The sequence below is a fragment of the Microbacterium sp. LWH13-1.2 genome (assembly GCF_038397735.1).
In the GTDB taxonomy this organism is placed as follows: domain Bacteria; phylum Actinomycetota; class Actinomycetes; order Actinomycetales; family Microbacteriaceae; genus Microbacterium.
On the sequence record NZ_CP151635.1, the window covers coordinates 3703688 to 3758665 of the forward strand.

Sequence of the window (54978 nt, forward strand, 5' to 3'; positions counted from 1 at the left end):
GAGGAGCTTCACTCCGTCTCCTCCTGCGTGAGATCGGGCTCTGCCGCCAGGGGCAGCGAGATGACCATGGTGAGTCCACCGCCGGGGGTGTCCTCGGGTGTCAGGGTACCGCCCATGCCCTCGGCGAATCCGCGCGACAGGGCGAGGCCGAGGCCGAGGCCGGTGGTGTTGTCGGTGTCGCCGAGCCGCTGGAACGGCTGGAAGATCTCGTCGCGCTTCTCGGCGGGAACCCCCGAGCCGCGGTCGATGACACGGATTTCGACGTGGTCGCCGATCGTGCTCGTCGACACGATCACGCGGCTGTCGGCGGGCGAGTGACGGTGCGCGTTCGCGATGACGTTGACGAGCACCCGTTGCAGCAGCACCGGGTCGGCCGAGACGGCGGGCAGCCCGGCATCCAGCGCCAGCTCGACGTCCGACGGACCGAGTCCGAGCTCGTCGACCGCGGCGAGCACGGGGCCTGCGACATCGAGTCGCATGGTCGAGACCGCCAGAACACCGGCCTGCACTCGGCTGACGTCGAGCAGGTCGGTCACGAGCGACGACAGGGTCGCGAGGCTCTCGTCGGCGGTGGCGAGCAGCTCTTCGCGATCGGATGCCGACAGGGAGTGCGCCCCGCGGAGCCCGCCGATCGCGGCGACGGCCGAGGCCAGAGGCCGACGCAGATCGTGACTGACGGCCGAGAGCAGCGCGCTGCGCACCTGATCGGTCTCGGCGAGGGCGGCCACCTCGCGGGCCGTCGCACGCAGGTCGGTGTGCTCGATGGCTGCGGCGAGCTGCGCGACGATCGCGTCGAGCAGGCGCCGGGCCGGAGTGTCAAGCGGTTCTCCGTGCAGTTCGAGCACCGCGGGCGCAGGCCCGGAGTCGACAGCGATCGTCGTGGAGCGGCCGTCGGGAACCGGTTCGCCGTCGCTCGCCAGCACCTCGCCGTCGGCGGCGAGCAGTCGCACCCCGGTGAGTCCGAACGCCTCGCGGGTGCGGCTGACCAGGGCGAGCACGGCATTGTCTCCGCGCAGAACGTTGCCGGCCACGGCGGCGAGAAGCTCGGCCTCGGCGGCTGCTCGCTGGGCGGTGCGGGCACGCCGGGCAGCCTGGTCGACGATGATGCTCACGAGAATGGCGATCACGACATACAGTGCAAGCGCGAGCACGTGCAGCGGATGCGCGATCGTGATCGTGAAGATCGGCGAGACGAACAGGAAGTCCAGCGTGATGCCCGACAGCACCGCCGCGAAGACGGCCGGTCGCAGGCCTCCCACGAGGGCTACGATCACGACGAGCAGTTGGAAGGCCAGCACCTCGACCGTGATCGACTCGGGACTGCGGAATGCGAACATCGCCCACGACAGCAGCGGTCCGACGACGAGTGCGATCACGAATCCGAGCACCTGACGACGCCACCCCAGCGCACCGCCGGTGATGCGGGGGAGTGCGACGCGTCCGCCCGCGGCGGCGTGCGTCACGATGTGCACGTCGATGTCGCCGGAACGGCGGATGACTTCGGATCCGATGCCCGGTCCGGTGAGTGCCGCTGCGAGACGACCGCGCCGGCTGACGCCGATCACGAGCTGCGTGGCGTCGGCCCCGTGCGCGAACTCGACGAGTGTGCCGGGGATGTCGTCGCCGATGATCTGGTGGAAGCTGCCGCCGAGCGACTCGACCAGCGAACGCTGTGCTGCGAGAGCACCAGGCGTCTCGTCGCGGAGTCCGTCTTGTGCTGCGACATGCACCGCGAGCAGCTCGCCGCCCGCCGACCGGGCGGCGATCCGGGCACCGCGCCGCAGCAGCGTCTCTCCCTCGGGTCCACCGGTGAGCGCCACGACCACGCGCTCGCGCGCCTGCCACGTGCCCTCGATGCCGTGGTCGGCGCGGTAGCTGCGCAGCGCGCTGTCGACCTCGTCGGCCAGCCACAGCAGTGCGAGTTCGCGGAGCGCCGTGAGGTTGCCGAGACGGAAGTAGTTCGACAGGGCGGCGTCGATCCGCTCGGCGGGGTAGACGAGTCCTGCCGACAGACGGTCGCGCAGCGACTGCGGCGCCAGGTCGACGACCTCGATCTCGTCGGCGGCGCGCACCACGGCATCCGGGATCGTCTCCTGCTGCGCGATGCCGGTGATCTTCTCGACCACGGCGTTCAGCGATTCGATGTGCTGCACGTTGACCGTCGTGACGACGTCTATGCCCGCGTCCAGCAGAATCCCGACGTCCTGCCAGCGCTTGGCGTTCTGCGAGCCGGGGGTGTTCGTGTGGGCGAGCTCGTCGACCAGGGCGATCTCGGGGTGCCGAGCGAGCACCGCATCCAGATCCATCTCGCTCAGCGGCACGCCCCGGTGCAGGTCGGTGCGACGGGGGACCTCGGGGATGCCGATGGTCTGCGCCGCGGTGGCCGCACGCTCGTGCGTCTCGACGATCGCGATCACCACGTCGCGGCCCTCATCGAGCAGCCGGCGCCCTTCGACGAGCATCTCGAATGTCTTGCCGACCCCGGGGGCTGCACCGAGCAGCACGCGGAGTCGGCCGCGCCGCGGCATCCGCTCTGGCGTCATCAGCCCTCCTGCTCATCGAGCGCGAGATTGAGTTCGGCGACGTTGATGCGTTCTTCGCCGAGGAATCCCAGATCCCGCCCTTGAATCCTAGACTCCACGAGGTCACGCACCTGCTGCTCTGGCAGGCCTCGCTCGGCTGCCACCCGCGGCACCTGCAGCAGGGCGTATGCGACGCTGATGTGCGGGTCGAGGCCCGAGCCCGAAGCGGTCACCGCATCGGCGGGCACGGCGTCGGCGCTCACTCCTTCACGCTCGGCGATGGCCGCCTGGCGCTCGCCGATCGCGGCGACGAGGTCGGTGTTCTCCGGCCCGAGGTTGCTGCCGCTCGAGCCGGCGCCGTCATAGCCGTCGCCGGCGGCAGACGGGCGCGACTGGAAGTACTCGGGAAGCGCCTCGCCGTCGGCGTCCGTGAAGGACTGACCGATCAGCGAGCTGCCCTTGCCGTCGGCCAGCGGAGAGCCGTTCGCCTGGAACGGCAGCAGCAGCTGGCCGATGCCGGTGACGACGAGCGTGTAGCCGACGCCGAGTACGAGGGTGAGCACGAGCATTGCGCGGATCGCGACCCCGGTGGTGCGGGCCACGGTGCGGGAGGAGGACATGGGATGCCTTTCGAAGTCTGTCGTTGAGCGAGCGGAGCGAGACGAGACGCGCTCAGAAACCGGGGATGAGGGTGATCAGGAGGTCGATCAGCTTGATGCCGATGAACGGCGCGATCACTCCGCCCAGGCCGTAGACGAGCAGGTTGCGCTGCAGGATCTGCGAGGCGCTCGCCGGGCGGTACTTCACCCCGCGGAGTGCGAGCGGGATCAGGAAGACGATCACGATCGCGTTGAAGATGATCGCGCTGGTCACGGCGGATGCCGGCGAGTGCAGCTGCATGACGTTGAGCGCAGCGAGCCCTGGGAAGACGCCCATGAACATCGCCGGGATGATGGCGAAGTACTTGGCGATGTCGTTCGCGAGCGAGAACGTCGTGAGTGCTCCGCGGGTGATGAGCAGCTGCTTGCCGATGCGCACGATGTCGATGAGCTTGGTCGGATCCGAGTCGAGGTCGACCATGTTGCCGGCCTCTTTCGCGGCCGACGTGCCGGTGTTCATCGCGACGCCGACGTCGGCCTGGGCGAGAGCCGGGGCGTCGTTCGTGCCGTCGCCGGTCATGGCGACGAGTCGGCCGCCCTCCTGTTCGCGCTTGATCAGCTCGAGCTTCTGCTCGGGGGTCGCCTCGGCGAGGAAGTCGTCGACGCCTGCCTCCTTCGCGATGGCCGCGGCGGTCAGCGGGTTGTCGCCGGTGATCATGACCGTGCGGATGCCCATGCTGCGGAGCTCTTCGAACCGCTCGCGCAGGCCGTCCTTCACGATGTCCTTGAGGTGCACGACGCCGAGCACCTGGCCGGAGCCGGCCGCATGCTTCACGGCGACCACCAGCGGGGTGCCGCCGCTCGAGGCGACGCCGTCGACGAGGCCGGTGAGTTCGGCATCCGTGTCGAGCCCGAGCCAGGCGTTGATCGCCGAGCCTGCGCCCTTGCGGATCTGCGTGCCGTCGGCCAGGTCGAGGCCCGACATGCGGGTCTGGGCGGTGAACGGCACGACCACGGCATCCGCCGGCTCGTCGACCCGGATGCCGCGGCTCAGCGCCAGTTCGACGATCGAGGCACCTTCGGGGGTCGGGTCGGCGAGTGACGACAGGGCGGCGACGCGCAGCAGTTCGTCGGGGTCGACGCCTCCGAGTCGCAGCACCTCGTGGGCGCGGCGGTTGCCGTAGGTGATGGTGCCGGTCTTGTCGAGCAGCAGGGTCGTGACGTCGCCCGCGGCCTCGACCGCGCGGCCCGACATGGCGAGCACGTTGCGCTGCACGAGGCGGTCCATGCCGGCGATGCCGATGGCCGAGAGCAGGGCGCCGATCGTGGTCGGGATCAGGCACACGAGCAGGGCGATCAGCACCGGGATGCTGACGGGCGACGCCGCGTACGAGGCGATCGGGTTGAGCGCGAGCACCACGACGACGAACACGATCGACAGGCTCGCGAGCAGGATGTTGAGCGCGATCTCGTTGGGCGTGCGCTGACGGCTGGCGCCCTCGACGAGCGCGATCATGCGGTCGACGAACGTCTCGCCGGGCTTCGACGTGATGCGCACGACGATGCGGTCGGACAGCACTCGCGTGCCTCCGGTGACGGCACTGCGGTCACCGCCGGATTCGCGGATGACCGGGGCGCTCTCGCCCGTGATCGCCGATTCGTCGACGGTCGCGATGCCCGCGACGATGTCGCCGTCTCCGGGGATCAGCTCGCCGGCCGTGACGATCACGATGTCGTCGCGCTGCAGCTCGGCCGATGAGACGTCGACCGTCTCGGTGCGCTCTGCCGTGGCATCCGCGCCTGCGTCGTAGCGCACCACCCGCCGGGCCATGGTGCTCGTGCGGGTCTTGCGCAGGCTCGCGGCCTGAGCTTTGCCGCGCCCCTCGGCCACCGATTCGGCGACGTTGGCGAACAGCACGGTCAGCCACAGCCAGATCGCGATGCCCCAGGTGAACGGTGCGGGCACCGGCGTTCCACCCGAGTCGGCGGGACCGCCGAGGAAGGGCTCGGCGATCGCCAGCACGGTCGTGAACGCGGCGCCGACCCAGACGAGCAGCATCACGGGGTTGCGCACCAGAGATGCCGGGTTCAGCTTGCGCAGTGCGCCGGGAAGGGCCTGGGTCAGCTGCGCCCAGCCGAACGCGCGCGGGGCCTCGGCGGGAGCGGATTCGGATGCCCGAGCATCCTGCTGTTCCGACGGTGTCTCGGAGGGTGTGGTGATGGTGGCCATGTCAGACGAGTCCTTCAGCGAGGGGTCCCAGTGCGAGCACGGGGAAGTAGGTGAGTGCCGTGATGATGACCGTGACGGCGGCGAGGAGGCCGACGAACTGCGGTCGGTGCGTGGGCAGTGTTCCGGTGTTCTCCGGCACGCGCTGCTGCGCGGCGAAGGACCCTGCGAGAGCCAGCACGAGCACGATCGGCAGGAACCGGCCGAGCAGCATCGCGATGCCCAGTGCGGTGTTGAACCACGGGGTGTTCGCAGTGAGGCCGGCGAAGGCCGAGCCGTTGTTGTTCGACGCCGAGGTGAAGGCGTAGAGCACCTCGCTCATGCCGTGCACACCGGGGTTCAGGATGCTGGTCGCCTCGACGTCCGCGCGGATGCCGGGGATCGCGAAGCTCAGGGCAGTGCCGATCAGCACGAGGGTGGGCGTCACGAGGATGTAGAGGCTCGCGAGCTTGATCTCCTTCGGGCCGATGCGCTTGCCGAGGTATTCGGGGGTGCGGCCGACGAGCAGTCCTCCCACGAACACCGCGATGATCGCGAGCACGAGCATGCCGTAGAGACCCGAGCCGACGCCGCCGGGGGCGACCTCGCCGAGCATCATGTTGAGCATCGGCATCATGCCGCCGAGCGCCGTGTACGAGTCGTGCATCGAGTTGACCGCACCCGTCGACGTCAGGGTGCTCGCGCTGCCGAACAGCGTCGAGCCGAGGATCCCGAAGCGCACCTCCTTGCCCTCCATGGCGGCACCCGCGAGTTCGGGGGCGCTGCCGCGGCCGGCGAGTTCGAGGGCCGAGAGCGCGAAGGTCGAGATCAGGAAGATCGTGCTCATCACGGCGGCGATCGCGTAGCCCTGGCGGTTGTCGCCGATCATGCGGCCGAACGTGCGGGGGAGTGCGAACGGGATCAGCAGGATCAGCAGGATCTGCAGGAGGTTGGTCCAGCCGGTCGGGTTCTCGAACGGATGGGCGGAGTTGGCGTTGAAGAACCCGCCGCCGTTCGTGCCGAGCAGCTTGATGGCCTCCTGCGAGGCGACCGGTCCGCCGGGGATCGTCTGCGCGCCACCCGAGACGGTGGTCACATCGGTGAAGCCGGCGAAGTTCTGCACCACGCCGCCCGCGATGAGGGCGATGGCCCCGAGCAGGGCGATCGGCAGCAGGATGCGTCCGAGTCCGCGGATCAGGTCGACCCAGAAGTTGCCGATCGTGGTCGAGCCCCGGCGAGCGAGTCCGCGGATCAGCGCGACCGCGACGGCGAGGCCCACAGCTGCCGAGACGAAGTTCTGCACCGTGAGGCCCGCGAGCTGCACGGTGTAGCCCATGGTCTGCTCGGGCGAGTACGACTGCCAGTTGGTGTTCGCGACGAACGACGCGGCGGTGTTGAACGCGAGGCCCTCGGGAACCGCGGGGAGACCGAGCGACTCGGGCAGGAAGCCCTGCAGACGCTGCAGGCCGTATACCAGCAGCAGGCCGACGACCGAGAACGCGAGCACGCTGCGGGCGTAGGCCCGCCAGGTCTGCTCGGATGCCGGGTCGACGCCGATCAGGCGGTAGATGCCCCTCTCGGCCTTCAGGTCACGCGGGGTGCTGAAGACGTGGGCCATGTAGTCGCCGACAGGGCGGTAGAGCAGCACGAGGGCGACGATGAGGACGGCGGCCTGAAGGATGCCGAACCACAGTTCGGTGCCGGCGCCCATCAGAACTTCTCCGGGGCGACGAGAGCCACCACGAGGTAGACGACGGCGGCCACGGCGAGGGCGGCGGCGATGATCTCGAAGACGATCACAGTCGCTCCACCCCCTTCGCAACCAGGGAGACGAGGGCGAACAGCGCGAGAGTCAGCGCGATGTAGATGATGTCGAGCACGAGACTCGATACAACTCCCGTGCAGACCGGAATATGACGATCCTCACGCTTTGCCTACGGGGGCGTGCGCGATGCATGCGGGATGCTCACGTCTGGGGCTCGGGCGAACTTTCATCGTGCCTCGTTGTCGCATTCGGGGCCCGGCGTTCGTGGTGAAGGTGGAGGCGACCGAATCCCGGCCGCCGCACGACACGAGAGACGCGGTGACGGCTGTGTACAACGACCCGATGGTGGCGAGCCTGGTCTACCGGCTCGAGGCGGAGGAAGCCGAAGAGCGGATCGCTCGACGGCGCGCGGCGTTCGAGCATCCGGGTCTGATCCGGCGACCGTCTCTCATCGCCCGCGCTCGCCGCCTGTGGGCGCGCATCTCTTTCCGCAGGAGCGGGGAACCGGGATGATCGTCGGGAGGGCAGGCTCGGCGCAGAGCCTGCTCGATCGTGCGGACGGAGAGAGGCTGAGTGATGCAGCGCCGGAATCGGATCGAGGAGCCTCGATGAACACCGACGTCGCGGCGCGCGTCACGCAGGTGTACCGCGACGAGTGGGCGCGTATCGTCGGCGGTCTCACCCGGAGGTGCGGGGACCTCGACCTGGCCGAGGAGATGGCTGCTGAGGCCTTCGCCGCAGCCTCTGAGCTCTGGCCGGAGGAGGGCGTTCCGCCGAACCCCGCCGGCTGGATCACCACCACGGCCTATCGCAAGGCCATTGATCGGCTCCGCCGGGAGTCGTTCCGCGACGCCAAGCAGCGGGAGGCTCTGATGCTGCAGGATCCCGAACCACCGGAGCCCACAGGCGTCATCGACGATGACCGCCTGCGATTGCTGTTCACCTGCTGCCATCCGGTGCTGTCGCTCGAGGCGCGCGTCGCCCTGACGCTGCGGATCGTCGGTGGTCTCACCGTCGAGGAGATCGCACGGGCGTTCCTCATCTCGGAGTCCACGGTGCGGCAGCGCATCACCCGGGCCAAGGCGAAGATCAAGGCCGAGCGGATCCCGTATCGGATGCCCGCCGCCGACGATCTCCGGATTCGGATCGACGGGGTGCTCGCCGTGCTCTACCTCGTCTTCAACGAGGGGTATCTCGCATCCGGGGCCGGTGTGCCCGCGCTGCGTCGGGAGCTGACCGGCGAGGCCATCAGGCTCACCGGGCTGCTTCGCGAGCTGCTGCCCGACGACGCGGAGGTCGCGGGTCTGCTGGCACTGATGCTGCTCAGCGAGGCGCGCGCCGCCGCGAGAGTCACCGCCGAGGGGGAGCTTGTGCGGCTGGACGAACAGGATCGCGCGATCTGGAACTCTGAGCTCGTCGAGAAGGGGCTCGCACTTCTCGACGGGCCGCTGCCTGCGATGCCCGGTCGACATCGGCTGCTGGCCGAGATCAACGCGGTGCACGTGCGGGCGAAGGATGCCGCCGCCACCGATTGGGCGCGCATCGTCGGCCTCTACGAACAGCTCGAGCGGATCGACCCCAGTCCGGTCGTCGTCCTCAGCAAGGCGGTCGCGCTCGCAGAGCGGGACTCGCCCGAGCAGGCGCTGCCGCTCGTCGAGCAGCTGCAGGACGCGCTCGACCACTTCCACGGGTTCCACGTGACACGCGCGGAACTGCTGCGAGCCACGGGCAGCGAGGCAGAGGCCCGCGACGCGTACGCACGGGCGATCGCGCTGGCCGACAACACCGCTGAGATCATCCACCTGACCCGGCGCCGCGACGAGCTCGCGACGCCTCCCGCGCCCGGGACGCCCGGGACCGCATCGAACGGAGAGAGCAGATGAGCAACAAGTACCTCGTGATCCACATGACCGATCCGGCCGGAGGCACGATGCCTCAGGACGAGGATCAGCGCATGCTGGGGGAATGGGCGCAAGAGGGCGACGCCGCGGGGAGACTGGGCGACGGTGCCCCGGTCGCCGGTCCGGAGGAAGCGAAGTCGGTCGCCGTACGAGACGGCAAGGTGCTCGTCACCGACGGGCCGTTCCCCGAGTTCAAGGAGTGGTTCGCGGGCTATGACCTCCTCACCGCAGAGTCGATAGAAGAAGCAGCGACGTTCATGGCGAAGCATCCGACCGCCGTGATGGGCCGGATCTACATCCTGCCCGTGGTGAAGCTGCCCTGGGACCAGGACTGACCAGGCAGAGTCGTGCGCGCCGACGACGACGCGACGGATCTACACTCAGCGAGTGAGTGCAACGCGACGGCGACTGGGAGCAGGGACGATCATCGTCCTGGCGCTCATCGTGGTCGCGGTGGTCTGCATCGTCTCCGGCATCCTTCCGCGGGCCGATGCCGGGGCACTCGGCGCCCGCATCGCGCCGGTGCTCGGGTTCGTCGTGGCGATCACGATCGTCGCCGAACTCGCCCGCGATGCGGCGGTGTTCGATGTGGTCGCCCAGCGCCTCGCGCGCTGGGGCCATGGTCGCGTCATCCTGCTGTGGGTGTCGGTGGTGGTGCTCGCGGTGATCAGCACCGTGTTCCTCTCGCTCGACACCACGGCGGTGATCGTGACGCCGGTCGTCGTCGTTCTGGCGCAGAGCGTCGGCATCCCACCCCTGCCCTTCGCGCTGGTGACCGTGTGGCTCGCGAACACGGCGTCCCTCGCCCTGCCCGTCTCGAACCTCACCAACCTGCTGGCCGCGCGCGCGATCGGCGACGACCCGCTCTCGTTCCTGGCCCTCAGCTGGGCGCCGACGCTCGTCGGCGTCCTGATCCCCGTGCTGATCCTCACCCTCCGCCATCGGCGCACGCTCTTCGGCGGCTACCGGGTGCCGTCAGGAGGGCAGCCGTCTGATCCCATGCTGTTCTGGGGAGCCGCGGCGACACTCGTGCTGCTGATGCCGCTGCTCGCGCTGACCCATGACGTCTGGATCCCCGCCACCGTCGCCGCGGTGATCCTCATCGTGCTCTTCGGCATCCGACGTCGACACGTGCTGCGACTGTCGCTCGTTCCGTGGCAGGCGATCGGTCTCGCGGCGGCGCTGTTCGTCGTGGTCGAGACGGCGCACGCGAACGGCCTCCTCGACTTCCTGTCGGTGCTGGCCACGAGCGGGCACGCACCCGCAGAGCTGCTGCGTCTCTCGGCCGCCGGAGCGCTCGCCGCGAACGGCGTTAACAACCTGCCGGCCTACCTGATCCTCGAACCCGCGGCCGGCGACCCGGTCGCGCTCATGGCGCTGCTGATCGGTGTGAACCTCGGCCCGCTGATCACGCCGTGGGCATCTCTCGCGACCCTGCTGTGGCATCACCGGGTGGTGTCCCTCGGCGTCGAGATTCGCTGGGGAAGCCTCATGCTCTGGGGTGCGATCGTGGCCGTGCCGACAGTGCTCGTCGCGACGCTCGTGCTCGCGCTGGTCTCTGGCTGATGGTGACGGCCGCGACCGTCAGCTGACCGCCCACTCCTCCGCGAGGATGCCGTAGTTCATGCCGTCGAGCCACTCGCCCGAGCGGTGCAGGGCGGTCTTGCGGCTGAACTCCTCGCGCCGCATGCCCAGCCGCTCCATCAGGCGCCACGACGGCTCGTTGTCGGCGAAGCACCCGGCGTGCACCCGGCGCAGCCCGAGGGGGCCGAAGCAGACGTCGATCACCGCGCGGATGGCCTCGGTCGCATAGCCGCGTCCGGTGTAGCCGGGATCGAGTACCCAGCCGAGCTCCGCCTCGATGTCCTTCGCCTGGTCGGCGACCTCGAGCTGACCCCACCCGTCGCCGATCCTGATCATGATGTCGCCGATCGGCACGGCGGGCTCGCCACCGTGCGGCAGCAGTTCGACGAGGTACATCGAGGCGAGGCGCTCAGGGTCCAGGTAGCGCTCACGGAAGGCCTCGATCGTGTCAGGTGCGAGCCCCAGCCAGCGGTTCACGTCGGGCAGCTGCCGCCACGCCCACATCGCATCGATGTCGGGTGCGGTCATCGGACGGATCTGCAGGCGCTCGGTGCGGACGGGCCAGACATCGGCGTGCGGCATATCGGTCATCGACCCAGCCTATTGAGCGGCTGCGCGCGTGACCGGCATCAGCTCTCGGGGGGACCCTCGGGCCTGTGTGCGCGGCGTCCGCTCACGACGACCGGGCGGCCTGCGCGCTCCTGCCCGGGCAGGGGCCGCGAGCGCCGACCGTAGATGAGCTCAGACGAGTCGAGCAGCCACGGCACGAGCGTGATCGACACCCCGTGCACGAGCATCAGCTGATTGGCCAGGCGGCGGGCGCGGCGGTTGTGCAGGAACGTCTCCCACCAGTGCCCCACGATGTACTGCGGAAGGTAGACCGTGACCACAGAGGAGCCGTGCTTCTCGCGGTACTGCTTGATGAACTGCGAGACCGGCTGGGCGAACGACCGGTACGGCGACTCGACGATCACGAGCGGGATCGGCACGAGGTGGTCGGCCCAGTCCTTCTGCAGCTGAGTGGCGTCGTCGGATGCGACGGCGACGTGCACCGCGAGGGTCTTGCCGTGCTTCGCGGCGATCGCGTAGTCGATCGCCTTGACGACCGGCTTCTGCAGTCGGTTGACGAGCACGATCGCGAGGTCGCCCGTGGCGCCGAACTTGGTGGTGTCGTCGATCGCGATCTCGTGCTCCACGTCGCGGTAGTACCGCTTGACGCCCATCATCAGGAAGGCGAGCACGGGGATCGCGAAGAACACCAGATACGCGCCGTGGGTGAACTTGGTGATCGTCACGATCAGCAGCACCGTGACCGTCATGGCGGCGCCGACCGAGTTGATGATCAGGCCCATCTTCGCCGAGCGGCGATCGGATGCCGAGGCTCCGTCGATCCCGGAGCCCGCTTTGTCTTCGACCGGTCCGCGCAGCACGCGCTTCCAGTGCCTCACCATGCCGATCTGCCCGAGCGAGAACGACACGAACACACCGATGATGTACAGCTGGATCAGCGTCGTGAGCTTCGCCTGGAAGATCACGAGCACGGCGATCGCGGCGATGCCGAGCACGATCATGCCGTTCGAGAACACGAGGCGGTCGCCGCGGGTGTTCAGCGACTTCGGCGCGTAGCCGTCGCGAGCGAGCACCGACCCGAGCAGCGGGAATCCGTTGAAGGCGGTGTTGGCCGCGAGCAGCAGCACGCACGCGGTCGCCGCCTGGATGATGAAGAACAGGATGCTGCCGCCGCCGAACGTCGCCGAGGCGATCTGCGCCATCAGGCTCGGCTGCGGGGTGGAGCAGTCGAAGCCGATCAGGTCGCACGGGTTCTCGGCGTAGTGCACGCCGGCGATCAGGGCGAGGGCGGTGAGGCCGGCGAACAGGCAGGCAGCGATCGAGCCCATCAGGACGAGGGTGGTCTGGGCGTTGCGGACCTTGGGTGTGCGGAAGGCGGGCACGCCGTTCGACACGGCCTCGACGCCGGTGAGGGCGGAGCATCCGCTCGAGAATGCCCGAAGGATCAGAAGAATCACGGCGGCCTGGCCGAGGTCTTCGGAGTGCACTGCGAATTCGGCGCTGGAGGCGACCGGCGCATCGCCGAGGAACGTGCGGAACAGTCCGGTCACGATCATGAAGCCGACCGAGGCGATGAAGACGTATGTGGGGATCGCGAAGACGAGCGAGGCCTCGCGTACGCCGCGCAGGTTGACGATGATGATGAGGATCACGAAGCCGACAGCCAGCTCGACGCGCAGCGGATCGAGGCCCGGAACCGCCGAGATGATGTTGTCGACACCCGATGCCACCGACACGGCGACCGTCAGCACGTAGTCGACGAGCAGGGCCGCCGCCACGATGACGCCGGGGATCTCGCCGAGGTTCTTCGACGCGACCTCGTAGTCGCCGCCGCCCGACGGATAGGCCTTGATGAGCTGGCGATAGCTGAGCACCACGACGATCAGCAGCACGACGACCGCGACGGCCACGAGCGGGGTGAACGACAGGAACGTCAGACCGCCGATCAGCAGGATCATCACGAGTTCCTGCGGCGCGTAGGCGACCGAGCTCAGTGCGTCCGACGCGAAGATAGGCAGTGCCATCTTCTTCGGGAGCAGCTGGTCGTCGACCTGCGCACTCGTCAGCGGGTCGCCGATGAGGATGCGCTTGGCGCGAGGAGGGGCGTCCGTGTTGTCGCGGGTTTCATCTGACACGTCGGGCGACACTACGCCCGCGAACGCCTTCCTCACGCGTTCCTCACGGAATCCCTACGGGCGCACGCGCTGTCCTCACGCAATCCTTACGGCCTCTGCCGATCTCCGTCAGTCCTCGTGCGGACGCGGCATGTACCACTCGGTGAACTCGGTCGCCCGCCCCTCATCGTCCAGGCGCACGATCCAGAGATTGAGGTAGTCGCGTTCGGCGGGATACTTCGTCCGCCCCTCGATCGCCACGAAACCGGCATCCTCCCGGATGATCCACCACTCGAAGGACCACGTGTCCGGGTCGTCGAGATCTTCCAGCCAGCCGGCCACGATGGCGGCTCGACCGACGCGAGGCTCGGAATCGGGGCTCGTCAGATACTTCGCATCGTCACTGAAGAGCGCCGCGATCTGCTGAGGATCGTTCGACCTCCAGGCTTCGACGTACGCTTCGGTCCACTTCTCTCCTGCGCTGGTCATGTCCTCCGTTCTAGACCCGGGCTCCGACACCGTCAACGGGGGTTCGACTCGATCTCTCATCGGCGATCCACAGCCGCTTCCGATCACGCACGCGTAACGTCGGATGCATGACGTCCCTTCAGGTCACCGACGACGCCATCCAGCAGACTCGGGAGCTCCGCGATGAGTTCCAGCGCTTCCTGCGCGAATACGAGTTCGGGATGCGGGAGGTCGAGACGAAGATCTCGATCCTTCGTGACGAGTTCACCCACCACCACGCGTACAACCCGATCGAGCACGTCAAGAGCCGGCTGAAGACTCCCGACAGCATCGTCGAGAAGATCGCCCGCAAGGGCATCGCCGAGCCGGACTTCGAGCGCATCCGCGCCGAGATCACCGACATCGCCGGCGTGCGCGTCACCTGCAGCTTCGTCGCCGACGTCTACCGTCTGTTCGATCTGCTCACCGCGCAGGACGACGTGACCGTCGTCACCGTCAAGGACTACATCGCGACCCCGAAGGACAACGGCTACAAGAGCCTGCACGCGATCATCGAGGTGCCGGTGTTCCTGTCGACCGGTGCCCTGTCGGTGCCGGTCGAGGTGCAGTTCCGCACCATCGCGATGGACTTCTGGGCCAGCCTCGAGCACAAGATCTACTACAAGTTCTCGAACCAGGTGCCCTCGCACCTCGTCGAGAGCCTGACGGATGCCGCCGAGGCCGCCGCCGAGCTCGACAGTCGCATGGAGCGCCTGCACCGCGAGGCCCACGGTGTGCCCCAGCGCCAGCTCGCCCCGCCGCCGCCCCCGCACGTCGTGCAGGTCTGACGCGCCATCCGGCGCGGTGTTGCGCGGGGACGCGTGACCCTGGAGCATAGGCAGGTGGTGAAGACGCAGCAGCCCCCGGTCTCGGACATCGAGCGCACCCTCGTCGAACTCCCCGGGCTCGACCGAGGCCGCCAGCTGTGCGAGTGCGACCACGGCGACGACGAGGCGTATGCCGCCTGCGGTCGCAAGGCCAAGTGGCGCGTGTCGGTCGACTGCGTGTGCGGCGAGAACCACCCGCGGCGCGTCGAGATCCTCTGCTCGAGGTGCCTGCGCACCCTGCGCGAACTGCAGGACCGTGACACCATCACCGCGCGACGCCTCTGATCGCCGCGCGGTGATCGCGCCGCATCCGATACCGCGACCATCCGTTCTCGCGTCTGCTCCGAACAACCCGAGACCACACCGTCCTCGGTGCGAAGGAGCAGACCATGGCACAGCGCAGCACCGCAGAAGACCGCGGCACGGGCACACGGCAGAGCAGGGGTAAGAGGTTCTTCTTCTGGGCGGCCGTCTCGGGCGTCATCAGCGGACTCGTCTTCCTCGCGACCGCCGAGCTGTTCGCGCTGATCTTCGCGCGCTCGGCCAGCCCCCTCCTCGCCGTCGGCGGATTCGTGATCGACATCGTGCCCCAGCCGTTCAAGGAGTTCGCGATCGCGACCTTCGGCGAGTACGACAAGATCGCGCTGCTGGTCGGTCTCGGTCTCGCGGTGGTGATCGCGTCGGCGATCGCAGGCATCCTGCAGCTGCTCCGTCCCCCGCTCGGCGTCATCGCCCTGGTGGTCGCGGGCGCGCTCTCCACCGCGGCGATCGTGACGAGGGCCGGTGTCACGCCCCTCGCCTTCCTGCCTCCCGTGCTCGGAACCATCGCAGGATCGATCATCATCGTGCTGCTCATCCGCCGCCTCATCGCGTGGAGGGCATCCGCCGTTCCCGCCGCGATGGTCGACCGCAAGGGTGAGACCGCGGAGCCGGCGGATGCCGAGGCCGAGGCCTCCGACGGCAAGCCCGCGAAGGCGATGGGTCGTCGACAGTTCTTCATCCTCGCCGGCATCGCCAGTGTCGCAGCCGTCGTCGTCGGCGTCGCCTCGCGCACCGTGAGCATGACGGTCGCATCGGTCGCGTCGATCCGTGACGCGCTCAAGCTGCCGTCGCCGAAGTCGACGGTGACCGTCCCGAAGGGGGCCGAGCTCGACATCCCGGGCCTCACCAAGCTCATCACGCCGAACAAGGACTTCTACCGCGTCGACACCGCACTGACCGTTCCGACGATCGACCCCGAGACCTGGCGTCTCGTGATCGACGGCATGGTCGATCAGCGCGTCGAGATGAGCTTCCAGGACATCCTCGACATGGGTCTCGACGAGTACGCGGTCACGCTGACCTGTGTCTCGAACGAGGTCGGCGGCGGCCTCGTCGGCAACGCCGTGTGGCTGGGTGTTCCGCTGCGCGACGTGCTGAAGAAGGCCGGAGTGAAGTCCGGTGCCGACATGGTGCTGTCGAAGAGCGTCGACGGCTACACCGCCAGCACTCCGCTGTCGGCGTTGACCGATGACAACCTCGACGCGATCCTCGCCGTGGGCATGAACGGCGAGCCGCTGCCCCTCGAGCACGGCTTCCCCGTGCGCATGGTGGTGCCGGGGCTCTACGGCTACGTCTCGGCGACCAAGTGGCTCACCGAGCTCAAGGTCACCACGTTCGACAAGGACGAGGCCTACTGGACGCCCCGTGGATACAGCGCAGAGGCGCCGATCAAGTTCGCCTCGCGGGTCGACACTCCCAAGGTCGGCCAGGCTGTCGATGCCGGTCGCATCCCGATCGCCGGTGTCGCGTGGGCGCAGACTGTGGGCATCGAGCGCGTCGAGGTGCGCATCGACGAGGGGGACTGGATGCCGGCGACGCTGTCGGCGCCGATCAACGAGAACACGTGGGTGCAGTGGTTCATGGAGTGGGATGCCACACCGGGCACGCACTACGTGGCCGTGCGCGCGATCAACAAGAACGGCGACATGCAGATCGAGGAGCGCGCACCGATCGCGCCGAACGGATCGTCGGGCTGGCAGCGTTCGCTCATCCGCGTCTCGTGATGCCCGTGCGTCGCTGCGGGGCAGCGCCTAGGGTGGAGCCATGACGTCGCTCCCCGCCTGCGTGATCACCGTCTCGGACCGATCGTTCGCCGGGGAACGCGAAGACAGAGGCGGTCCGATCGCGGTGAGTCTGCTGCGGGATGCCGGGTGGCACTGCCCGGACGCCGAGGTCATCCCCGACGGGGCCGCCTCCGTCGCCGATGCGCTGCGCCGAGCGGTCGCGCGCGGTGTACGGCTGATCGTGACGACGGGCGGCACGGGGGTCAGCCCGCGTGACGAGACCCCCGAGGGCACCCGTCAGGTGATCACCCGCGAGGTGCCGGGCATCGCCGAGGAGCTGCGTCGCAGCGGTCTCTCCGACACCCCGCTGTCGGTGCTCTCCCGCGGACTCGCCGGTGTCGTCGACCCGGCAGGATCGCTCGTCGTGAACCTTCCGGGATCCACGCGTGCTGTCGCATCCGGAGTCCCCGTGGTGCTGACCGTCGCGAGACACGTGGTCGACCAGGTCGAGGGCGGTGACCACGCGTGAACGAGGTGCGGATCGCCGCGATCTCCGACCAGCGTCTCGACCTCGAGGCTCATCTCGCCGCCGTCGAGGACCCCGCGCTGGGCGGCGTGACGACCTTCATCGGCCGCGTGCGCGACAATGACCCCGATGCCGAGACGCCTGTCGTCGGGCTCGAGTACAGCTCGCACCCCGACGCCGAGACCACGCTGCGACGCATCGCGGAGGAGGCAGCAGCGGATGCCGTCGGCGACGCCCGCGTGGCAGTCGCCGTGAGCCACCGCATCGGACGGCTCGACGTGGGTGATGCGGCCGTCGTGATCGCGGTCGCCGCCGAGCATCGCGCCGAGGCGTTCGAGGTGTGCCGCGCGATCATCGAGGACATCAAGACCTCGCTGCCCGTGTGGAAGCGTCAGGTCGAGTCCGACGGGTCGACGTCGTGGAAGGGCATCGGCGGCTGAGCCGCCGGCGGCCTAGCCTCCGGCGAACGGCGGGAGCACGTCGATCAGCTGAGCACCCTCGAGCGATCGGTCGTCGTCGCTGCGCACGCCGTCGACCATCACCGCGCACCGCGGGAGGATGTCGGCAAGCGCCGGATGGTCGGCGATCACACCGGCGCGGAGCTGGGCGAGCGAGCGCTCGCCGCGTTCCTCGGAATCGGTGCCCGCAGCCTCCGCCGCGGCCGCGAAGTAGCGCACGCGGACGGTCGCGGTCAGCGGCGCGGTCATCGGGTCTCGCCCTCGCGCACCCAATCGCCCGAGCGTCCGCCGGACTTCGCGACGATGCGCACGTCTTCGATGACGACCGAGCGGTCGAGCCCCTTGATCATGTCGACGATCGCGAGAGCGCTCACCGAGACGGCCGTGAGGGCCTCCATCTCGACGCCGGTGCGGTCGGCGGTGCCGACGGTCGCCTCTACGTGCACGCCGTCCTCGACGATGTCGAGCTCGACGTTCGCTCGGTGCACGCCGATCACGTGGGCGAGCGGCAGCAATGACGGCGTCGACTTGGCGGCCTGGATGCCGGCGATGCGGGCGACCGCGAGCACGTCGCCCTTGGGGGCGGTGCCGTCGCGCAGCGCCGCGATGACCTCGGGGCTGCAGCGCACGAAGCCGCGGGCGGTCGCGGTGCGGACGGTCGGCTGCTTGGCGGTCACATCGACCATGTGCGCATGACCGGCCGAGTCGAGGTGCGTGAAACTCATTCGACCAGCATGACATCGATCGCGTCGCCCACGGCGACGGCCTCGACCTCGGCGGGCACGATCGCGAACGCGCGTGCCCGGGCGAGGCCACCGGCCAGGTGCGACCCGGATCCTCCGGCGGTCGCGGGGCGCACCGTCCGGTTCGCGAGGTCGACGACGGCGGGCAGGTACTGGCGGCGTCCGGGTGGGGTGGTCCAGGCGGCATCCGCCGTGAAGGATGCGCGAGGGCGGTGGATCTCGGAGCGACCCTGCAGGGCGAGCAGCGCGGGCCGCACGAAGACCTCGAACGAGACCGCGACGCTCACCGGGTTGCCCGGCAGGCCGAACACGAGCGTGCCCGAGTCGAGCGCGCCGAATGCCTGCGGTTTGCCCGGCTGCATCGCCACGCTCGCGAACTCGACGGCCCCCTGGCCCTCGAAGGCACCGCGCACCGGCTCGTAGGCGCCCGCGCTGACGCCTCCCGTGAACACGATCACATCGGCACCTCGTTCGACGGCGGTCGCGGTGACGGTGCGCACGGCGTCGGCGTCATCCGTGACACGCGCCACGAGAACGACATCGGCATCGGCATCCGCGACGAGGAGTTCGAGCAGGGGGCCGTTCGAGTCGGGGATGCGACCACGGGCGGCGGGCTCACCCAGCGATAGCAGCTCACTGCCGGTCGAGACGACGGCGACGCGCGGTGCGCGGGTCACCGAGACGGTCTCGACGCCGGCGGCGACGGCGGCCGCGAGCTGGAAAGCGCCGAGGCGCTCGCCGGCGAGGATCACGGCATCCCCCGCATGCAGGTCGACGCCGCGGCGGCGGACGAATGCTCCCGGTGCGGCCGGTGCTCGCAGCACCCGCACTTCGCCCAGCGAGTCGGCGAGTCCTCCGGCGGTGTCCTCGAAGGGCACGATCGCATCGGCGGCGCTCGGCGTCGGTGAGCCCGTCATGATCCGCGCGGTCTCGCCGGCATCCAGAGGCGGGTCGTCGGACACCCCGGCGGGCAGGTCGGCGACCACGCGCAGCACCACCGGGTTGTCGGCGGATGCTGCGGAGACGTCGGCCGCTCGCACCGCGAAGCCGTCCATCGCCGAGTTGTCGAAGAGCGGGATGTCGTGGGCCGCCGTCGCGGGCTCCGCGAGGGTGCGGTGGGCGGCGTCGCGGATAGCGCGGTTCTCGGTCGGGAGAACGCGCACGGCGTCGAGAACGAGAGCGAGCTGCTCCTCGACCGTGCGGCGGCTGCCGTTCGCGGCGCTCACGCCGACACCGCCGATCGGATCGCGATCTCGTGCTGTCTCGAGGTGAAGGCGTCGATGATGGCGAGTCGACCGAGCAGCGGCTCGCCCGCGCCGGTGATGAGCTTCACGACCTCGCCCGCCAGCATCCCGCCCACCTGCACGCACAGGGCCCCGAGCACGCCGACCTGCGCGCAGCTCGGCGGCTCGCCCTCGGTGCCGAGCGGGAAGAGGTCGGCCAGGACGACGGGCGGGTGCCCCTCGGGCGGACCCGACCAGAACACGGTCGCCTGTGCGTGCCACTCCTGAACGGCGCCCCACACGAGCGGGATGCCGAGGGCTTCGGTCGCGGCGGCGACATCGCGCCGCGTCGCGAAGGAGTCGCTCGTGTCGACGACGATGTCAGCGCCCGCGAACAGGCGCTCGGCGTTCTCGGAGTCGAGTCGCTCGGCTGCCGTCACGACATCCGCCCCGGGCGACAGCGCCAGGATCGCGCGCTCGGCCGATGCGGTCTTCGGCCTGCCGATGTCCTCGACCCGGTGCGCGAGCTGCCGCTGCAGATTGGTCAACTCCACGATGTCGTCGTCGATCACCGTGATGCTGCCGACTCCGGCCGCAGCCAGCGCAAGGAGCACGGGGGAGCCGAGGCCGCCGGCCCCGACCACGGTGACGTGGGCTGCGGCGAGGCGGCGCTGCCCCTCTTCTCCGATGCCCGCGAGCACCGCGTGCCTGGCGGTGCGGACGAGTTCTGCCGGGTCGAGAGCGGGCGCGGGGGCGACGAGCGGCTGCATGCCCCCAGGCTATGCCCGGGGTGCGCGATTGCGGCGGGCGTAGGAGGATTCGGCCGGACTTCGAAGTGGATGGATGCGGGGTGCTGGCCGGTTTTCCGCTGATGCGGTTGTTTTTCGCCTCACCATCCGCTTCTGCGGTACTATGCACTCATGCAGAGCTTTCGGATCTCCCGCGCGGCACAGCTGCTCGGGGTGAGCGACGACACGGTGCGGCGCTGGATCGATCAGGGCCTGCTGTCGACGACCGACGCCGTCCCGGCCGAGATCCCCGGAGACGCTCTCGCCGCGCGCGCTGTGCAGCTCGCCGAGGAGGCGCAGGAGTCGAATCACGCGCTCTCCAGCGCCCGCAACCGCTTCGTGGGGATCGTGACCCGCGTGCAGATCGACGGAGTCATGGCGCAGGTCGACCTGCAGGCAGGACCGCACCGCGTCGTCTCGCTGATGTCGGCCGAAGCCGCCCATGAGCTGCAGCTCGAGGTGGGCTCGCTCGCTGCCGCATCCGTCAAGGCGACGCAGGTCGTCGTCGAAGTGCCGAAGGGCTGACCCATGAACCGCACTCTCCGCCGCGCCGTCACGGTGGTCCTGACCGCCGCCGCTCTCGCCCTCACGGGGTGCGCTGCTGGTGCCGAGTCGCCGACGCCGACCGCCACTGGCGATGCGGCCGAGAGCACCGTGAGCGGGGAGCTGACGGTCTACGCGGCCGCCTCGCTCTCCGGTGCGTTCGACGAGATCGGCGCGGCGTTCACCGAGGCGAACCCCGATGTCGACGTCAGCGGCGTGTACGACGGCTCGTCGACGCTGGTCACCCAGCTGCTCGAGGGCGCCCCGGCCGACGTGTTCGCCTCGGCAGACGAGGCGAACATGGACAAGCTCGAGGATGCCGCGGTCGACCCGACCCTGTTCGCGTCGAACACTCTCGTGATCGCGGTGCCGACCGGCAACCCCGGCGGCGTCGAGACCCTCGACGACCTGGCCGACGTCACGACTGTGCTGTGCGCCCCCGAGGTGCCGTGCGGTGCTGCATCCGCCACGCTGCTCTCGAACGCCGGCGTCACGGTCGAAGCGGCCAGCCTCGAGCAGAACGTCACCGCGGTGCTCACCAAGGTCGCGGCATCCGAGGCGGATGCCGGGCTCGTGTACGCGACCGATGTGATCGGCCGCGACGACGTCGAGGTGATCGTGCCGGACGGCGCCGACGAGGTCGTCAACCACTATCCGATCGCGGCGCTGTCGGAGGCCCCGAACTCCGCGGCTGCCGAGGCGTTCGTCGCCTTCGTGCGGTCAGACGAGGGGCAGCGCATCCTGGCCGACTTCGGGTTCGGAGCACCGTGAGTGCGGCCGCAGCGCGCGGATATGCACCGCGTGCCCTGGCCATCCCCGCGCTGATCGGCCTCGCGTTCCTCATCCTCCCGCTCGCGGCTCTGGTCGCCCGTGTCGAGTGGTCGACCTTCATCGCCGACGTGACGTCGGAGGCCGCACGCTCGGCGCTGCTGCTCTCGCTCGGAACAGGTCTCATCGCCACCGTGCTCTGCATCGTGATCGGAGTGCCGCTGGCTCTGACGATCGCCCGTTCCGGCCCTCGTCTCGCCGCCGTGCTGAGGGCCGCCGTCACCGTTCCGCTCGTGCTGCCGCCCATGGTCGGCGGCGTCGCGCTGCTCTATCTGTTCGGACGAGCGGGGTGGTTCGGCGGCCTCGGCCTCTCGTTCAGCACTCCGGCCGTCGTGCTCGCGCAGACCTTCGTGGCGCTGCCCTTCCTGGTGCTGGCCGTCGAGGGTGCCGTGCGCACCTCCGGGGTCGAGTACGAGCGCACGGCGGCGGCTCTGGGCGCCGGACGCTGGACGATCCTCCGCCGCATCACGCTGCCGCTCGCCGCGCCCGGCATCGTCGCCGGAGTGGTGCTGTGCTTCGCCCGGGCCATCGGCGAGTTCGGAGCCACTGCGCTCTTCGCCGGCAATCGCCCCGGGGTCACACAGACCATGCCGCTCGCGATCTACACCGCCTTCAACGGTGCGGGTGTGACGCAGGGCGCCGCCGTCGCGTTGGCGCTGCTGCTGCTCGCCACCGCGATCCTCGTGCTGCTGCTCGTACGGGGCTGGCGGCCAGGGGCTGCGCGATGAGCGCCGGGGATGGCCTGCGCGCTCACGTGGTCGTGCCGCGGGAGCACTTCATGGTCGATGTCTCGCTGCAGGTGCAGGCGGGGGAGACGGTCGCCGTGATGGGGCCGAGCGGTGCGGGCAAGTCGACGCTGCTGCAGGCGCTCGCCGGACTCGAGCCGCTGGGTGGGGGGGAGATCGCCGTCGAGGGTCGGGTCGTCGACCGGGTAGCGAAGCCACGGGTGCGGACCGAGCCGATGCGCCGCGGTGTCGTGCTGCTGGGGCAGAAGCCGAGGCTGTTCCCCCATCTCTCGGTCGGCGAGAACGTCGCCTTCGGTCCGCGCGCTGCGGGCATCGAGAATCGTGCTGCCCGCGCAGGCGCTGACGACTGGCTCGCACGGGTCGGGCTTCCCGGCTCCGGTGACCGGATGCCGCACGAGCTGTCCGGCGGTGAGCAGCAGCGCGTCGCGGTCGCTCGTGCGCTCGCCGCATCCCCTCGCGTCGTGCTGCTCGACGAGCCGCTCGTCGCACTGGACCCCGAGACGGCCGGTGACATCAGGCGGATGCTGCGCGACCAGCTCGTCTCGACCACCACCGTGGCGGTCACGCACGATGCCGCGGATGCCGTCGGGCTCGCCGACCGGCTGATCGTCGTCGAGGGTGGTCGCGTGACGCAGGAGGGGCCGGTGCGCGACGTGCTCGCCGCACCGGCATCCGGTTTCGTCGCATCGATCGCCGGGGTGAATCGCCTGGTGGGTGCGGCGAGTGGGGGAGGGTGGCGCAGCGGCGAGGTGCTGCTGACCAGCGCCGATCCTGCGTCGCGTGCGCTCGCAGCGACGGATGGTGCTGCGCTCGCCGCGGTCTTCCGCCCGGGCGATGTGCGGGTGGCCGACACCGGACCGGAGTCGTGGCCGGCTGTGGTCGCGCGCATCGAGCCCACGCTGGGAGGCATGCGCGCGCACACCGATGTCGGGGCGGTCGACCTGTCGCTGGATGCTGCCGGAGGGGTCGCGGTCGGTGACCGGATTCGGCTGCGGGTGGACCCGGCCCTGGTGCGGTTCGTCGCGGTGCCCTGAGCTGCGCCCAGCTTTCGCTGTGCCGGATGGCTGGCGGCATCCCGGATGGCAGATCGGATGCGGCCGCGGATGCAGCCAGGCGGGGGATCCTCGGCCAGGCGGTCCCGTCTGAGCCGACCGGCTCTGTGACCTGGCAATATGCCGGTCGTCGTGTCTGCACGGGCCTCGGCGCCGGAGGCGCGGGTAGTCTCGGAACATGTCGGGGAGAGGGATGGAGCGATGACGGCTGTGCCGGTCGTGATCGGGATGCGAGCGCCGAGCGCCGCGGTCATCGATGCCGCCGCGCCCGCGTCGCACGGACTCGTCGACACCCACGGTCGCGTGCACCGCGACCTGCGCATCTCGCTGACCGACCGCTGCTCGCTGCGCTGCACGTACTGCATGCCCGAGCAGGGCAACGAATGGCTCGCGCGCACGAGCATCCTCTCGACCGACGAGATCGTCGAAGTCGCCCAGGTCGCCGCTTCGCTCGGCATCCGCACGTTCCGACTCACCGGCGGTGAACCGCTGCTGCGCGCCGACATCGTCGACGTGGTGCGACGTGTCTCGGCGATCGAGGGTGACGAAGGCCCCGTCGAGGTCGCGATGACGACGAACGGCATCACGCTGGCGAAGCACCTGCCCGCGCTGATCGATGCGGGCCTCAACCGGCTGAACATCAGCATCGACACGGTCGACCGTCAGCGCTTCGCCGACCTCACTCGCCGGGATCGCATCGACGACGTGTTCGAGGGCATCGCGGCAGCGGCGGCATCCGAGCTCCGCCCGCTCAAGCTCAACACCGTCGCGATGCGCGGTGTGAACGACGACGAGCTGCCCGACCTGGTCGCGTTCGCGATGGAGGTCGGCGCGCAGCTGCGCTTCATCGAGCAGATGCCGCTCGACGCCGGGCACACGTGGGACCGCGCCTCGATGGTCACGCGCGAGGAGATCCTTGAGAAGCTCAGCGCAAGATGGAGCCTCGAGCCCGTTCCCGGTCGCGGCGGTGCGCCGGCCGAGAAGTGGCGCATCGACGGAGGGCCGCACGAGGTCGGTGTCATCGCCTCGGTCACCGCACCCTTCTGCGGCGCGTGCGACCGACTGCGCCTGACCGCCGACGGACAGCTGCGCAACTGCCTGTTCTCGAACGCCGAGTACGACCTGATCGACTCGCTCCGCGGACCCGCTGCGTCCGATCCCGCCCAGCGGGCAGCGGCGATCGGAGCAATGCTGCGCTCGTGCGTGCACGGCAAGCTCCCGGGGCACGCCATCAACGACCCGTCATTCCTGCAGCCCGCCCGCGGCATGAACGCCATCGGCGGCTGAGTCTCAGCACACCTGCGTTCACAGTTCAGCAGAGAACGTGCGTTCCGCGTGCTCAGGGCCCGAATCCGGCCCGATCCCGACCGCTCATGCTGAATTGTGAACGACAGCGCCGCCTGACGTCGGTGATGTCGGGGTGGCTGTTACCGTGAGCGCGTGAGCAGCTCAACATCCGACGACTCGCGCAACGACCGCGACGGCCGCCCCGATCCCGTGCCTGTCGGCGTCAGGTCGCACGCATCCGCCCGCGCGACGGGTGTCGTCATCATCGCCATGAGCATCGCGGTCTGGTGGCCGGCGTTCACTCTGGGCGCATGGGGCACGTTCTTCTTCGATCAGCTGCTCACCGTCTGGGCGGCGTCGGTCGGCGCGCTGATCGTCGTGCTGTTCCAACCCCGGGGGCGACCACGGGTGCTCAAGGCGCTCGCCCTGCTGGTGCCGTCGCTCTGGCTGGTGCTGTCGTTCGTGCCCCTCGATTCCGACGACGTGCTGTCGGTCGTGATCGACCTTCTGGCCGTCTTCGTGGCGCTGCTGAGCGTGCCCGCCACGATCTGGGTGCTCGCCCGCGTCATGTGGCCCGAGTTCGGCGAAGACATCAGCAGGGGTCGGCGGTTCCTCGTCGTGATCGCGGTCGTCGCGGTCGGTGTGGCCTCGTTCGCGCTCGGCGCGAACCAGGAGCACTTCCTGACCTGCGGAGACTTCACCGTCAGCGGCAACTCCGAGCCGCCGGGGTGCGTTCCGGGCCCACCCAGTTGATGCGTCCTGAGGTCAGCCGAGGAACTCGCGCGCGGCCGACGACAGCGCGGTGACGCCGACCTCGATGGTCGGGTGGATCACCGGCGCGAAGAACGGCGAGTGGTTCGTGGGGATGTCCTTGTCGAGGGTGCCGGCCGCCGCTGACTCAGCGAACTTCGCCGCATCGACGCCGCCCCAGAACCAGAACACCAGGGGCGCCCCGGTGTCGCGGGCGAACCAGGACACGTCCTCGCTGCCGGTGAACATGCCGGGGTCGATCACCGACGCCTCACCGAGCGCGCGCTGCAGCGCCGACGTGACGCGTGCCGTGGCATCCGCATCGTTGATCGTCGGCGGCAGGGTGTGGTCGGTGCGGATCTCGGGCTCGCGCTCGGCGCCGGATGCCGCGGCCTCGGCGCGCACGATGCGCTCGACGCTCGCAAGCACCTTGTCGCGCATCTCGTCGTTCGGGTAGCGCAGGCTGAGCTCGAGCTTCGCCTCGGCGGGGATGATGTTGTTCTTCAGACCCGCGTGGATCGAGCCGACCGTCACGACGGCGACGTCGCGCGGGTCGACCTCGCGAGACGCGATGGTCTGCAGGCGCATGACGGTCGCCGCAGCCATCACCACGGGGTCGATCGTCGAGTGCGGACGCGAGCCGTGTCCGCCGCGTCCGTGAAGGGTGACGGTGAGACCGTCGGATGCCGCCATCTGGGTGCCTGGGCGTACGCCGATCGTGCCGGCGGGCAGGGGAGTGACGTGCTGGCCCAGGACGACATCGGGGTGCGGCACGAGGTCACGCAGGCCGGCGTCGAGCATGGCGCGGGAGCCTGCTCCGTACTCCTCGGCGGGCTGGATCAGCACGACCACGGTTCCCGACCAGTCGTCCTTCTCGGCGACGAGCTTCTCGACGGCGCCGATCATGGCGGTGACGTGCATGTCGTGACCGCAGGCGTGCATGACGGGCACGGTGTTGCCTGCGGGGTCGATGCCGGTCGCGGTGCTCGCGTAGGCGAGTCCGGTCTCCTCGCCGACGGGCAGTGCGTCCATGTCGGCGCGCGCCCAGACGACCGGACCGTCGCCGTTTCGCAGAATGCCGACGACTCCCGTGACGCCGATGCCTTCGTGCACCTCGAGGCCGAGATCCCGCAGGTGGCCGGCGGCGATGCCGGCGGTGCGCGTCTCCTGGAACGAGAGCTCAGGATGCTGGTGCAGGTCGATGTAGAGCGCTTCGAGGTCGATCGTCATGGCCCCGAGCCTAGTCGTGGCGGTAGGACTCCAGCGTGGGGCCGGGGTGCAGCACGCCGTTGACGATCGCGCGGATCGCGAACTCGCTCGCCTCGCCCAGGTCGAAGACGTCGCGGTGCAGCAGCCACTGCAGTTGCAGCCCGTCCATGACGGCGAGGATGCTGGCCGCGGCGGTGGCCACGGTGTCGGGCTCTGTCGCACCCTCCTGCGCGCACAGCAGGTGGAACGCGTCGGTCACCTCGCGGCGCAGCGTCGTGTACCGCTCTTCGAAGTACTCGCGACCGGGGTGGTTGTCTGTCACCGATTCGGAGGACAGCACGGTGTAGGCCTGCACGATGCCGGGGCGTCGCTCGTTCGCGATGGCCGTGCGCACCAGGTGCAGGAAGAGCTCGGGGCCTCCGGGGATGTGCTTCTCGGCGAGCTCGGCCACGTCGGCCTGGTCGCGGTAGGCGAGGACCTCGAGCAGCAGTTTCTGCTTCGAGCCGAAATGGTGCAGCACGCCGGCGTGGGTGATGCCCACCTGCTCCGCGACGTCGGCGAGAGTGCCGTTGGTCGACCCCTTGTTGCCGAAGATCTCGACGGCGGCTTTGAGGATCTGCTCTCGCTTCTCGCGGGTGGCAGGCCGGACGGACGTGGGAGCTACAGCATCCTTCGACATGGTCCATCCTCTTCTGCACAGAATCCTGCACTGGATCGTACTTGCCAACTCTACTTACCAACGAGTAACCTCGCACCAGCTTACTTTCTCGCCAGTAAGCAAAGACAGGTCGGATGCCCGAGCACCGACAGCACCACAGCACAACGACCCGTGCCCAAGGAGAAGCAATGAAGCTCAGAAAGTCCCTGATCGCTGTCGCGGCGATCTCCGCCCTCAGCATCTCGGCCCTCGCCGGCTGCGCCGCCGGCGGATCGAACGACAGCGGCTCCGGAGACGGTGCCGCCCTGACGATCGCGAAGCCCGACGGTGCGATCACCACCGAGTCGAACAACCCGTACGTCGGCGACTCGTCGGCCTCGAAGTACGGCTACGGCAAGGTCATCTTCGAGACGCTGGGCCTCGTGAACCAGACCGGCGACCGCGAGGTCACGCCCTGGCTCGCCGAGAGCATCGAGTGGAACGACGACTACACCGCGGTCACGGTCGTGCCCCGCAAGGACATCACCTGGAGCGACGGTGAGCCGTTCACCGCCGACGACATCGTCTTCACCTACGAGCTCGTCTCGACGCCCGAGCTCGACACCGCCGGACTCAAGTTCGAGGGCGCGACCGTCGAGGGCGACGCCGTCACGCTCACCTTCGGGGAGTCGAAGTACGTCAACCAGGCCCGCGTGCTGCACGTGCCCATCGTGCCGAAGCACATCTGGGAGAAGTTCGACGAGCCCGCGACCGACCCGGTCAAGGGCGACGACCTGGTCGGCACCGGCCCGTACGCGCTGTCGAACTGGTCGACCGAGTCGGTCACGCTCGAAGCCCGTGACGACTACTGGGGTGGCGACCTCGCCGTTCCCGAGCTGCACTACGTCTCGTACGGCGACAACACGGCGCTCACCACCGCGCTCGCGCAGGGCGAGGCCGACTGGGCACAGGCGTTCATCCCGCAGATCCAGGAGCAGTTCCTCGACGCCGACCCCGAGCACAACAAGTTCTTCGTCGCTCCGACCACCGGGTCGGCCACGCTGTTCATGAACCTGCAGCAGAAGCCGTTCGACGACGTCGCGTTCCGCAAGGCCCTCGCCTGGGTGATCGACCGCGACGCCTACGTCGACATCGCCCGTGAGGGTGCCAGCGAGCCGGTGTGGTCCGTCACCGGTCTCTCCTCGATCCTCGAAGACGAGATCCAGCCCGAGTTCGAGGGCCAGGACTACTCGGTCGACGCCGAGAAGGCGCGCGGGATCCTCGAAGAGGCCGGCTACACCTGGAAGGACGACGCGCTCGTCGACCCCGAAGGCACGCCCGTCTCGTTCACCCTCTCCGTCCCCTCCGGATGGAGCGACTGGAACACGGCGCAGGAACTCATCGCCGAGGACATCACCGAGGCGATCGGCGCCGAGGTCAAGATCGACATGCCCGACTGGGGCGGCTGGGCCGGACCCCGCGACGAGGGCACCTTCTCGGCCATCATCCACTGGCTCGAGGACAGCGGCACGGCCTACGGCCTCTACACCTCGACGATGGACCCGCGTTGGATCTCGCCCGAGGGCATCGCAGGATTCAACTTCGGACGCTTCGAAGACCCTGCGGCCACCGAGGCGCTCAACACCTACGCGAACGCGTCGTCGGACGAGGAGCGCACCGCGGCGATCACCACCCTCGAGCAGATCTTCGTCGACCAGGTGCCGGCGATCCCGCTCGGAGCGCACCCGCTGCTCGGCGAGTACAACACCCGCAACTACGTGGGATGGCCGTCCGAGGACGACCCCTACGCCTCGGGTGACCCGACGCAGCAGAACATCGTGATGATCCTCACGAAGCTGAAGCCGGCCGAGTAAGCAGTGCAGGGAGGGGCGGATGCTGCGCGCATCCGCCCCTCCCACCGACCTCCCGACCGACGAAGGACCCCTCATGTCAGAACCCCTGCTCAGCGTGCGCGACTTCTCGGTCGTGTACGACGTCGATCCGCCCGTCGAGGCGGTGAAGAACGTGACGCTCGAACTGCAGCGAGGCGAGATCCTCGGCCTCGCGGGAGAGAGCGGATGCGGCAAGACCACGCTCGCCTACGGGGTGCAGCGCCTGCTGCGGGCACCGGCCGTGATCGCGGGCGGCAGCGTGACCTTCCACGATGCATCCGGCGTCGACATCGACATCAACGCCCTCGACGTCGACGCGATGCAGAAGTTCCGCTGGGACAAGGTCTCGATGGTGTTCCAGGGGGCGATGAACGCGCTCAACCCCGTCGCCACGATCGGGTCGCAGCTCGAGGACGTCTTCGAGATCCACCGGCCCGACATGACTCGCCGCCAGCGTCGTGCCGAGGCCGAAGAGCTCCTCGAGATCGTCAAGGTGGGGCGTCAGCGCACCCGCTCGTTCCCGCACGAGCTGTCCGGCGGCATGCGCCAGCGTGTCATGATCGCGATGGCCCTCGCCCTCCGCCCGCAGCTCATGGTCATGGACGAGCCGACCACCGCACTCGACGTGCTGGTGCAGCGAGAGATCCTCAAGCAGATCTCGCAGCTGCGTCGCGAGTTCGGCTTCTCGGTGATCTTCATCACGCACGACCTCCCCCTGCTGCTCGAGATCAGCGACCGCATCGCGATCATGCGCGAGGGAGAGATCGTCGAGCTCGCCTCCGCCGAGCAGATCTGGACCGATCCGCAGAACGACTACACGAAGACGCTGCTCTCGTCGTTCCCCCGTCTCACCGGCGCGCGAGGAGTGCTGACCCGATGACCACTCTCGAGTTCTCCCATGTCACCAAGACCTACAACGTCCGCGGAGCCGGTCAGCTCAAGGCGCTCGACGACGTCAGCTTCACCCTGACCTCCGGGCAGACCATCGGCCTGGTCGGTCAGTCCGGAAGCGGAAAATCGACGATCGCGAAGATCCTCACCCAGCTCGAGACGCCCACGACAGGAGAGGTGCGCCTCGACGGCAAGCCGATCCCTCGGCGCGGCAGGGGACTGCGGAAGTACCGTCAGCAGCTGCGGATGGTGTTCCAGGATCCGTTCGCGTCGCTCAACCCGTACCACTCGATCAGGTACCACATCGAACGACCGATCCGCCTCGACGACGTCGTGCCGAAGAAGGAGACCGAAGCCGAGGTGCGGCGCCTGCTCGAGCGCGTGCGGCTCGACGCGGATGCCGTGATCGACCGCCGCCCGCATGAGCTCTCGGGCGGTCAGCGTCAGCGTGTGGCGATCGCCCGTGCGCTCGCGTCCCGCCCGTCGCTGCTCGTCGCCGACGAGCCGGTGTCGATGCTCGATGTGTCGATCCGCCTCGGGGTGCTGAACCTGCTCGCCGACCTGCAGCGCGAAGAGGGTCTCGGCGTTCTGTACATCACCCACGACCTCGCCACCGCACGCCACTTCAGCGACAAGATCATGGTGCTCAATCAGGGTCGAGTCGTCGAGTACGGCGATGCCGACGACGTCATCCTCAACCCTCAGGACCCCTACACGCGCGAACTGCGGGCGGCCTCTCCCGACCCCGACAAGCACTTCGCGACGGCCGGCTCGCACGGAGGTGCACAGTGACCACCGCATCCCCCGATCTGGGTCAGATCGACCAGGAGAGCCGCGACGCGCTCGAGGTCGGCACCACCGCGACCACCGCGCAGAAGGGGCGCGCCCTCGTGCCGTGGCGGTTCTTCGCCGGTCGGGCGGGCTTCTACCTGTTCACGCTGTGGGCCGCCATCACGATCAACTTCTTCCTGCCGCGGTTCATGAAGGGCGACGCGGTCAGCTCGTACCTCGCCCGCAACCGCAACATCAGCCCGGAGGCGGCGGACTCGCTGCGCGCTCTGCTCGGCATCGACACCGACAAGTCGATGTGGCAGCAGTACCTCGACTACTGGGCGATGCTGTTCCGCGGTGACCTCGGCATCTCGACGCTGCACGGTCTGCGGCCGGTGTCGGAGGTGCTGGCATCCGCCCTCCCGTGGACGCTCGGTCTCGTCGGTCTCGCGACGATCATCTCGTTCATGCTCGGCACGGTGGGCGGCGCGATCGTCGGCTGGAAGCGCGGCAGCAGGCTCGACGCGCTCATCCCGATCACGACGTTCTTCAACACCATCCCGTACTTCTGGCTCGGGCTCATCGCGATCGCGATCTTCTCGTCGACCCTGAAGTGGTTCCCGTCATCGCACGCCTACGACAAGGGGCAATCGCCCGAGTGGAGCTTCGACTTCATCGGTCAGGTGATCGTGCACGGCACCCTGCCGGCCGTCACGATCATCATCGCGTCGCTCGGCGGCTGGATGCTGGGCATGCGCAACATGATGCTCACGGTGCTCGACGAGGACTACATCACGGTGGCGCAGGCCAAGGGAATGCCGAACAAGCGCGTGCTGTGGGCATACGCCGCCCGCAATGCCGTGCTGCCGCAGATCCAGAGCTTCGCGCTGTCTATCGGCTTCATCGTCGGCGGCACGATCGTCATGGAGATGGTCTTCAGCTACCCCGGCGTCGGCAAGCTGCTGCTCGATGCCACCAACGCGAAGGACTTCGCCCTGATGCAGGGGGTGTTCCTGGTGATCACCCTGTCGGTGCTGGTCGCCAACATCCTGGCGGACGTCGTCTACGCGTACCTCGACCCGCGCACGCGCCAGACGGAGGCCTGACATGAGCGTTCCCACTTCGACCGACACCACGGCGCCCGACGGCAGCGCCATCCCCACCGGGATGCCGGAGACCGCGACGTTCCGCACCGCGAGCGACGTCACGCCGACGCGCAAGACCTTCTGGTCGCAGCTGGTGCAGGCGTTCGCGATGTTCCGCAACCCCAAGTCGATCGCCGGCCTGATCATCCTCGGGGTGTTCGTGCTGATCGCGATCTTCGCGCCGCTGCTCGCGCCCTACGGGGCCACGCAGAAGGACCGCACGGCGCTCCGCCAGCCGCCGTCGCTCGACCACTGGCTCGGCACCACCCACATGGGCGAGGACGTGCTGAGCCAGCTCATCTTCGGCACCCGCGGCGTCGTCGTGGTCGGCTTCCTCTCGGCGATCATCGCGACGATCATCGCGATCACGATCGGCGTCATCGCCGGCTACGTCCGCGGGTGGAAGAGCGAGTCGCTGTCGGCGCTCACGAACGTGTTCCTCGTGATCCCCGGCATCCCGCTGATCATCATCGTGGCCTCGCAGTTCGAGAACCCGCCGCTGATCGTGATCGCCGCCGTGCTGGGCCTCACTGGATGGGCCTGGGGTGCGCGCGTGCTGCGGGCGCAGACCATGTCGCTGCGCAACCGCGACTTCATCCAGGCGGCCCGCGCCAACGGCGAGCCGCTGCACCGCATCATCACGGTCGAGATGCTCCCGAACCTCATGGCGCTGATCGCGTCGAGCTTCGTCGGCACCGTCACCGCGGCCATCCTCGGTCTCACGACTCTCGCCTTCATCGGCGTGATCCCGGTGAGCAACCTCAACTGGGGCACGATCCTGTTCTGGGCGCAGCAGAACGGCGCGTTCCCGCGGCTGTGGTGGTGGTACGTGCCGGCAGGTCTCTGCATCGCGATCATCGGCGTGGCTCTGTCGCTCATCAACTTCGGCATCGACGAGTACGTCAACCCGAGGCTGCGGTCGGCGGGTGAGCGCGCCCGCGCGATGAAGAAGAAGGGCCTCAACGTGAACGACCCGGTGACGGCGGTGCGGAGCGTACCCACGACCGACTCGGGTACCGTGCAGAGCGCGGCGACAGCGACGACGAGCCATACGAAGACACACAGCACGAAGACCGATACGAAGACACAGAACGCCGAGTGATGACCTCTCAGACCCTGACCGAATCCCTGCCGTACCTCGACCCCGAACTGCCGATCGCGGCACGCGTCGCCGACCTCCTCGATCGCATGACGGTCGAGGAGAAGATCGGGCAGATGCTGCAGCTCGACGCCCGTGACGACCTCGACGATCACGTGCTCGGAAAGCACGTCGGCTCGATCCTGCACACCTCGCCCGAGCGCATCATCCGCGCCAACGAGCTGACCTCCCAGACCCGGCTGCGCATCCCGCTGCTGGTCGGCGAGGACTGCATCCACGGCCACTCGTTCTGGCCCGGTGCGACCATCTACCCGACCCAGCTCGGCATGGCCGCGACCTGGGACGCCGAGCTCGTCGAGAAGGTGGCCAGGGCCACCGCTGTCGAGGTCGCGTCGACCGGCATCCACTGGACCTTCTCTCCGGTGCTGTGCATCGCGCGCGACCTGCGCTGGGGCCGTATCGACGAGACGTTCGGTGAAGACCCGTTCCTGATCGGCGAACTCGCCTCGGCGATGGTGCGCGGATACCAGGGCGACGGCCTCGACGACCCGACCGCGATCCTCGCGACGGCCAAGCACTTCGCCGGCTACTCCGAGACGCAGGGCGGGCGCGACGCGAGCGAGGCCGACATCTCGCGGCGCAAGCTGCGGTCATGGTTCCTGCCGCCGTTCGAGCGCGTCGCCCGCGAGGGATGCCGCACGTTCATGCTCGGCTACCAGACCACCGATGGCGTGCCGATCACGGTCAACGACTGGCTGCTGAGCGACGTGCTGCGCGGCGAGTGGGGCTATACCGGCACGCTCATCACCGACTGGGACAACGTCGGTCGCATGGTGTGGGAGCAGCAGGTGCAGCCCGACTACGCGCACGCCTCGGCCGCCGCCGTGACCGCGGGCAACGACATGGTCATGAACACCCCCGGCTTCTTCGAGGGTGCGCTCGAGGCGGTATCGAACGGTCTCCTCGCGGAGGACGCCTTCGACGACGCCGTGGCCCGCATCCTCACCCTCAAGTTCGAGCTCGGACTCTTCGAGAACCCCCGCCTGCCGCAGGACGACCTGGATGCCGTAGTCGGCAGCGCCGCACACGCACAGCTCAACCTCGAGACGGCGCGCCGCTCGATCGTGCTGCTCGAGAACGACGGCGTGCTGCCGCTCGACGCCGCGGCAGACCTGAAGGTCGCCGTGGTGGGTCCGCTCGCCGACGACGCCCAGACGCAACTCGGTGACTGGGCGGGGGGCTCCGGTCAGGCCGGCTGGCTCGACGGACAGCCGCGCGAGATGATCACGACCGTGCTCGACGGCCTTGCGGGCGTCGACGGATGGTCGGTCACGCGTGCCCGCGGCGCCGAGATCCTCACTCTCGAGGACGACCCTCGCGGTTCGAAGTTCCCCGACGGTCAGCCTCGACCCTCGGTCGTCGTGCCGGCGCCGGCTGACGACGTGCTCATCGCCGAGGCTGTCGCCGCGGCTGAGGCGTCCGACGTCGTCGTCGCCGTGGTCGGAGACCGCATCGAGCTCGTCGGTGAAGGGCGATCGACCGCGACGCTCGAACTGATCGGCGGGCAGAACGCCCTGCTCGACGCGCTGATCGCGACGGGGAAGCCCGTGGTGATCGTGCTGCTCGCATCCAAGCCGCTGGTGCTTCCGGCATCCGCCTCGCAGGCCGCCGCCGTCATCTGGGCTGCCAATCCCGGCATGCAGGGTGGCCGGGCGCTCGCCGAGATCATCTCGGGTGCCGTCGAGCCGTCAGGCCGCCTGCCGATCTCGTTCGCCCGCCACGTCGGCCAGCAGCCGACCTACTACAACCAGATCCGCGGACAGCACGGCGACCGCTACGCCGATCTCACCCAGTCTCCGGCCTGGGCGTTCGGCGAGGGGCTGTCGTACTCGACGGTCGTGTACGGCGACCTGGAGCTCGCGTCCGATCGGCTCGGCCACGACGACACGATCGTCGCCGAGGTGACGGTCACGAACACGGGTTCACGACCCGCACGCGAGACCGTGCAGGTCTACGTGCGCGACTCCGTCACGAGTGTCAGCTGGGCGGACAAGGAGCTCAAGACCTACCGCCAGGTCGACGTCGCGCCGGGGGAGTCCGTGCGCGTGCGCCTCGACCTGCCCGTCGCCGACTGCTCGATCGTGGATGCCGCCGGCATCCGCCTCGTGGAGTCGGGTGCGTTCGAGCTGCTCGTGGGCTCGAGCTCGCGTGACGACGCGCTGCTGAGCGCCGCGTTCACGGTTTCCTGAATCGACCTCTGAATCACGTCGTGACGAGGACGCTCAGGCGTCCTCGTCACGCAGGCGCTGGGGCCCTGCGCCCTGGCTGCCGAGAGCGTCGTCGGGGTTGAGCAGGCCGCACGCCTTCATCGACAGACAGCCGCAGCCTATGCATCCGGTGAGTTCGCGCTCGAGACGCTCGATCCCCTCGCGGCGTTTCTCGAGCTCGCGCTTCCAGCGCCTCGACGCGCGCTGCCAGTCGGCATGACTCGGGGTCTCGGTCAGGGGCACGTCGGCGAATGCGTGCTGCACGTCGGAGAGGGGGATGCCGAGGCGCTTCGCCACCGTGATGAGCGAGACCCGCCGCAGCATGTGACGCGCGTAACGGCGCTGATTTCCGGCAGTGCGCGTCGACGCGATGAGTCCGAGGCTCTCGTAGAAGTGCAGCGCCGAGGGCGCGACGCCGGTGCGCCTGCTCATCTCACCGATCGTCAGCGGTTCGTCGGGGCCGTGGACGGCCCGATCGGAATCTGTCTCTGCGGTCATCCGGACCTCCTCGATTTGACCTCAAGCGTACTTGAGGTCTTACGTTTGCAGATGTGACCGCGACAGGAAGTGACCGATGACCTATGTGATCGCGCTGCCCTGCGTCGATGTCAAGGACCGTGCGTGCATCGACGAATGCCCGGTTGACTGCATCTATGAGGGCGAGCGCTCGCTGTACATCCACCCGGACGAATGCGTCGACTGCGGCGCGTGCGAACCCGTCTGCCCCGTCGAGGCGATCTACTACGAGGATGACCTGCCTGACGAGTGGCAGGACTACTACAAGGCCAACGTCGAGTTCTTCGACGAGATGGGATCCCCCGGTGGTGCCGCCAAGCTCGGCGTCATCGAGCGCGATCATCCGATCATCACAGCCCTTCCGCCCCAGGAGGCACCCGAATGAGCAGTCAGTCCCACCCCGCAGCCCCCGTTCCCTCCGAGGTCGGTGAAGGGCTCAAAGCCGCGTTCCGCGCGCATCCGGCAGGGGTCGCGATCATCACCGCGATGACTCCCGCAGGACCGGTCGGCCTCACGGCGTCGAGCGTCGCATCCGTCGCGGTCGACCCCGCGGCGATCGTGTTCTCGGTGACCAGGGCCACCGGCAGCGCCGGCTCGATCCTCAACGCCGAGTCGTTCGTCGTGCACCTGATCGACGACGAGCACTCGGCCCTCGCGCAGAGCTTCGCGGTGAGCGGCGCCGACCGCTTCACGCCCGAACAGGGCTGGAGCACCCTTCCGACCGGTGAGCCGTACCTCGCCGAGGCGCGCGCCGCGATGCGCGGTCACACGATGTCGACGGTCGCCGTCGGCTCGTCGACCGTCGTGGTCGCCGAGATCGACGAGGTGCTGCTCGGGCGGCCGGGGCGACCGCTCGTCTACCTCGACCGCCGATTCCACTCACTCCCCACCGATCAGAACGACTGAAAGGAACAGCATGACCACTCTGTACACCCTCCCCGAGCTGCCGTACGACTACTCGGCACTCGCCCCGCACATCTCGGGCACGATCATGGAGCTGCACCACTCGAAGCACCACCAGGCCTATGTCACAGGTGCCAACACGGCCCTCGAGCAGCTGGCTGCGGCCCGGGACTCGAACGACTTCGCCGCGGTGAACAAGCTCGAGAAGGACCTCGCCTTCAACCTCGGCGGACACATCAACCACTCGGTGTTCTGGGAGAACCTGTCTCCCGACGGCGGCGGCAACCCCGAAGGAGAACTCGAGGCGGCGCTGACCGATGCCTTCGGTTCGATCGACGCCTTCCGCGCGCACTTCACGGCGACCGCGCTCGGCGTGCAGGGCTCGGGCTGGGCCGTTCTCGCCTGGGACAGCGTCGGAGCGCGACCCGTCATCTTCCAGCTGTTCGACCAGCAGGGCAACGCGCCGCTCGGTGTCACGCCGCTGCTGCAGCTCGACGTCTGGGAGCACGCGTACTACCTCGACTACCTCAACGTGCGCGCCGACTACGTCAAGGCGTTCTGGGAGCTCGTCAACTGGGCAGACGTGCAGCGCCGCTTCGCTGCCGTGCAGGAGAAGACCGCAGGGCTCATCGTCGCCCGCTGACCTGCTCGCCTCCCGTTCGGCTGTTCATTCGGCTGACGGAATCCCGCCGGGCCGGCGGATGCCACGGCATCGGCCGGCCCAGCGGGGAATCCCCAGCCATTCGTGACGTGTATGCCGGCGCCGGTGCCGGCCGCGTCAGGCGAGCAGCTCGCCCGCGAGCGCCTCGATGCGGCGGCGGATCTCGTCGCGGATCGGTCGCACGGAGTCGATGCCCTGGCCAGCCGGATCGTCGAGCTTCCAGTCCTCGTAGCGCTTGCCGGGGAAGAACGGGCAGGCGTCGCCGCATCCCATCGTGATGACGACATCGGATGCCTGCACGGCCTCGGTCGTGAGCACCTTGGGCTGCTCGGCGGTGATGTCGATGCCGAGCTCGCCCATCGCCTCGACCGCGATCGGGTTGATCTGGTCGGCCGGCATCGAGCCGGCCGAGCGGACCTCGATGCGGTCGCCCGCGAAGTCCCGGAGGAACCCGGCCGCCATCTGCGAGCGTCCCGCGTTGTGCACGCACACGAAGAGGACGGAGGGGATGCTGGTGGTCGTCATGATGTCTCCAGGGTAAGTGAGCGGGCGGGGCTGAGGGCGATCGAGGGCGTCCTTCCGATCTGGATCGTCGCGGGCGCAGCACAGCAGCTGCCCGCGTTGTCTTCGAAGTCTCCGGATCCCCCGCACACGCCCGTAGCAGGCAGCGAGAGTTCGTTGCGGGCGGCGCCCTCATGGTCCCCGACGAGGTGGGCCGCGACGCTGCGCACCTGCTCGTACCCGGTCAGGGCGAGGAATGTCGGGGCGCGGCCATACGACTTGGCCCCGACGATGAACAGTCCCGGCTCGGGTTGGGTGAGCTGGCGTGCGCCGGTCGCCGCCACAGAGCCGCAGGAGTGGATGTTCGGGTCGATCTCCGAAGCGATGCCGGCGACGGCCTCGAGCGTGACGTCGAGGTCTATCCGCACCTCTCGAAGAATCCCGGTGTCGGGCCGGAAGCCCGTCAGTGCGAACACCCGCCCGACGGACGACACCTCTCGCCCGTCTTCTGCGACGATCGTCACGCCCTCGTCGGTTCGGCGGAACTCGGCGACCCGGAACCCTGTCACGAGATCCACGACCCCGTCGTCGATCACCTTGCGTGCGCGGGAGCCGAGTGCGGCGCGCTCAGGCAGCTCGTCTCCGCTGCCGCCGCCGAAGACGTTTGCGGCACTCCCGCGGCGAAGCACCCAGGTGACGCGCGTCCCCGGCGATCGGCGGGCCAGCTCACTCAGGCGCAGCACGGCATGCGTGGCGGAGTGCCCCGCCCCGACCACGACGATGTGCGAACCCGCGAGATCCGAGACGTCGGCAGGGATGCGGTAGGTGATGAGGTCGGATGCCGCTCGCTCGCCGAGGGCCGGGAACCCGTCCGCCCCGGCCGGATTGGGAAGATCCCACGTACCGCTCGCGTCGATCACCGCGCGGGCGAGAAGTCGGGATTCGTTACCGTCGGCATCGACCGTGTGCACGACGAACGGCTGGCTCTTGCGCCCTGCGTCGACGACCTTGTCGCGGCCCTGGCGGGCGACCCCGGTGACGGACGTCGCGTAGCGGATCCGCTCGCCCAGAGCATCGGCGAGGGGAGCCAGATAGTCGCTCACCCACTCCGCCCCGGTCGGGTATCCCGAGGCAGGCGCGCTCCATCCGGTCGGCTCGAGCAGGCGACGGGCGGCGGCGTCCGTGAGCTCCGGCCACGCGGAGAAGAGGCGCACATGCCCCCACTCGGAGACTGCGGCGGCGGCGCCGACCCCGCGTTCGACGACGACGACGTTCTCGCCCCGTTCGACGAGGTGCGCCGCTGCGGCCAGTCCCTGGGGGCCCGCTCCGATGACGACGACAGGAAGCTCGGACATCACATCTCCTCAGATCGAAAAACTTCAATATGAGAAGCGTCACTCACGTATCGAAGAATGTCAATACGTGAGAGGATGTCGGCATGACGCTTCCGGTGACCATCGCTGAGACCAGCTGCTGCGCGCCGGGAACAGCATCCGCTCTGCCCCTCGCCGAGGCCGAGCGCATCGCCCGTCTGTTCAAGGCTCTCGGCGACCCGACGCGGATCCGCCTGCTGTCGCTGATCTCATCGGCTGAGGGCGGAGAGGCCTGCATCTGCGATCTCACCGGCCCCGTCGGCCTCTCGCAGGGCACCGTCTCGCACCACATGAAGCTGCTCGCCGACGCGGGCCTCGTCACTCGTGAGCAGCGCGGGAAATGGGCGTACTTCGCACTGGCAGACGGTGCTCTCGATGCAGCAGGGGATGCGCTGCGCGACGTCTGAATTCCTCAGGCGCTGCCGGATAGGCTGGTCGTATGGCCCTCCTCTCGATCGCCGGTTCGGCGCGTGCTCCGCATGAGCTGCGCTCGGCGACGCCGATGAAGGAATGGATGCGCGTCGTGATGCACCCGGGCACGAACGGTTGGACCAGTGTGTGGGGCACCCTCTCGCACGGCGAGATCGCGGGCTGCCCGCCGCCACGCGACTAGACCACGCCTCACTCGGGGCGGTGGTCTCCTGCGCCATCCACTCCTTCTTCCGCGTGAGGTCTTGCCGTGTCCCCTTCTCCCACCCGTCCCCGCCTGCGTCTGGCTCCGCACGAGCTGTGGCGGGGCATCCGCTCCAACGCCCGAAGTGACGTCCTCGGCGGGTCGCTCCTGCTCGCCGCCACCGTCGCGGCCCTGATCCTCGCCAACACCCCCGCGGTGTCATGGTACGAGTCCGTGCGCGACTTCACCTTCGGCATCCCCGAGCTGCACCTCGACCTCAGCGTCGGAGCCTGGGCGGCCGACGGACTGCTGGCGATCTTCTTCTTCGTCGTCGGCCTCGAGCTGAAAGAGGAGTTCGTCACCGGCCGCCTGCGCGATCCGCGTCAGGCGGCGCTGCCGATCGCCGCGGCTGTCGGCGGCGTCATCGTGCCCGCCGTCATCTTCGCGGTGATCAACGGGGGAGACGGCGACGCACTGCGCGGCTGGGCGATTCCGACCGCGACCGACATCGCCTTCGCGGTCGCGGTGATCGCAGTGGTCGGCAAGTTCCTGCCTCCCGCCCTGCGCGTCTTCCTGCTGACGTTGGCGATCATCGACGACCTCATCGCCATCACGATCATCGCGACGTTCTACACCGACACGATCAGCTTCCCGTGGCTCGCCCTCGCCCTGCTCCCGCTCGCCGGATTCGCTTTCCTCGTGCAGCGGGGGGTGCGCGCGTGGTGGATCCTGCTGCCGCTCGCGGTGGCGGTGTGGGTCTGCATCCATGCCGCAGGCGTGCACGCCACGGTCGCCGGCGTGCTTCTCGGATTCGTGGTGCCGGTGCTGCCGTCCGAGCGTGCGCGGGTGCGCGCGGGCGAGGACGCGAACGGTGAGCCTCTGTATGACGGCATGGCGCCGCACTTCGCAGACCGCTGGGGTGTCGTGGCGACACTGTTCGCGGTTCCGGTCTTCGCCTTCTTCGCGGCGGGCGTCACGATCGGCGGTCTCGAAGGACTCCGCTCGGCCCTGACCGACCCCATCGCGATCGGCATCATCGTCGGGCTCGTGCTGGGCAAGCCGATCGGGATCCTCGCGACCACTTTCCTGCTCAGCCGTGTGCCGGCTCTGCGTCTCGACGCGACTCTTCGCTGGCCCGACCTCGCGGGAATGGCGTTCCTCGCGGGGATCGGATTCACCGTCTCGCTGCTCGTCGGTGAACTCGCCTACGGGTCGAGTTCGGTCGCCGACGAACACGTCAAGATCGGCGTGCTCGTCGGCTCTCTGCTCGCGGCGATCCTCGGCGGGCTCGTGCTCGCCAGACGCAACGCGCTCGCGCGCCGGTCGCAGCTGGGCGTCTGATGACGAACGGCCGAGCTCACAGCTGCCACCCGCGGTGGACCGAAGCGTCCCCTCGGTCGGAGCCGCCGCGAGGGATGCTCCGAGGCTAGCCGACCAGTCGCGCGGTGGTCCCTCGGACGTTCAGCTCGTAGGGGAGTGCCGCGGGGATGCCGGCGGCGTCGCCCTCGGCGAGCTTGGCGAGCACGGCATCGGCCGCTCGCTCGCCCTGGCCGAGGGGGAACTGGTCGACGGTCGTGAGGCGGAAGAACTCGCCGAGCTCGTGGCCGTCGATGCCGACGATCGAGAGGTCTTCCGGCACCGCGAAGCCGAGGTCGCGCGCCGCGAGCAGGGCGCCGATCGCCATCTCGTCCGACGCCGCGAACACGGCGGTCGGGCGAGGACCGGGGCGACCGAGCAGCTGCTTCGCGGCTCGGTATCCGCCCTCGACCGTGAAGTCGGCCGGCTCGAGGAAGGCGTGATTCAGCGGGATGCCCGCCTTCGCCAGCGCCTTCTCGAAGCCGAGGCGACGGTTCGTGGGGATGTGGAAGTCGATGTCGAACTCGGGGTTCGCGCCGATGTGCGCGATGTCGCGGTGACCGAGGCCGATCAGGTGCTCTGTCGCGAGCTGGGCGACCGCGACGTCGTCGACCGTGAGGGTGTCGAGCTTCGGATTCGGTCCGCCGATCGCGATCACCGGCAGGCCGAGGTCGAGCAGGTACTGGGTCTCGTCGTCGTCGAGCTCGATCGACACCGCGATCACCGCATCCACCCGCTGGCGGCGCAGGAACGTGTCGAACACGTGTCGGCGCACATCCTTGTCGGCGGTGATGTTGTAGAGCGTGATGTCGTAGCCCTCGCGCATCAGCGCTGACGACACCCCCGACAGCACGGTGCTGAAGAACCAGCGGTCGAGAAACGGCACGACCACGCCGATGTTGCGGGTGCGGCCGGATGCCAGACTCGACGCCCGGGACGATACGACATAGCCGAGCGCGGACGCTGCCTCCTGCACGCGCAGGCGCGCGGACTCCGAGACATGGCCTCGGCCGCTCAGGGCGCGCGAGACCGTGGCCGTCGAGACGCCGGCGAGCCGGGCGACCTCATCGATGCTCGCCATGGGATTCCTCTCTGAGCCGGAGAGGCCGCGGCATCCCCGTCGGATGCCGCGGCCCCACCGTGTTCGGCTTACGCCGCGGTCGTGGTGTACCAGACCGCGGTGTCGATGGGCACTGCGCCACCGTCGAACGGCTGGCTCTGCAGGATCACGAACGCGTCGGCCGGCAGCGGCAGCGGCTCGGTTCCGAGGTTCGCGAGAACGTGCACGTCGCCGCGGCGGAATGCCACCGCATCCGCTCCGGCGTCCTCCCAGACGAGCGATCCTCCGCCGAAACCGTACTCGCGGCGTCCGGCGAGCAGACGCTTGTAGAGCGCGAGCGTCGAGGCGGGGTCGACCTCTTCGACGTCACGCGAGTACGCGGCCCAGTCGGCCGGCTGCGGCAGCCACGACGCGCCGGTCTCGTTGAAGCCGAACGCCGGAGCGTCCGCCTCCCAGGGCAGCGGCACGCGGCATCCGTCTCGTCCGTAGCGCTCGCCGTTCGTGCGGAACCAGGTCGGGTCCTGACGGAACGCGTCGGGGATCTCCATCGCCTCGGGAAGGCCGAGCTCCTCGCCCTGGTACAGGTATGCGGAGCCTGGCAGCGCGAGCATGACCGTCGTCGCCGCGCGGGCGCGGGCGAGACCGATGGCGGTGTCGGGCTTGTGCGGAGTGTTCGGGCCGATGCCCTCGCCCTGCGGGTTGTCGTCGGTGAGCGCCAGGCGTGAGGCGTGGCGCACCACATCGTGGTTCGACAGCACCCAGGTGCTGGGAGCGCCGACGGCACCGAACGCGTCGAGCGACTCGCGGATGACGTCGCCGAGCGCCTTCGCGTCCCATTCCGTCATCAGGTACGGGAAGTTGAACGTCTGGTGCATCTCGTCGGGGCGCACCCACAGAGCGGTCTGCTTCAGCGTCGGCATCCAGGCTTCGCCGCACAGCGCGCGGTCGCCGTCGTATTCGGCGAGCACCTTGTGCCAGTCGCGGTAGATGTCGTGCACGCCGTCCTGACCCCAATACGGCACGTTCGCCTCGCCGCCGCCCATCGAGTCGGCGTCGGCCGGCGGTGTGTAGTCGGGCAGACCTTCGGCCTTGATCATGCCGTGCGCCACATCGACGCGGAAGCCGTCGACACCGCGGTCGAGCCAGAAGCGCAGGATCGAGCGGAACTCCTCACGGACCTCTTCGTTGTTCCAGTCGAAGTCGGGCTGCGTCGGGTCGAAGATGTGCAGGTACCACTGACCGGGGGTGCCGTCGGCCTCGGTGATGCGTTCCCACATGCCGCCGCCGAAGACGGACTCCCAGTTGTTCGGGGGCAGCTCGCCGTTCTTGCCCTTGCCGTCGCGGAAGATGTAGCGCGCACGCTCGGGGCTGCCGGGGGCGGCCTTGAGCGCCTCCTGGAACCAGGCGTGCTGAGCAGATGAGTGGTTCGGCACCAGGTCGACGACCACGCGGATGTCACGGGCATGCGCCTCGTTCAGCATGGTGTCGAAATCGTCGAGCGTGCCGAACAGCGGGTCGACGTCGCGGTAGTCGGCGACGTCGTAGCCGGCGTCGCGCTGCGGGCTCGTCATGAACGGGCTCAGCCAGATCGCGTCGACGCCGAGCTCCTTCAGGGAGTCGAGGCGGCTGGTGATGCCGGGCAGGTCCCCGATGCCGTCACCCGAGGCGTCGGCGAACGAACGGGGGTAGATCTGGTAGATGACCGCGCTGCGCCACCACTCGGAACCGGGGGCTGCGATCTGCTCAAGCTGTGCCATGGCAACAGATTAGTGCAAACGCTTACATGATTGCCAGAGATGCGTTCGAATCGATTCGGTCGTGCGATGTTCCACGCCGCTCCCCGGTGGCTTGCAGTCCGGGAGTATGCTTCGGGCATCCGATGACTGGAGGCTGTCATGGTTCCCGAGATCAACTACTGGGCGGTCCTCATCGCCACGGCGTCGAGCATGATCGTCGGCTCGGTCTGGTACGCGCCGAAGGTGTTCGGCACGCGCTGGTCGAAGCTCGCGAACGTCGACATGGATCGGCCGGGTTCGAGCGCGACCATGGCGATCATCACGACCGTGATCGTGAGCTTCATCACGTCGTGGGTGCTCGCCGGTGCAGCCGCCATCGCCTGGCACTTCTACGAGGGGTCGTACTTCTGGGCGGCGGTGGTGACGGGCGTGCTGCTGTGGGCAGGGTTCACGGCGGCTCGTTTCATCACGCACGACGCGTTCGAGGGTCGCCCGACAGGGCTGACGGTCATGAACATCGCGCACGAGCTCGTCACGATCGTGGTCATGGCGGTGCTCATCGGGGTGTGGCCGCCGGCGCTCGGCTAGATCTCCGGGTTCTTCGTCAGGTCCTGCGCGAGCATCACGAGGATCCCACTCGGGCCACGCAGGTAGGTGAGCTTGTAGACGTCCTGGTAGTTCGCGACTCCCCGCAGGGGCCGGAATCCATGCCGGGCGGCGATGGCCAGGGACTCGTCGATGTCGTCCACCGAGAACGCCACCCGGTGCATCCCGATCTCGTTCGGCAGCGTGGGCTCGGTCTCGATCGCGTCGGGGTGGATGTACTCGAACAGCTCGAGCTGACCGTGGCCGTCCGGTGTCTGCAGCACGGCGATCTTCGCATGATTGCCGTCGAGGCCGACTGCGGTGTCGGCCCACTCTCCGCTGACCTCGTCGCGGCCGAGCACGGTGAGGCCGAGATCGGTGAAGAAGGCGGTGGCCGCGTCGAGGTCGCGCACGGCGATGCCGACGTTCTCCAGTGTGATGGGCATGCGTCGGATGCTACTCGCGAGCGCGACACGCCGGATGAGCCGAAAGACTAGACCTTCGCCACTTCCGAAGAGACTTCCTGGTATGCCAGCATTTTGCTCGTGACCTCCTGGTCGCCTGCGGGGCCCGCACTCGGACCGCTGTTCAGACCGAGGGGGTCAGCATGTCGGGTTCAACGCGCCGTTCGGCTCCGTGGGTGATCGCTGCCGCGCTCGTCGCAGCGGCGCTGGTCGCGGGCGCTGCATCCGCCGCATCCGGAGATGCGACGCCGGACGCCCCGACCGCGGCAGGTGCCGCCCCCGATCCCACGCTGTCGGTCTCGCTGGCCTACGAGTTCCTCGACGCGCGTGTCGACGAGTTCTGCGACGGCGCGGGCCACTGCCTGCCTCGCAGCTACCAGGGCGGGTTCTTCACCGACCTGCCGACGTGGGACTTCACGCCCTCGTTCGTCTACGACGACGCTCTCGTCGTCATCGCGTACACGGCCCGGGGCCTTCCCGACGACATCCGCCGCGCGCAGGCGGTCGGCGACACCCTGCTGTTCGTGCAGGACGAGGACCCGATCGGCGACGGGCGCGTGCGCACCTCGTACGAACCGCACGGCATCCGGCAGGGACGGGTCGAGATCACCGGACCCGGCACCTTCACCGGCAATCAGGCCTGGGTGGGCATGGCACTCACGCGGCTCTTCCACGCGACGGGCGAGCAGAAGTACCTCGACGGCGCGGTGCGGATCGCGCAGTGGATCCAGACGAACACCGCCGACATGAGCCGTGCCCCCTACGGCTACACGGGCGGGCAGCTCGAAGACGGCACCTCGCTCGTGTGGAAGTCGACCGAGCACAACAGCGACATCGCCGGATTCTTCACCCAGCTCGCGCAGCTCACCGGCGACCCCGTCTGGGCCGACCGTGCTGCGGTCGCCACCGACTTCGTCGCCGCGATGCAGAGCGCGGACGGGCACGTCGACACGGGGACGCTCCTGGACGGCTCCGCCGTGAACACGCACCCGGTGCCCCTGGACTCGCAGACCTGGACCTCGCTCGCGACCGGCGATGACCGCTACGACACGGCACTCGACTGGACCCTCGCGAACCTCATCGCCACCGACGGTCAGTACCAGGGGCCGTCGATCAGCGACACCGACGTGTCGAAGGTGTGGTTCGAGGGCAGCGGGCACCTGGCGCTGGCCCTCAAGCTGCGGGATGGTGCGGAGGACGCGGACCGCGCGGAGGCGCTGCTCGACAGCATCCGCCTCGGGCAGCGCGATGCGGCCAACGGCGACGGCAAGGGCATCGTCGCGACCTCGACCGACGGCCTCGACTCCGGCTTCGGCGACCTCTACTACGCCAGCCTGCACACCGGCGCGACGGCCTGGTACCTGCTCGCCGCCGCCGGCGACAATCCCTTCAGCCTTCCGGTCGACTGACCGACGCGCCGCGCCTGCGGTGTCTCGGGAGGAGAAGTCGCCTTCGGGAGGAGAGATCTCGAGGATCCCTCCTCTCGAAGGTCGGAGTTCCGCCCGTGGGCGAGGGGGCCGCCCGAACAGGTGCGGAGAGCGATCAGCCGATGTTCGCGGTGATCCGGGCCAGATGCGCGGCCGCCTCCTCGGCCGATCTGGTGCGTCCGCTGACTCCCGGTCGCTCCTGCCAGGGCAGCGGGCCGTCTGCACGCCGGTACTCGACACCGGCCGCATCCAGGCGGGCCAGGTGCTCGGTCAACCGTGGAGCGAACTCGGCGTAGTCGCGGTCGCCCGTGGTCCACAGAGCCTCGGCGACGGCTGACAGACGCGGGAACGCCCGGTAGTCGAGCCCCCGCATCGAGTCGATGTGCTCGGTCCAGAGGTTCGCCTGGCCGCCGAGCACGTGTTGCGCCTCGGCGGCGTCGAGCTCCGCGGGCACGGGATCGAAGGAGTACGCCTTCTCGACCGTCGTCACGGTGCCGGTCGGGATGGGCTCCGAGTCGAGGTCGGACTCGCGGTAGTCGAGGTACACCGTGTCTTCCGGGCAGGCGACCACGTCGTGCCCCGAGCGGGCAGCGGTGACAGCGCCGACATTGCCGCGCCAGGAGAGCACGGTCGCGCCGTCGGCCAGCCCGCCTTCGAGGATCTCGTCCCAGCCGAGCAGCTTGCGCCCGCGCGACGCCAGGTGCTGCCCGATACGGCTGACGAACCAGCTCTGCAGCTCCTCCTCGTCGTGCAGGCCGAGCTCCCGCATCCGATCCTGGGTCCGCTCGTCCTCGACCCACTGGATCTTGGGGCACTCGTCTCCGCCGATGCAGATGTACTCCGAGGGGAACAGGTCGACGATCTCGTCGAGCACGTCCGACAGGAACCGGATGGTCGACTCCTCGACGTTGAAGATCACCGGATTGATGCCCCAGCGGGTCCACGGGGTGGTCGGTGCGCTGTCGGCGTCGCCGACACCCAGCTCGGGATACGCGGCCACGGCCGCCTGCGCATGGCCCGGGAGCTCGATCTCGGGCACCACGGTGACCCCGCGTGCGGTCGCGTACGCCACGATCTCGCGGATGTCGTCCTGCGTGTAGAAGCCGCCGTGCGGTCGCCCGTCGGTGTCGGATCCGTGCTCCGCTCCGAGCTGGGTCTCGGGGCGCCAGCCGCCCACCTCGGTGAGGCGGGGGTAGCTGGTGATCTCGACCCGCCAGCCCTGGTCGTCGGTGAGGTGCAGATGCAGGGTGTTGAGGCGGTGCATCGCCAGCAGGTCGATGAACCGCAGCACGTCACGTGTCGGTGCGAAGTGGCGGACGACGTCGAGCATGGCTCCGCGCCAGGGGAACTTCGGGGCGTCCTGAACGCGGGTGACGGGGGTGGTCCAGCGCACGGTCGTGCCCGGGGACCGCCGATACACGGCGGCCGGGAACAGCTGCAGCAGCGCCTGCGCGGCCCAGTGCGCCCCGCGCTCCGTCGACGCGGCGAGCCGGACCGACGCCGGTGTGGTCTCGAGATCGAAGGCCTCGTCGGTGAGCGACCGATCGACATCCAGACGGATGCTCGCGGTGTCGCGCGATGCGGTGTCGGACACGCTCAGCGGCAGCACGAACCCGGTCGCCGCCCGCAGCCGCTCCTGCAGTCTCAGGGCCGGCTGGGCGAGGTCGGGGTGGCTCGAGATCGCGGCATCCGCGGTGAGTTCGAACTCGCCGGGGGACGTGAGCTGGGTCGTGGGTCGAGGTAGAAGGGTCGACATTCGGGCGAACTCCCTGGTTGTTTCGGTCGGGCACGAATTAGTTGGTTACATGCCCTAATAGTTAGTAAATAAAGTGACCTAATTCGACGACCAAAATTGTCACCTGAGGCGAAACAATGCCGTCATAACGCTGAAACCTAACAGATCTATAAATGCCAACATAATGATTGACAACGGATATGCAACAGAGGTGTACTAACTTTCACGAACGACACATCGACGTATCCGTTCGCGGTATCCCACCTACCAAGGAGAATTCAGTGGCAATCAAGAAGTTGGCGACGTTCGGTGCCATCGGCATCGTCTCCGCTCTCGCACTCAGCGCGTGTTCCGGTTCGGCCGGTGCCGGCAGCGCCGGCGCTCCCAGCGATGGAAAGGTCCCCGAGGTCGACGGATCCGGCGAGACGCTCACGGTCTGGGTCATGGACGGCGACTACACGCCCGACACGCTCGACGAGATCAACAAGCGCTTCACCGAGGAGACCGGCGCGGAGGTGAACCTCCAGAAGCAGACCTGGGACGGCATCACCACGAAGGTCACGACGGCCCTCGCCACCGACACCCCGCCCGATGTGATCGACATGGGCAACACGCAGATCGCGAGCTACGCCGCGAACGGCGGACTGCTCGACCTCACGGCGTACCAGGACGACCTGGCTCAGGGCCAGACCTGGCTCGACGGACTCGTCGACCCCGCGACGATCGATGGCAGCCTCTACGGGGTACCCGGATTCGCCGGCGCTCGCGCCGTGATCTACAACAAGAAGATGTGGGCGGAAGCGGGCGTCACCGAGGTCCCGACCACGTATGACGAGCTGACGGCGGCCCTCGACAAGGTCGCGGCAGCCAACGCGCAGACGCCCGACTTCTCGCCGTTCTACCTGCCTGGTCAGTACTTCTACGCGGGAATGCAGTTCGTCTGGGACGCCGGTGGGGACATCGCATCCGAGAAGGGCGGCGAGTGGACCTCGGGCTTCGGCTCGGACGAGGCACTCGAAGGCCTCGAGGCGTTCAAGGAGTTCCAGAACACATACTCCACCGCGGCATCCGCGACTCTCGACACCTTCGAGCCGAACCAGGGTCAGATCTTCGCTGACGGCAAGACCTCGGCGATCCTCAACACGAACACCGGTGCGATCTTGAAGATCAACCCGGATCTCGAGCCGGACCTCGGGTCCTTCCCGTTCCCCGGCCTCTCGGGCGAGGCTCAGCCGGTCATGCTCGGCGGCTCCGACTGGGCGATCCCGGTGAAGTCGCAGAACTCGGATCTCGCCCTGAACTGGGTCAAGATCGCCGCCAGCCCCGAGGTTCAGAAGGACTTCGTGTTCGGCGTCGACGGATGGATCCCCAACAGCACGGAGGGGATCGAGTTCGCGCAGGAGACGTTGGATGACGTCAAGGTGAGCTTCTTCACCGCCGCACTCCGGTCGAAGGCCACGCCGGCCAACGCCAACTGGACCACGATCGAGAGCAACAAGGACATCAACAACCTGTTCTCCTCGATCGCCTCGGGCTCGAAGTCCGTCGACGAGGCGGCGACCGCCTTCGACGACGCGGCCGACAAGACGCTCAACACCAAGTAGCACCTCGGATGCCGCGCGCCCGCGCATCGCGGACGTGCGGCATCCTCCCACCCCGCAGTTCCTCGGCCCCGTGAACCGGCGGTGCCCCGACCACCGAAAGGCGAACCCGTGGTCACCACACCCGTCGTGTCACCGCCGTCAGTGAAGACGCGAACACCTCGTCCCCCGTCCCCCCGCGCTCGGCGCACGGCCAGCAGCCGCCGAAGCACGGCCCCGTTCTGGCTCTTGACGCCGGCAGGCCTGATGATCCTGTTCGTCACCCTGCTGCCGATCGGCTTCCTCGTCTTCACGTCCTTCACGAACTACAACCAGCGCACGCTGTTCACGGGAGCCTTCGACTTCGTCGGTCTGGATCAGTACGCCGCGGTGCTGGCCGACCGGGAGTTCTGGCTGTCCCTCACGCGCACGATCGTCTTCACGGCGGCTCTGGTCGTGGGCAGTGTGGCGATCGGCGCGGGGATGTCGCATCTCATGACGCGCCTGCCCTCCGGCATCCGTTATCTCACCACCGTCGTGCTGATCCTGGCCTGGGCGATGCCGAACGTCGCCTCGTCGATCGTCTGGTCGTGGCTCTTCCAGCCGCAGTACGGCGTGATCAACTGGATGCTCACGCAGCTCGGCATCTTCGGCGACATGACCAGCAAGGACTGGTCGTCCGATCCGGTGCTCGCGTGGGTGTGCATCTGGCTGCTCGTCGTCTGGCAAGCCGTTCCCTTCATCGCGCTGACCCTGTACGCCGCAGAGACGCAGGTCGCGGTCGAGCTGAAGGAGGCCGCCCGGCTCGACGGAGCATCCGAATGGCGCATCTATCGCGTCGTCGTGCTGCCCTCGATCGCACCGACGATCCTGCTCGTGACGATGCTGTCGATCATCTGGGACTTCAACGTCTTCAACCAGATCTGGCTCATCTCCGAGGGCGGGCCCGACGGGGCGACCTCGACACTCGGCGTCTTCACCTACACGACGGCGTTCTCCGGCAACCTGCAGATCGGGGCGGGGTCGGCGATCGCCGTGGCCTCGACCGTCATCCTCGCGGCGCTCAGCGCCGTGTACATCCGACACCTCGTGCGGTCGGGAGAGGACCTCTGATGACCACGACGACCACCGCCCCGGCTCCCGCGGCGACCACGACCACGACGACCGCCACCGGACGCAGGCGACGCCGACGCCGCACCCCCTGGGTCAGCAGCAGCATCGCGATCCTCTTCTGCATCGTGTGGGCGTTCCCGGTGTACTGGATGATCAACACCGCGTTCAAGCCACGGTCGGAGATGCTCAGCAGCACGCCGCACTTCCTCCCCGAGTCGCCCACGCTCGACAACTTCTTCACGGCGATCGGCAAGGGCCAGTTCCACATCTATCTGCAGAACTCCGTGATCGTCGTCACCGGTGCGGTGGTGTTCGCGATCGTGCTCGGCCTGTTCGCGGCGGCCGCGCTGTCGCGGTTCCGGTTCCGCGGACGTCGGCCCATCCTGGTGCTCATCCTCATCGTCCAGATGCTGCCGGGCACAGCGCTGCTCATCCCGCAGTTCCTGATCTTCAACTCGATGGGACTCCTGGGGACCTACTGGGGCCTGATCCTCTCGTACGTCGCGAGCGTGCTCCCGTTCTCGATCTGGGTGATGCGCGGGTTCTTCCTCGCCATCCCGATCGAGCTCGACGAGGCCGCCCGCATCGACGGCGCAACGACCTGGCAGGTGCTCACCCGGGTGCTGTTCCCGCTCGTGATGCCCGGCATCATCTCGAGCAGCGTGTTCGCGTTCATCGCCGCCTGGAACGACTACATCGTCGCGTTCACGTTCATGAAGGATCAGGCGAATTACACGCTGCCCGTGTGGCTGAACTCCTTCACCGTCTCGGTCGGCGGCGAGATGGGCACGGACTACGGCGGGCAGATGGCCGCAGCGACGCTGTTCGCTCTCCCTGTCGTCGTCTTCTTCATGATCATCCAACGCAACCTGGTGACCGGCATGTCCGCCGGCGCAGTGAAGGGCTGACCGATGTCCCAGGCGAACGGCCTCGATCGGCCGAAGACGAAGGCGGTCGTCATCACCACCGCAGCGACCCTGATGATCCTGGCGGCGATCGGCGCCGGTGCGCAGCCGGCACTCGCCGCAGCGTCCCCGGCGGGACCCGCGGCGGCCGGGGCTGCGGGGACCGTGGACTGGTACGTCGCGCCCGACGGAACGGTCGACTACGAGCACTCGGCGGCGCTGGCCTACGCGTTCCTCGACGACCGGGTCGACGAGTACTGCAGCGCAGACGGCATGTGTCTGCCGCGGAGCTACCAGGGCGGCTTCTTCACGACCCCTGACTGGGACTTCACGTCGTCGTTCCTGTACGACGACGCGCTGATCGTCATGGCCTATGCGGCGAGGGGGCTTCCCGACGACATCCGTCGGGCGCAGTCGATCGGTGACGCGCTGCTGTTCGTGCAGCAGAACGACCCGGACTTCTCCGACGGGCGCACCCGGGCGTCGTATCAGCCTGCGAGCCTCCGTGCCGGCGCTGTCGAGATCGGATCCTCGGCGTCGAACACCGGCAATCAGGCGTGGGTGGGGATGGCGCTCGCCCGTCTCTTCGACGTCACCGGCGAACGGAAGTACCTCGACGGAGCCCTGCGGCTGGCCGACTGGATCCAGCAGAACACGGCCGACACCGAGCACGCGCCCTTCGGCTACACCGGCGGACAGGATGCCGACGGCAACCCGTTCACGTTCAAGTCGACCGAGCACAACATCGATGTCGCCGCCTTCTTCACGCAGATGTCTGCACTCACCCGTGATGCGGTGTGGGCGGATCGGGCGGCGGTCGCGGCGGGCTTCGTCGCCGCGATGCAGACCGAGGACGGCCACCTGTGGACGGGGACCCATCCGGATGGCGTCTCGACGAACTATTACCCGATCCCCGAGGACCCTCAGACCTGGAGCTACCTCGCGACGCTCGACGACCGATACGCGTCCGCGCTGGCGTGGACGGTCGAGAACCTGCACGCGACCGACGGTCCGTACGCAGGGCCCGCGTTCAGCAGCGCCGATGTGTCGAAGGTCTGGTTCGAGGGGTCGGGGCAGCTGGCTCTCGCCCTGCGCACCCGCGACTCCGCCGGTGACGCGGACTACACGCAGTCGATCCTCGCCTCGGCGGAGCTCGCTCAGCGGCAGGCCGCGAACGGCGACGGCCGAGGGATCGTCGCGTCGTCGAGCGACGGACTCGACACCGGGTTCGGCGACCTCTACTACTCGAGCCTCCACACCGGAGCGACCGCGTGGTACCTCCTCGCGGTCACCGGGTACAACCCGTTCCGCCTCGCGGTGGATCCCGAGACACCGACGGTCCCGAGTCCTGAGGGCGAGGGCGAAGGAGTCGCACCGATCGCCGACGCATCCGGCGATGTCCTGGCCGAGAGCGGCTCCGAGGCCCCGGTCGTCGCGATCGGCGTCGCCGGGCTCGCGCTCCTCGTCGGGGCGAGCCTGCTGCGACGTCGTCATGCCGCGCGGTGATGCCGATCCCGGGGCGGGCGGGAGACAATGGGCTGTGGCCGATCTCCGCATCACGACCAAGGCGCTCCCCGAGCACAATCGCGTGCGCAATCGCGCGATGCTGCTGCAGACGCTGTTCCACGAGGGGCCGCGCAGTCGGGCGGACATCGCGCGCGGATCGGGGCTCAACAAGGTCACCGTCTCGACCATCGTCGGCGAGCTGATCGATCAGGGCATCCTCGTCGAGGCGGGGCATGCGGCGGAGGGCCGCGTGGGAAAGCCGGCCACGCTGGTCGCGCTCGATGACGACTCCCGCTCGATCATCAGCCTCGACCTCTCCGACGCGCAGTCGTTCCGGGGCGCCGTCATGAACCTGCGCGGAGAGGTGTCGCACGAGCGCCGGGTCGATGCGCTCACCGAACGCGGCGACGACGCGATCGCGCGCGTCATCGCGATGATCGAGGAGCTGCTCGCCGAGGCATCCGCTCCCGTCCTCGGGATCGGCGTCGGCAGCCCCGGCGTGGTCGACCGTGACGGCATCGTGCGCTTCGCGCCCCATCTCGGCTGGTTCGGCGCTGACCTGCGTGGGGCTCTGAGTGAGCGCTTCGGCCTGCCGGTGCATATCGTGAACGACGCCAACGGCATGGCTCTCGCCGTGCACACCTTCCGCGAGAACGACGACGGCCGCAGCATCCTGATCCTGACCATCCAGCGTGGAGCGGGGGCGGGGCTGATCATCGGCGAGACGCTGATCGACGGCGTCGACTTCATGGCGGGCGAGATCGGCCACGTGGTGGTGGATCCGAAGCGCGACACCACGTGTCTGTGTGGGCGCCCCGGATGCCTCGACGCGATCGTCGCAGTACCGGCGTTGCGCGCGCGCCTCGACGCCGGTGAGAACCGCGACGAGGTCATGGACGACGCGGCGGACGCGCTCGCCGCTGCCGTGGCTCCGATCATCTCGATGCTGGGTGCGACCCGCATCGTGCTCGTCGGCCCGGAGGACATCCTCGACGAGGCGTTCGCGCAGCGGACCCAGCGGTGTCTGACCGATCGCACGCTTCCGTCGACGACCAGCACGATCGGCGTCGAGATCGGCTCGGACGGCGGACTGCTCGCGCTGCAGGGGCCTCTGGTCGCGGTGCTCTCGGCGGAACTGGGCATCTCGTGACGAACCGCGGCACCGAGAAGGCTCTGCCTGAGCACACCCGACAGGTCAACCGCTCGCTGATCCTGCGTACGCTCTTCCGGAGCGATGCGATGAGTCGAGCGGACCTCGCCAGAGCGACCGGACTCACCAGGGTGAGCGTGTCGCGCATCGTCGATCATCTCGCGGCCGAGGGGGTCGTGCGCGAGAGCGGGCCGAGCCCCGAGGGGAGGGTCGGCAAGCCGAGCACCCTCATCGCGTTGAACCCCGATTCCTATCACGTGGTCACACTCGACCTCTCGGCCTACGCGGAGCTCAGCGGG

At 68.7% G+C, this 54978-nt stretch carries 57 protein-coding genes (2 of these 57 only partly in view); 35 read left to right on the forward strand and 22 right to left on the reverse strand.

All coding sequences use genetic code 11. The features are described 5' to 3' along the window. The 6 genes in view from MRBLWH13_RS17915 to MRBLWH13_RS17940 are tightly spaced (at most 52 nt apart) and all read right to left on the reverse strand, a layout consistent with a single transcriptional unit that may run on beyond the window. Positions 1-12: the beginning of a response regulator gene (locus MRBLWH13_RS17915; protein WP_341956255.1), read on the reverse strand. Its footprint begins 660 nt before the window's first position; only the first 12 of its 672 coding nucleotides appear in the window; the start codon lies at positions 10-12; its stop codon lies beyond the left edge, outside the window. Next, positions 9-2528: an ATP-binding protein gene (locus tag MRBLWH13_RS17920; RefSeq protein WP_341958350.1), complete on the reverse strand. Its 2520-nt coding sequence runs from the start codon at positions 2526-2528 to the stop codon at positions 9-11. The genes MRBLWH13_RS17915 and MRBLWH13_RS17920 overlap by 4 nt, the downstream gene beginning before the upstream one ends. A gap of 14 nt (positions 2529-2542) precedes the next feature. Continuing rightward, the gene (gene kdpC / locus MRBLWH13_RS17925; RefSeq protein WP_341956256.1) at positions 2543-3142 is read right to left on the reverse strand and encodes a potassium-transporting ATPase subunit KdpC; all 600 of its coding nucleotides are present in this window, start codon (positions 3140-3142) and stop codon (positions 2543-2545) included. 52 nt (positions 3143-3194) lie between these two features. Then, the gene (kdpB, locus tag MRBLWH13_RS17930) at positions 3195-5351 is read right to left on the reverse strand and encodes a potassium-transporting ATPase subunit KdpB (protein ID WP_341956257.1); all 2157 of its coding nucleotides are present in this window, start codon (positions 5349-5351) and stop codon (positions 3195-3197) included. A gap of 1 nt (position 5352) precedes the next feature. Next, the gene (gene kdpA / locus MRBLWH13_RS17935) at positions 5353-7038 is read right to left on the reverse strand and encodes a potassium-transporting ATPase subunit KdpA (RefSeq protein WP_341956258.1); all 1686 of its coding nucleotides are present in this window, start codon (positions 7036-7038) and stop codon (positions 5353-5355) included. After that, a complete protein-coding gene (locus MRBLWH13_RS17940; RefSeq protein ID WP_056276367.1) occupies positions 7038-7127 on the reverse strand; it encodes a potassium-transporting ATPase subunit F in 90 nt (29 codons plus the stop codon). Before MRBLWH13_RS17940 ends, kdpA begins: the two co-directional genes overlap by 1 nt. 283 nt (positions 7128-7410) lie before the next feature. On the opposite strand from MRBLWH13_RS17940, the gene MRBLWH13_RS17945 reads away from it, so the two are divergent. From MRBLWH13_RS17945 to MRBLWH13_RS17960, 4 genes are all read left to right on the forward strand, one after another. After that, positions 7411-7605 (forward strand): hypothetical protein, encoded by a 195-nt coding sequence (locus MRBLWH13_RS17945; RefSeq protein ID WP_341956259.1) that lies wholly within the window; start codon positions 7411-7413, stop codon positions 7603-7605. 95 nt (positions 7606-7700) lie between these two features. Further along, positions 7701-8975, forward strand: coding sequence for a sigma-70 family RNA polymerase sigma factor (locus MRBLWH13_RS17950; RefSeq protein ID WP_341956260.1), 1275 nt, complete (start codon positions 7701-7703; stop codon positions 8973-8975). After that, positions 8972-9328 (forward strand): YciI family protein, encoded by a 357-nt coding sequence (locus MRBLWH13_RS17955; RefSeq protein ID WP_341956261.1) that lies wholly within the window; start codon positions 8972-8974, stop codon positions 9326-9328. Before MRBLWH13_RS17950 ends, MRBLWH13_RS17955 begins: the two co-directional genes overlap by 4 nt. Positions 9329-9380: 52 nt before the next feature. Further along, on the forward strand, positions 9381-10559 hold the full coding sequence (locus tag MRBLWH13_RS17960; protein ID WP_341956262.1) for an SLC13 family permease: 1179 nt from the start codon (positions 9381-9383) through the stop codon (positions 10557-10559). An 18-nt stretch (positions 10560-10577) separates the two neighbouring features. Here the strand turns inward: MRBLWH13_RS17960 and MRBLWH13_RS17965 are convergent, their stop codons facing one another. The 3 genes from MRBLWH13_RS17965 to MRBLWH13_RS17975 all read right to left on the reverse strand — a co-directional run bounded on the left by MRBLWH13_RS17965 (position 10578) and on the right by MRBLWH13_RS17975 (position 13750). After that, positions 10578-11168: a GNAT family protein gene (locus MRBLWH13_RS17965; RefSeq protein ID WP_341956263.1), complete on the reverse strand. Its 591-nt coding sequence runs from the start codon at positions 11166-11168 to the stop codon at positions 10578-10580. Positions 11169-11206: 38 nt separating this feature from the next. Beyond that, entirely contained in the window at positions 11207-13294 is a 2088-nt protein-coding gene (locus MRBLWH13_RS17970) for an APC family permease (RefSeq protein ID WP_341958351.1), read from the reverse strand. Between the two features lie 96 nt (positions 13295-13390). Beyond that, positions 13391-13750: a nuclear transport factor 2 family protein gene (locus tag MRBLWH13_RS17975; RefSeq protein WP_341956264.1), complete on the reverse strand. Its 360-nt coding sequence runs from the start codon at positions 13748-13750 to the stop codon at positions 13391-13393. A gap of 107 nt (positions 13751-13857) precedes the next feature. Between MRBLWH13_RS17975 and MRBLWH13_RS17980 the strand changes: the two genes are divergently transcribed. From MRBLWH13_RS17980 to MRBLWH13_RS18000, 5 genes are all read left to right on the forward strand, one after another. After that, on the forward strand, positions 13858-14556 hold the full coding sequence (locus tag MRBLWH13_RS17980) for a GTP pyrophosphokinase family protein (RefSeq protein ID WP_056310262.1): 699 nt from the start codon (positions 13858-13860) through the stop codon (positions 14554-14556). 54 nt (positions 14557-14610) lie between these two features. Further along, positions 14611-14880 carry a hypothetical protein gene (locus MRBLWH13_RS17985; RefSeq protein WP_341956265.1) on the forward strand — a complete coding sequence of 90 codons (270 nt, stop codon included), beginning with the start codon at positions 14611-14613 and terminating at the stop codon, positions 14878-14880. A 104-nt stretch (positions 14881-14984) separates the two neighbouring features. After that, positions 14985-16640 carry a molybdopterin-dependent oxidoreductase gene (locus tag MRBLWH13_RS17990; RefSeq protein ID WP_341956266.1) on the forward strand — a complete coding sequence of 552 codons (1656 nt, stop codon included), beginning with the start codon at positions 14985-14987 and terminating at the stop codon, positions 16638-16640. Positions 16641-16680: 40 nt separating this feature from the next. Then, positions 16681-17169, forward strand: coding sequence for a MogA/MoaB family molybdenum cofactor biosynthesis protein (locus MRBLWH13_RS17995; protein WP_341956267.1), 489 nt, complete (start codon positions 16681-16683; stop codon positions 17167-17169). Then, the gene (locus tag MRBLWH13_RS18000) at positions 17166-17606 is read left to right on the forward strand and encodes a molybdenum cofactor biosynthesis protein MoaE (RefSeq protein WP_341956268.1); all 441 of its coding nucleotides are present in this window, start codon (positions 17166-17168) and stop codon (positions 17604-17606) included. The genes MRBLWH13_RS17995 and MRBLWH13_RS18000 overlap by 4 nt, the downstream gene beginning before the upstream one ends. A gap of 12 nt (positions 17607-17618) precedes the next feature. Here MRBLWH13_RS18000 and MRBLWH13_RS18005 read toward each other — a convergent pair whose 3' ends face one another. The 4 genes from MRBLWH13_RS18005 to MRBLWH13_RS18020 are packed head-to-tail and all read right to left on the reverse strand — an operon-like array spanning position 17619 to position 20360. After that, on the reverse strand, positions 17619-17873 hold the full coding sequence (locus tag MRBLWH13_RS18005; protein WP_341956269.1) for a MoaD/ThiS family protein: 255 nt from the start codon (positions 17871-17873) through the stop codon (positions 17619-17621). Beyond that, positions 17870-18349, reverse strand: a complete 480-nt coding sequence (moaC, locus tag MRBLWH13_RS18010; protein ID WP_341956270.1) for a cyclic pyranopterin monophosphate synthase MoaC — start codon at positions 18347-18349, stop codon at positions 17870-17872. The genes MRBLWH13_RS18005 and moaC overlap by 4 nt, the downstream gene beginning before the upstream one ends. Next, a complete protein-coding gene (gene glp / locus MRBLWH13_RS18015; RefSeq protein ID WP_341956271.1) occupies positions 18346-19593 on the reverse strand; it encodes a gephyrin-like molybdotransferase Glp in 1248 nt (415 codons plus the stop codon). Before glp ends, moaC begins: the two co-directional genes overlap by 4 nt. Next, entirely contained in the window at positions 19590-20360 is a 771-nt protein-coding gene (locus MRBLWH13_RS18020) for a HesA/MoeB/ThiF family protein (protein ID WP_341956272.1), read from the reverse strand. The genes glp and MRBLWH13_RS18020 overlap by 4 nt, the downstream gene beginning before the upstream one ends. 150 nt (positions 20361-20510) lie before the next feature. On the opposite strand from MRBLWH13_RS18020, the gene MRBLWH13_RS18025 reads away from it, so the two are divergent. From MRBLWH13_RS18025 to MRBLWH13_RS18050, 6 genes are all read left to right on the forward strand, one after another. Beyond that, the gene (locus tag MRBLWH13_RS18025) at positions 20511-20903 is read left to right on the forward strand and encodes a TOBE domain-containing protein (protein ID WP_341956273.1); all 393 of its coding nucleotides are present in this window, start codon (positions 20511-20513) and stop codon (positions 20901-20903) included. A 3-nt stretch (positions 20904-20906) separates the two neighbouring features. Then, entirely contained in the window at positions 20907-21692 is a 786-nt protein-coding gene (modA, locus tag MRBLWH13_RS18030; RefSeq protein ID WP_341956274.1) for a molybdate ABC transporter substrate-binding protein, read from the forward strand. Next, positions 21689-22477 carry a molybdate ABC transporter permease subunit gene (gene modB, locus MRBLWH13_RS18035; RefSeq protein WP_341956275.1) on the forward strand — a complete coding sequence of 263 codons (789 nt, stop codon included), beginning with the start codon at positions 21689-21691 and terminating at the stop codon, positions 22475-22477. The genes modA and modB overlap by 4 nt, the downstream gene beginning before the upstream one ends. Next, positions 22474-23529 (forward strand): ABC transporter ATP-binding protein, encoded by a 1056-nt coding sequence (locus tag MRBLWH13_RS18040; protein WP_341956276.1) that lies wholly within the window; start codon positions 22474-22476, stop codon positions 23527-23529. Before modB ends, MRBLWH13_RS18040 begins: the two co-directional genes overlap by 4 nt. 219 nt (positions 23530-23748) lie before the next feature. After that, positions 23749-24834, forward strand: a complete 1086-nt coding sequence (gene moaA / locus MRBLWH13_RS18045; RefSeq protein ID WP_341956277.1) for a GTP 3',8-cyclase MoaA — start codon at positions 23749-23751, stop codon at positions 24832-24834. Between the two features lie 153 nt (positions 24835-24987). Beyond that, positions 24988-25587: a hypothetical protein gene (locus MRBLWH13_RS18050; RefSeq protein WP_341956278.1), complete on the forward strand. Its 600-nt coding sequence runs from the start codon at positions 24988-24990 to the stop codon at positions 25585-25587. 12 nt (positions 25588-25599) lie between these two features. Here MRBLWH13_RS18050 and MRBLWH13_RS18055 read toward each other — a convergent pair whose 3' ends face one another. Both MRBLWH13_RS18055 and MRBLWH13_RS18060 read right to left on the reverse strand, forming a co-directional pair. Beyond that, on the reverse strand, positions 25600-26814 hold the full coding sequence (locus tag MRBLWH13_RS18055) for an amidohydrolase (RefSeq protein WP_341956279.1): 1215 nt from the start codon (positions 26812-26814) through the stop codon (positions 25600-25602). Between the two features lie 10 nt (positions 26815-26824). Then, the gene (locus MRBLWH13_RS18060; RefSeq protein ID WP_341956280.1) at positions 26825-27472 is read right to left on the reverse strand and encodes a TetR/AcrR family transcriptional regulator; all 648 of its coding nucleotides are present in this window, start codon (positions 27470-27472) and stop codon (positions 26825-26827) included. Between the two features lie 167 nt (positions 27473-27639). Here MRBLWH13_RS18060 and MRBLWH13_RS18065 point away from each other — a divergent pair, with 167 nt between their 5' ends. From MRBLWH13_RS18065 to MRBLWH13_RS18090, 6 genes are all read left to right on the forward strand, one after another. Next, complete coding sequence (locus MRBLWH13_RS18065) at positions 27640-29304, forward strand: ABC transporter substrate-binding protein (RefSeq protein WP_341956281.1); 1665 nt, start codon at positions 27640-27642, stop codon at positions 29302-29304. Between the two features lie 73 nt (positions 29305-29377). Beyond that, entirely contained in the window at positions 29378-30202 is an 825-nt protein-coding gene (locus MRBLWH13_RS18070; RefSeq protein ID WP_341956282.1) for an ABC transporter ATP-binding protein, read from the forward strand. Continuing rightward, entirely contained in the window at positions 30199-31005 is an 807-nt protein-coding gene (locus MRBLWH13_RS18075) for an ATP-binding cassette domain-containing protein (protein WP_341956283.1), read from the forward strand. The genes MRBLWH13_RS18070 and MRBLWH13_RS18075 overlap by 4 nt, the downstream gene beginning before the upstream one ends. Then, a complete protein-coding gene (locus MRBLWH13_RS18080) occupies positions 31002-32090 on the forward strand; it encodes an ABC transporter permease (RefSeq protein WP_341956284.1) in 1089 nt (362 codons plus the stop codon). The genes MRBLWH13_RS18075 and MRBLWH13_RS18080 overlap by 4 nt, the downstream gene beginning before the upstream one ends. Position 32091: 1 nt before the next feature. Then, a complete protein-coding gene (locus MRBLWH13_RS18085; protein ID WP_341956285.1) occupies positions 32092-33231 on the forward strand; it encodes an ABC transporter permease in 1140 nt (379 codons plus the stop codon). Then, the gene (locus MRBLWH13_RS18090) at positions 33231-35477 is read left to right on the forward strand and encodes a glycoside hydrolase family 3 N-terminal domain-containing protein (RefSeq protein ID WP_341956286.1); all 2247 of its coding nucleotides are present in this window, start codon (positions 33231-33233) and stop codon (positions 35475-35477) included. Before MRBLWH13_RS18085 ends, MRBLWH13_RS18090 begins: the two co-directional genes overlap by 1 nt. A gap of 33 nt (positions 35478-35510) precedes the next feature. Here MRBLWH13_RS18090 and soxR read toward each other — a convergent pair whose 3' ends face one another. Beyond that, positions 35511-35993, reverse strand: coding sequence for a redox-sensitive transcriptional activator SoxR (gene soxR / locus MRBLWH13_RS18095; protein WP_341956287.1), 483 nt, complete (start codon positions 35991-35993; stop codon positions 35511-35513). Positions 35994-36069: 76 nt separating this feature from the next. Between soxR and fdxA the strand changes: the two genes are divergently transcribed. Genes fdxA through MRBLWH13_RS18110 form a run of 3 tightly spaced genes read left to right on the forward strand, consistent with a single transcriptional unit; the run spans position 36070 to position 37557 of the window. Next, a complete protein-coding gene (gene fdxA / locus MRBLWH13_RS18100) occupies positions 36070-36396 on the forward strand; it encodes a ferredoxin (RefSeq protein WP_120494986.1) in 327 nt (108 codons plus the stop codon). Beyond that, the gene (locus tag MRBLWH13_RS18105; protein WP_341956288.1) at positions 36393-36917 is read left to right on the forward strand and encodes a flavin reductase family protein; all 525 of its coding nucleotides are present in this window, start codon (positions 36393-36395) and stop codon (positions 36915-36917) included. Before fdxA ends, MRBLWH13_RS18105 begins: the two co-directional genes overlap by 4 nt. A 10-nt stretch (positions 36918-36927) precedes the next feature. After that, positions 36928-37557, forward strand: coding sequence for a superoxide dismutase (locus MRBLWH13_RS18110; protein WP_341956289.1), 630 nt, complete (start codon positions 36928-36930; stop codon positions 37555-37557). 135 nt (positions 37558-37692) lie between these two features. Here the strand turns inward: MRBLWH13_RS18110 and MRBLWH13_RS18115 are convergent, their stop codons facing one another. Both MRBLWH13_RS18115 and MRBLWH13_RS18120 read right to left on the reverse strand, forming a co-directional pair. Then, positions 37693-38100 carry an arsenate reductase ArsC gene (locus MRBLWH13_RS18115; protein WP_341956290.1) on the reverse strand — a complete coding sequence of 136 codons (408 nt, stop codon included), beginning with the start codon at positions 38098-38100 and terminating at the stop codon, positions 37693-37695. Beyond that, on the reverse strand, positions 38097-39431 hold the full coding sequence (locus MRBLWH13_RS18120) for an NAD(P)-binding domain-containing protein (protein ID WP_341956291.1): 1335 nt from the start codon (positions 39429-39431) through the stop codon (positions 38097-38099). Before MRBLWH13_RS18120 ends, MRBLWH13_RS18115 begins: the two co-directional genes overlap by 4 nt. An 83-nt stretch (positions 39432-39514) precedes the next feature. Here MRBLWH13_RS18120 and MRBLWH13_RS18125 point away from each other — a divergent pair, with 83 nt between their 5' ends. The 3 genes from MRBLWH13_RS18125 to nhaA all read left to right on the forward strand — a co-directional run bounded on the left by MRBLWH13_RS18125 (position 39515) and on the right by nhaA (position 41403). Further along, a complete protein-coding gene (locus MRBLWH13_RS18125; protein WP_341956292.1) occupies positions 39515-39856 on the forward strand; it encodes a metalloregulator ArsR/SmtB family transcription factor in 342 nt (113 codons plus the stop codon). A gap of 32 nt (positions 39857-39888) precedes the next feature. Beyond that, positions 39889-40062: a hypothetical protein gene (locus MRBLWH13_RS18130; protein WP_164481742.1), complete on the forward strand. Its 174-nt coding sequence runs from the start codon at positions 39889-39891 to the stop codon at positions 40060-40062. Between the two features lie 66 nt (positions 40063-40128). Beyond that, the gene (gene nhaA / locus MRBLWH13_RS18135) at positions 40129-41403 is read left to right on the forward strand and encodes a Na+/H+ antiporter NhaA (protein ID WP_341956293.1); all 1275 of its coding nucleotides are present in this window, start codon (positions 40129-40131) and stop codon (positions 41401-41403) included. Between the two features lie 85 nt (positions 41404-41488). On the opposite strand, the gene MRBLWH13_RS18140 is transcribed toward nhaA, so the two are convergent. Together MRBLWH13_RS18140 and MRBLWH13_RS18145 are read right to left on the reverse strand one after the other, a co-directional pair. Beyond that, positions 41489-42499 (reverse strand): LacI family DNA-binding transcriptional regulator, encoded by a 1011-nt coding sequence (locus MRBLWH13_RS18140; protein ID WP_341956294.1) that lies wholly within the window; start codon positions 42497-42499, stop codon positions 41489-41491. Positions 42500-42567: 68 nt separating this feature from the next. After that, entirely contained in the window at positions 42568-44235 is a 1668-nt protein-coding gene (locus MRBLWH13_RS18145) for an alpha-amylase family glycosyl hydrolase (protein ID WP_341956295.1), read from the reverse strand. A 138-nt stretch (positions 44236-44373) separates the two neighbouring features. Between MRBLWH13_RS18145 and MRBLWH13_RS18150 the strand changes: the two genes are divergently transcribed. Continuing rightward, entirely contained in the window at positions 44374-44802 is a 429-nt protein-coding gene (locus MRBLWH13_RS18150; RefSeq protein ID WP_341956296.1) for a DUF1761 domain-containing protein, read from the forward strand. On the opposite strand, the gene MRBLWH13_RS18155 is transcribed toward MRBLWH13_RS18150, so the two are convergent. Continuing rightward, positions 44799-45245 (reverse strand): VOC family protein, encoded by a 447-nt coding sequence (locus MRBLWH13_RS18155; protein WP_341956297.1) that lies wholly within the window; start codon positions 45243-45245, stop codon positions 44799-44801. The two genes, MRBLWH13_RS18150 and MRBLWH13_RS18155, sit on opposite strands and share 4 nt — an antisense overlap. A gap of 161 nt (positions 45246-45406) precedes the next feature. On the opposite strand from MRBLWH13_RS18155, the gene MRBLWH13_RS18160 reads away from it, so the two are divergent. Continuing rightward, the gene (locus tag MRBLWH13_RS18160; protein WP_341956298.1) at positions 45407-46672 is read left to right on the forward strand and encodes a hypothetical protein; all 1266 of its coding nucleotides are present in this window, start codon (positions 45407-45409) and stop codon (positions 46670-46672) included. A gap of 133 nt (positions 46673-46805) precedes the next feature. Here the strand turns inward: MRBLWH13_RS18160 and MRBLWH13_RS18165 are convergent, their stop codons facing one another. Continuing rightward, positions 46806-48446: a beta-N-acetylhexosaminidase gene (locus MRBLWH13_RS18165; RefSeq protein WP_341956299.1), complete on the reverse strand. Its 1641-nt coding sequence runs from the start codon at positions 48444-48446 to the stop codon at positions 46806-46808. A 260-nt stretch (positions 48447-48706) separates the two neighbouring features. Between MRBLWH13_RS18165 and MRBLWH13_RS18170 the strand changes: the two genes are divergently transcribed. The 6 genes from MRBLWH13_RS18170 to MRBLWH13_RS18195 all read left to right on the forward strand — a co-directional run. Then, positions 48707-50029, forward strand: coding sequence for an extracellular solute-binding protein (locus tag MRBLWH13_RS18170; RefSeq protein WP_341956300.1), 1323 nt, complete (start codon positions 48707-48709; stop codon positions 50027-50029). Positions 50030-50272: 243 nt separating this feature from the next. Next, positions 50273-51118, forward strand: a complete 846-nt coding sequence (locus MRBLWH13_RS18175) for a sugar ABC transporter permease (protein ID WP_341956301.1) — start codon at positions 50273-50275, stop codon at positions 51116-51118. Beyond that, positions 51118-52026, forward strand: coding sequence for a carbohydrate ABC transporter permease (locus tag MRBLWH13_RS18180; protein ID WP_210096808.1), 909 nt, complete (start codon positions 51118-51120; stop codon positions 52024-52026). Before MRBLWH13_RS18175 ends, MRBLWH13_RS18180 begins: the two co-directional genes overlap by 1 nt. Positions 52027-52029: 3 nt before the next feature. Beyond that, a complete protein-coding gene (locus MRBLWH13_RS18185) occupies positions 52030-53529 on the forward strand; it encodes a hypothetical protein (protein WP_341956302.1) in 1500 nt (499 codons plus the stop codon). A 34-nt stretch (positions 53530-53563) separates the two neighbouring features. After that, on the forward strand, positions 53564-54679 hold the full coding sequence (locus MRBLWH13_RS18190; protein ID WP_341956303.1) for an ROK family transcriptional regulator: 1116 nt from the start codon (positions 53564-53566) through the stop codon (positions 54677-54679). Next, positions 54676-54978: the start of an ROK family transcriptional regulator gene (locus MRBLWH13_RS18195; RefSeq protein ID WP_341956304.1), read on the forward strand. 807 nt of this gene lie beyond the right edge of the window; 303 of the gene's 1110 nt are visible here — the first part of the coding sequence; the start codon lies at positions 54676-54678; its stop codon lies beyond the right edge, outside the window. The genes MRBLWH13_RS18190 and MRBLWH13_RS18195 overlap by 4 nt, the downstream gene beginning before the upstream one ends.

What these genes read in the sequence shown, in the direction of transcription:
- MRBLWH13_RS18055 (WP_341956279.1), bottom strand. Translation starts at nt 26,814, where the DNA reads ATGACGATCGACCTCGAAGCGCTCTACATCGACCTGCACCAGCATCCT.
- MRBLWH13_RS18070 (WP_341956282.1), top strand. Translation starts at nt 29,378, where the DNA reads ATGTCAGAACCCCTGCTCAGCGTGCGCGACTTCTCGGTCGTGTACGAC.
- kdpB (WP_341956257.1), bottom strand. Translation starts at nt 5,351, where the DNA reads ATGGCCACCATCACCACACCCTCCGAGACACCGTCGGAACAGCAGGAT.
- MRBLWH13_RS18040 (WP_341956276.1), top strand. Translation starts at nt 22,474, where the DNA reads ATGAGCGCCGGGGATGGCCTGCGCGCTCACGTGGTCGTGCCGCGGGAG.
- MRBLWH13_RS18105 (WP_341956288.1), top strand. Translation starts at nt 36,393, where the DNA reads ATGAGCAGTCAGTCCCACCCCGCAGCCCCCGTTCCCTCCGAGGTCGGT.
- MRBLWH13_RS17950 (WP_341956260.1), top strand. Translation starts at nt 7,701, where the DNA reads ATGAACACCGACGTCGCGGCGCGCGTCACGCAGGTGTACCGCGACGAG.
- MRBLWH13_RS18165 (WP_341956299.1), bottom strand. Translation starts at nt 48,446, where the DNA reads ATGTCGACCCTTCTACCTCGACCCACGACCCAGCTCACGTCCCCCGGC.
- MRBLWH13_RS18060 (WP_341956280.1), bottom strand. Translation starts at nt 27,472, where the DNA reads ATGTCGAAGGATGCTGTAGCTCCCACGTCCGTCCGGCCTGCCACCCGC.
- MRBLWH13_RS17965 (WP_341956263.1), bottom strand. Translation starts at nt 11,168, where the DNA reads ATGACCGATATGCCGCACGCCGATGTCTGGCCCGTCCGCACCGAGCGC.
- MRBLWH13_RS17990 (WP_341956266.1), top strand. Translation starts at nt 14,985, where the DNA reads ATGGCACAGCGCAGCACCGCAGAAGACCGCGGCACGGGCACACGGCAG.
- kdpA (WP_341956258.1), bottom strand. Translation starts at nt 7,038, where the DNA reads ATGGGCGCCGGCACCGAACTGTGGTTCGGCATCCTTCAGGCCGCCGTC.
- moaC (WP_341956270.1), bottom strand. Translation starts at nt 18,349, where the DNA reads ATGAGTTTCACGCACCTCGACTCGGCCGGTCATGCGCACATGGTCGAT.
- MRBLWH13_RS18150 (WP_341956296.1), top strand. Translation starts at nt 44,374, where the DNA reads ATGGTTCCCGAGATCAACTACTGGGCGGTCCTCATCGCCACGGCGTCG.
- MRBLWH13_RS18120 (WP_341956291.1), bottom strand. Translation starts at nt 39,431, where the DNA reads ATGTCCGAGCTTCCTGTCGTCGTCATCGGAGCGGGCCCCCAGGGACTG.
- MRBLWH13_RS18155 (WP_341956297.1), bottom strand. Translation starts at nt 45,245, where the DNA reads ATGCCCATCACACTGGAGAACGTCGGCATCGCCGTGCGCGACCTCGAC.
- MRBLWH13_RS18160 (WP_341956298.1), top strand. Translation starts at nt 45,407, where the DNA reads ATGTCGGGTTCAACGCGCCGTTCGGCTCCGTGGGTGATCGCTGCCGCG.
- moaA (WP_341956277.1), top strand. Translation starts at nt 23,749, where the DNA reads ATGACGGCTGTGCCGGTCGTGATCGGGATGCGAGCGCCGAGCGCCGCG.
- MRBLWH13_RS18090 (WP_341956286.1), top strand. Translation starts at nt 33,231, where the DNA reads ATGACCTCTCAGACCCTGACCGAATCCCTGCCGTACCTCGACCCCGAA.
- MRBLWH13_RS17920 (WP_341958350.1), bottom strand. Translation starts at nt 2,528, where the DNA reads ATGCCGCGGCGCGGCCGACTCCGCGTGCTGCTCGGTGCAGCCCCCGGG.
- MRBLWH13_RS18025 (WP_341956273.1), top strand. Translation starts at nt 20,511, where the DNA reads ATGCAGAGCTTTCGGATCTCCCGCGCGGCACAGCTGCTCGGGGTGAGC.
- MRBLWH13_RS18110 (WP_341956289.1), top strand. Translation starts at nt 36,928, where the DNA reads ATGACCACTCTGTACACCCTCCCCGAGCTGCCGTACGACTACTCGGCA.
- fdxA (WP_120494986.1), top strand. Translation starts at nt 36,070, where the DNA reads ATGACCTATGTGATCGCGCTGCCCTGCGTCGATGTCAAGGACCGTGCG.
- MRBLWH13_RS18065 (WP_341956281.1), top strand. Translation starts at nt 27,640, where the DNA reads ATGAAGCTCAGAAAGTCCCTGATCGCTGTCGCGGCGATCTCCGCCCTC.
- MRBLWH13_RS18145 (WP_341956295.1), bottom strand. Translation starts at nt 44,235, where the DNA reads ATGGCACAGCTTGAGCAGATCGCAGCCCCCGGTTCCGAGTGGTGGCGC.
- modA (WP_341956274.1), top strand. Translation starts at nt 20,907, where the DNA reads ATGAACCGCACTCTCCGCCGCGCCGTCACGGTGGTCCTGACCGCCGCC.
- kdpC (WP_341956256.1), bottom strand. Translation starts at nt 3,142, where the DNA reads ATGTCCTCCTCCCGCACCGTGGCCCGCACCACCGGGGTCGCGATCCGC.
- soxR (WP_341956287.1), bottom strand. Translation starts at nt 35,993, where the DNA reads ATGACCGCAGAGACAGATTCCGATCGGGCCGTCCACGGCCCCGACGAA.
- MRBLWH13_RS18115 (WP_341956290.1), bottom strand. Translation starts at nt 38,100, where the DNA reads ATGACGACCACCAGCATCCCCTCCGTCCTCTTCGTGTGCGTGCACAAC.
- MRBLWH13_RS18130 (WP_164481742.1), top strand. Translation starts at nt 39,889, where the DNA reads ATGGCCCTCCTCTCGATCGCCGGTTCGGCGCGTGCTCCGCATGAGCTG.
- MRBLWH13_RS18185 (WP_341956302.1), top strand. Translation starts at nt 52,030, where the DNA reads ATGTCCCAGGCGAACGGCCTCGATCGGCCGAAGACGAAGGCGGTCGTC.
- MRBLWH13_RS17980 (WP_056310262.1), top strand. Translation starts at nt 13,858, where the DNA reads ATGACGTCCCTTCAGGTCACCGACGACGCCATCCAGCAGACTCGGGAG.
- MRBLWH13_RS18085 (WP_341956285.1), top strand. Translation starts at nt 32,092, where the DNA reads ATGAGCGTTCCCACTTCGACCGACACCACGGCGCCCGACGGCAGCGCC.
- MRBLWH13_RS18020 (WP_341956272.1), bottom strand. Translation starts at nt 20,360, where the DNA reads ATGCAGCCGCTCGTCGCCCCCGCGCCCGCTCTCGACCCGGCAGAACTC.
- MRBLWH13_RS18125 (WP_341956292.1), top strand. Translation starts at nt 39,515, where the DNA reads ATGACGCTTCCGGTGACCATCGCTGAGACCAGCTGCTGCGCGCCGGGA.
- MRBLWH13_RS17955 (WP_341956261.1), top strand. Translation starts at nt 8,972, where the DNA reads ATGAGCAACAAGTACCTCGTGATCCACATGACCGATCCGGCCGGAGGC.
- MRBLWH13_RS18075 (WP_341956283.1), top strand. Translation starts at nt 30,199, where the DNA reads ATGACCACTCTCGAGTTCTCCCATGTCACCAAGACCTACAACGTCCGC.
- MRBLWH13_RS18005 (WP_341956269.1), bottom strand. Translation starts at nt 17,873, where the DNA reads ATGACCGCGCCGCTGACCGCGACCGTCCGCGTGCGCTACTTCGCGGCC.
- MRBLWH13_RS18140 (WP_341956294.1), bottom strand. Translation starts at nt 42,499, where the DNA reads ATGGCGAGCATCGATGAGGTCGCCCGGCTCGCCGGCGTCTCGACGGCC.
- MRBLWH13_RS18175 (WP_341956301.1), top strand. Translation starts at nt 50,273, where the DNA reads ATGATCCTGTTCGTCACCCTGCTGCCGATCGGCTTCCTCGTCTTCACG.
- MRBLWH13_RS18180 (WP_210096808.1), top strand. Translation starts at nt 51,118, where the DNA reads ATGACCACGACGACCACCGCCCCGGCTCCCGCGGCGACCACGACCACG.
- MRBLWH13_RS17995 (WP_341956267.1), top strand. Translation starts at nt 16,681, where the DNA reads ATGACGTCGCTCCCCGCCTGCGTGATCACCGTCTCGGACCGATCGTTC.
- MRBLWH13_RS17975 (WP_341956264.1), bottom strand. Translation starts at nt 13,750, where the DNA reads ATGACCAGCGCAGGAGAGAAGTGGACCGAAGCGTACGTCGAAGCCTGG.